General features: G+C 59.9%; 50 protein-coding genes (1 of these 50 running past the window's edge). 23 read left to right on the forward strand and 27 right to left on the reverse strand.

What is annotated here, in order from left to right:
* Both WLY71_RS08360 and WLY71_RS08365 read right to left on the reverse strand, forming a co-directional pair.
* Positions 1-2,660 (reverse strand): efflux RND transporter permease subunit (locus WLY71_RS08360; RefSeq protein WP_347803190.1); only part of this gene is annotated, 2,660 nt, incomplete at its 3' end.
* Positions 2,657-3,817, reverse strand: a complete 1,161-nt coding sequence (locus WLY71_RS08365) for an efflux RND transporter periplasmic adaptor subunit (protein ID WP_347803191.1) — start codon at positions 3,815-3,817, stop codon at positions 2,657-2,659. The genes WLY71_RS08365 and WLY71_RS08360, both read right to left, overlap by 4 nt.
* Positions 3,818-4,107: 290 nt before the next feature.
* Here WLY71_RS08365 and WLY71_RS08370 point away from each other — a divergent pair, with 290 nt between their 5' ends.
* Together WLY71_RS08370 and WLY71_RS08375 are read left to right on the forward strand one after the other, a co-directional pair.
* Positions 4,108-4,365: a hypothetical protein gene (locus WLY71_RS08370; RefSeq protein WP_347803192.1), complete on the forward strand. Its 258-nt coding sequence runs from the start codon at positions 4,108-4,110 to the stop codon at positions 4,363-4,365.
* A 141-nt stretch (positions 4,366-4,506) separates the two neighbouring features.
* Complete coding sequence (locus WLY71_RS08375) at positions 4,507-5,646, forward strand: transporter substrate-binding domain-containing protein (protein ID WP_347803193.1); 1,140 nt, start codon at positions 4,507-4,509, stop codon at positions 5,644-5,646.
* Positions 5,647-5,706: 60 nt separating this feature from the next.
* Here the strand turns inward: WLY71_RS08375 and WLY71_RS08380 are convergent, their stop codons facing one another.
* The 5 genes from WLY71_RS08380 to norR all read right to left on the reverse strand — a co-directional run bounded on the left by WLY71_RS08380 (position 5,707) and on the right by norR (position 10,119).
* On the reverse strand, positions 5,707-6,456 hold the full coding sequence (locus tag WLY71_RS08380; RefSeq protein WP_347803194.1) for a YkgJ family cysteine cluster protein: 750 nt from the start codon (positions 6,454-6,456) through the stop codon (positions 5,707-5,709).
* Between the two features lie 83 nt (positions 6,457-6,539).
* On the reverse strand, positions 6,540-6,866 hold the full coding sequence (locus WLY71_RS08385; RefSeq protein ID WP_347803195.1) for a hypothetical protein: 327 nt from the start codon (positions 6,864-6,866) through the stop codon (positions 6,540-6,542).
* Between the two features lie 43 nt (positions 6,867-6,909).
* Entirely contained in the window at positions 6,910-7,368 is a 459-nt protein-coding gene (locus WLY71_RS08390) for a GNAT family N-acetyltransferase (protein WP_347803196.1), read from the reverse strand.
* Between the two features lie 27 nt (positions 7,369-7,395).
* Positions 7,396-8,298 carry a chemotaxis protein CheV gene (locus tag WLY71_RS08395; RefSeq protein ID WP_008147551.1) on the reverse strand — a complete coding sequence of 301 codons (903 nt, stop codon included), beginning with the start codon at positions 8,296-8,298 and terminating at the stop codon, positions 7,396-7,398.
* Between the two features lie 270 nt (positions 8,299-8,568).
* Positions 8,569-10,119: a nitric oxide reductase transcriptional regulator NorR gene (gene norR / locus WLY71_RS08400; protein WP_347803197.1), complete on the reverse strand. Its 1,551-nt coding sequence runs from the start codon at positions 10,117-10,119 to the stop codon at positions 8,569-8,571.
* 156 nt (positions 10,120-10,275) lie between these two features.
* Between norR and hmpA the strand changes: the two genes are divergently transcribed.
* Complete coding sequence (hmpA, locus tag WLY71_RS08405; RefSeq protein WP_347803198.1) at positions 10,276-11,457, forward strand: NO-inducible flavohemoprotein; 1,182 nt, start codon at positions 10,276-10,278, stop codon at positions 11,455-11,457.
* Positions 11,458-11,489: 32 nt separating this feature from the next.
* Here hmpA and WLY71_RS08410 read toward each other — a convergent pair whose 3' ends face one another.
* The 5 genes from WLY71_RS08410 to WLY71_RS08430 all read right to left on the reverse strand — a co-directional run bounded on the left by WLY71_RS08410 (position 11,490) and on the right by WLY71_RS08430 (position 16,738).
* Complete coding sequence (locus tag WLY71_RS08410; RefSeq protein ID WP_347803199.1) at positions 11,490-12,146, reverse strand: helix-turn-helix transcriptional regulator; 657 nt, start codon at positions 12,144-12,146, stop codon at positions 11,490-11,492.
* A 75-nt stretch (positions 12,147-12,221) separates the two neighbouring features.
* On the reverse strand, positions 12,222-13,349 hold the full coding sequence (locus WLY71_RS08415; RefSeq protein ID WP_347803200.1) for an NAD(P)/FAD-dependent oxidoreductase: 1,128 nt from the start codon (positions 13,347-13,349) through the stop codon (positions 12,222-12,224).
* Between the two features lie 58 nt (positions 13,350-13,407).
* Complete coding sequence (locus tag WLY71_RS08420; RefSeq protein WP_347803201.1) at positions 13,408-14,355, reverse strand: ornithine cyclodeaminase family protein; 948 nt, start codon at positions 14,353-14,355, stop codon at positions 13,408-13,410.
* A 141-nt stretch (positions 14,356-14,496) separates the two neighbouring features.
* Positions 14,497-15,984, reverse strand: coding sequence for an ATP-dependent RNA helicase RhlB (rhlB, locus tag WLY71_RS08425; RefSeq protein ID WP_347803202.1), 1,488 nt, complete (start codon positions 15,982-15,984; stop codon positions 14,497-14,499).
* 97 nt (positions 15,985-16,081) lie between these two features.
* On the reverse strand, positions 16,082-16,738 hold the full coding sequence (locus WLY71_RS08430; RefSeq protein ID WP_347803203.1) for an alpha/beta hydrolase: 657 nt from the start codon (positions 16,736-16,738) through the stop codon (positions 16,082-16,084).
* 467 nt (positions 16,739-17,205) lie between these two features.
* Between WLY71_RS08430 and WLY71_RS08435 the strand changes: the two genes are divergently transcribed.
* The 4 genes from WLY71_RS08435 to WLY71_RS08450 all read left to right on the forward strand — a co-directional run bounded on the left by WLY71_RS08435 (position 17,206) and on the right by WLY71_RS08450 (position 21,365).
* Positions 17,206-18,234 carry an amino acid ABC transporter substrate-binding protein gene (locus tag WLY71_RS08435; RefSeq protein WP_283189070.1) on the forward strand — a complete coding sequence of 343 codons (1,029 nt, stop codon included), beginning with the start codon at positions 17,206-17,208 and terminating at the stop codon, positions 18,232-18,234.
* A 65-nt stretch (positions 18,235-18,299) separates the two neighbouring features.
* Positions 18,300-19,481: an amino acid ABC transporter permease gene (locus tag WLY71_RS08440; protein ID WP_347803204.1), complete on the forward strand. Its 1,182-nt coding sequence runs from the start codon at positions 18,300-18,302 to the stop codon at positions 19,479-19,481.
* A 10-nt stretch (positions 19,482-19,491) separates the two neighbouring features.
* Positions 19,492-20,589, forward strand: a complete 1,098-nt coding sequence (locus tag WLY71_RS08445; RefSeq protein ID WP_347803205.1) for an amino acid ABC transporter permease — start codon at positions 19,492-19,494, stop codon at positions 20,587-20,589.
* Positions 20,590-20,600: 11 nt separating this feature from the next.
* Complete coding sequence (locus tag WLY71_RS08450; protein ID WP_129441418.1) at positions 20,601-21,365, forward strand: amino acid ABC transporter ATP-binding protein; 765 nt, start codon at positions 20,601-20,603, stop codon at positions 21,363-21,365.
* A gap of 64 nt (positions 21,366-21,429) precedes the next feature.
* Here the strand turns inward: WLY71_RS08450 and WLY71_RS08455 are convergent, their stop codons facing one another.
* Positions 21,430-21,918, reverse strand: a complete 489-nt coding sequence (locus tag WLY71_RS08455; RefSeq protein WP_347803206.1) for a type II toxin-antitoxin system MqsA family antitoxin — start codon at positions 21,916-21,918, stop codon at positions 21,430-21,432.
* Positions 21,915-22,226 carry a type II toxin-antitoxin system MqsR family toxin gene (locus WLY71_RS08460; RefSeq protein ID WP_140677803.1) on the reverse strand — a complete coding sequence of 104 codons (312 nt, stop codon included), beginning with the start codon at positions 22,224-22,226 and terminating at the stop codon, positions 21,915-21,917. The genes WLY71_RS08455 and WLY71_RS08460 overlap by 4 nt, the downstream gene beginning before the upstream one ends.
* 167 nt (positions 22,227-22,393) lie before the next feature.
* Here WLY71_RS08460 and WLY71_RS08465 point away from each other — a divergent pair, with 167 nt between their 5' ends.
* From WLY71_RS08465 to WLY71_RS08485, 5 genes are all read left to right on the forward strand, one after another.
* Entirely contained in the window at positions 22,394-23,053 is a 660-nt protein-coding gene (locus tag WLY71_RS08465) for a FadR/GntR family transcriptional regulator (RefSeq protein ID WP_347803207.1), read from the forward strand.
* Complete coding sequence (locus WLY71_RS08470; RefSeq protein ID WP_347803208.1) at positions 23,043-24,359, forward strand: CynX/NimT family MFS transporter; 1,317 nt, start codon at positions 23,043-23,045, stop codon at positions 24,357-24,359. Before WLY71_RS08465 ends, WLY71_RS08470 begins: the two co-directional genes overlap by 11 nt.
* 123 nt (positions 24,360-24,482) lie before the next feature.
* Positions 24,483-24,953 (forward strand): nuclear transport factor 2 family protein, encoded by a 471-nt coding sequence (locus WLY71_RS08475; protein WP_347803209.1) that lies wholly within the window; start codon positions 24,483-24,485, stop codon positions 24,951-24,953.
* Between the two features lie 40 nt (positions 24,954-24,993).
* Positions 24,994-25,305, forward strand: a complete 312-nt coding sequence (locus WLY71_RS08480) for a GIY-YIG nuclease family protein (RefSeq protein WP_282382594.1) — start codon at positions 24,994-24,996, stop codon at positions 25,303-25,305.
* A gap of 87 nt (positions 25,306-25,392) precedes the next feature.
* Positions 25,393-26,328, forward strand: a complete 936-nt coding sequence (locus tag WLY71_RS08485) for a glutathione S-transferase family protein (RefSeq protein WP_347803210.1) — start codon at positions 25,393-25,395, stop codon at positions 26,326-26,328.
* Positions 26,329-26,354: 26 nt separating this feature from the next.
* Here the strand turns inward: WLY71_RS08485 and WLY71_RS08490 are convergent, their stop codons facing one another.
* Complete coding sequence (locus WLY71_RS08490; protein WP_347803211.1) at positions 26,355-26,705, reverse strand: glutaredoxin family protein; 351 nt, start codon at positions 26,703-26,705, stop codon at positions 26,355-26,357.
* A complete protein-coding gene (yejK, locus tag WLY71_RS08495) occupies positions 26,705-27,709 on the reverse strand; it encodes a nucleoid-associated protein YejK (protein ID WP_347803212.1) in 1,005 nt (334 codons plus the stop codon). Before yejK ends, WLY71_RS08490 begins: the two co-directional genes overlap by 1 nt.
* A gap of 395 nt (positions 27,710-28,104) precedes the next feature.
* Here yejK and WLY71_RS08500 point away from each other — a divergent pair, with 395 nt between their 5' ends.
* On the forward strand, positions 28,105-28,386 hold the full coding sequence (locus WLY71_RS08500; RefSeq protein ID WP_007905514.1) for an HU family DNA-binding protein: 282 nt from the start codon (positions 28,105-28,107) through the stop codon (positions 28,384-28,386).
* Positions 28,387-28,489: 103 nt separating this feature from the next.
* Here the strand turns inward: WLY71_RS08500 and rlmF are convergent, their stop codons facing one another.
* The 5 genes from rlmF to WLY71_RS08525 all read right to left on the reverse strand — a co-directional run bounded on the left by rlmF (position 28,490) and on the right by WLY71_RS08525 (position 35,227).
* A complete protein-coding gene (gene rlmF / locus WLY71_RS08505) occupies positions 28,490-29,512 on the reverse strand; it encodes a 23S rRNA (adenine(1618)-N(6))-methyltransferase RlmF (protein ID WP_347803213.1) in 1,023 nt (340 codons plus the stop codon).
* Between the two features lie 268 nt (positions 29,513-29,780).
* Positions 29,781-32,627: a valine--tRNA ligase gene (locus WLY71_RS08510; protein ID WP_347803214.1), complete on the reverse strand. Its 2,847-nt coding sequence runs from the start codon at positions 32,625-32,627 to the stop codon at positions 29,781-29,783.
* A gap of 216 nt (positions 32,628-32,843) precedes the next feature.
* Positions 32,844-33,239, reverse strand: coding sequence for a DNA polymerase III subunit chi (locus WLY71_RS08515; RefSeq protein WP_347803215.1), 396 nt, complete (start codon positions 33,237-33,239; stop codon positions 32,844-32,846).
* Positions 33,240-33,247: 8 nt separating this feature from the next.
* Complete coding sequence (locus WLY71_RS08520) at positions 33,248-33,676, reverse strand: DNA polymerase III subunit chi (protein WP_046048214.1); 429 nt, start codon at positions 33,674-33,676, stop codon at positions 33,248-33,250.
* 60 nt (positions 33,677-33,736) lie between these two features.
* The gene (locus tag WLY71_RS08525) at positions 33,737-35,227 is read right to left on the reverse strand and encodes a leucyl aminopeptidase (RefSeq protein ID WP_347803216.1); all 1,491 of its coding nucleotides are present in this window, start codon (positions 35,225-35,227) and stop codon (positions 33,737-33,739) included.
* Between the two features lie 306 nt (positions 35,228-35,533).
* Here WLY71_RS08525 and lptF point away from each other — a divergent pair, with 306 nt between their 5' ends.
* From lptF to pdxJ, 8 genes are all read left to right on the forward strand, one after another.
* Positions 35,534-36,652, forward strand: a complete 1,119-nt coding sequence (lptF, locus tag WLY71_RS08530; protein WP_347803217.1) for an LPS export ABC transporter permease LptF — start codon at positions 35,534-35,536, stop codon at positions 36,650-36,652.
* Positions 36,645-37,706, forward strand: a complete 1,062-nt coding sequence (gene lptG / locus WLY71_RS08535; protein ID WP_347803218.1) for an LPS export ABC transporter permease LptG — start codon at positions 36,645-36,647, stop codon at positions 37,704-37,706. The genes lptF and lptG overlap by 8 nt, the downstream gene beginning before the upstream one ends.
* A gap of 171 nt (positions 37,707-37,877) precedes the next feature.
* Positions 37,878-39,677, forward strand: a complete 1,800-nt coding sequence (gene lepA, locus WLY71_RS08540; RefSeq protein ID WP_008151572.1) for a translation elongation factor 4 — start codon at positions 37,878-37,880, stop codon at positions 39,675-39,677.
* Between the two features lie 5 nt (positions 39,678-39,682).
* Positions 39,683-40,537 carry a signal peptidase I gene (lepB, locus tag WLY71_RS08545; RefSeq protein ID WP_347803219.1) on the forward strand — a complete coding sequence of 285 codons (855 nt, stop codon included), beginning with the start codon at positions 39,683-39,685 and terminating at the stop codon, positions 40,535-40,537.
* 184 nt (positions 40,538-40,721) lie between these two features.
* Positions 40,722-41,411, forward strand: coding sequence for a ribonuclease III (gene rnc / locus WLY71_RS08550; RefSeq protein WP_033053426.1), 690 nt, complete (start codon positions 40,722-40,724; stop codon positions 41,409-41,411).
* Positions 41,404-42,306 carry a GTPase Era gene (era, locus tag WLY71_RS08555; RefSeq protein ID WP_008151577.1) on the forward strand — a complete coding sequence of 301 codons (903 nt, stop codon included), beginning with the start codon at positions 41,404-41,406 and terminating at the stop codon, positions 42,304-42,306. Before rnc ends, era begins: the two co-directional genes overlap by 8 nt.
* Before the next feature lie 172 nt (positions 42,307-42,478).
* Positions 42,479-43,168 (forward strand): DNA repair protein RecO, encoded by a 690-nt coding sequence (gene recO, locus WLY71_RS08560; protein WP_283189055.1) that lies wholly within the window; start codon positions 42,479-42,481, stop codon positions 43,166-43,168.
* Between the two features lie 209 nt (positions 43,169-43,377).
* A complete protein-coding gene (pdxJ, locus tag WLY71_RS08565) occupies positions 43,378-44,124 on the forward strand; it encodes a pyridoxine 5'-phosphate synthase (RefSeq protein WP_008004962.1) in 747 nt (248 codons plus the stop codon).
* 99 nt (positions 44,125-44,223) lie between these two features.
* Here pdxJ and mltF read toward each other — a convergent pair whose 3' ends face one another.
* On the reverse strand, positions 44,224-45,684 hold the full coding sequence (gene mltF, locus WLY71_RS08570) for a membrane-bound lytic murein transglycosylase MltF (protein WP_347803220.1): 1,461 nt from the start codon (positions 45,682-45,684) through the stop codon (positions 44,224-44,226).
* Positions 45,685-45,958: 274 nt separating this feature from the next.
* Here mltF and purL point away from each other — a divergent pair, with 274 nt between their 5' ends.
* Positions 45,959-49,855 carry a phosphoribosylformylglycinamidine synthase gene (gene purL / locus WLY71_RS08575; protein ID WP_347803221.1) on the forward strand — a complete coding sequence of 1,299 codons (3,897 nt, stop codon included), beginning with the start codon at positions 45,959-45,961 and terminating at the stop codon, positions 49,853-49,855.
* 20 nt (positions 49,856-49,875) lie between these two features.
* Complete coding sequence (locus WLY71_RS08580; protein ID WP_347803222.1) at positions 49,876-50,187, forward strand: YqfO family protein; 312 nt, start codon at positions 49,876-49,878, stop codon at positions 50,185-50,187.
* A gap of 196 nt (positions 50,188-50,383) precedes the next feature.
* Here WLY71_RS08580 and nagE read toward each other — a convergent pair whose 3' ends face one another.
* The 5 genes from nagE to WLY71_RS08605 form a co-directional block, all read right to left on the reverse strand.
* Positions 50,384-52,099: an N-acetylglucosamine-specific PTS transporter subunit IIBC gene (gene nagE / locus WLY71_RS08585; RefSeq protein ID WP_347803223.1), complete on the reverse strand. Its 1,716-nt coding sequence runs from the start codon at positions 52,097-52,099 to the stop codon at positions 50,384-50,386.
* 43 nt (positions 52,100-52,142) lie between these two features.
* Entirely contained in the window at positions 52,143-54,659 is a 2,517-nt protein-coding gene (ptsP, locus tag WLY71_RS08590; RefSeq protein WP_347803224.1) for a phosphoenolpyruvate--protein phosphotransferase, read from the reverse strand.
* A 210-nt stretch (positions 54,660-54,869) separates the two neighbouring features.
* Positions 54,870-55,892 carry an SIS domain-containing protein gene (locus WLY71_RS08595; RefSeq protein WP_347803225.1) on the reverse strand — a complete coding sequence of 341 codons (1,023 nt, stop codon included), beginning with the start codon at positions 55,890-55,892 and terminating at the stop codon, positions 54,870-54,872.
* Positions 55,873-56,979 carry an N-acetylglucosamine-6-phosphate deacetylase gene (gene nagA / locus WLY71_RS08600; protein WP_347803226.1) on the reverse strand — a complete coding sequence of 369 codons (1,107 nt, stop codon included), beginning with the start codon at positions 56,977-56,979 and terminating at the stop codon, positions 55,873-55,875. Before nagA ends, WLY71_RS08595 begins: the two co-directional genes overlap by 20 nt.
* 31 nt (positions 56,980-57,010) lie before the next feature.
* A protein-coding gene (locus WLY71_RS08605; protein WP_008151596.1) for a GntR family transcriptional regulator crosses the window boundary here: on the reverse strand, positions 57,011-57,671 show its 3' portion. Its footprint extends 71 nt past the window's final position; the window shows 661 of its 732 coding nt (coding positions 72-732); the start codon falls outside the window, past its right edge; it ends in the stop codon at positions 57,011-57,013.

The following is a 57,671-nucleotide window of genomic DNA, read 5'->3' on the forward strand; positions in this document are numbered from 1 at the left end:
ATGATGGTCAGCGGATGGACGAAGCTCTCGTAAAGCACGCCGAGAATGATGTACACCGCCACCAACGCCGCCAGGATCAGCCATGGCTGGCTGGCCAGCGAACTCTGGAACGCCTGGGCCGCGCCCTGGAAGTTGCCGCTCATGGCGGCCGGCATGCCGATTTCGGCCTTGGCCTGGTTGAGCATGATCACCGCATCGCCCAGTGCCACACCGGGCGCGAGGTTGAACGATAGGTTGGCGGCGGGGAACATGCCGTCATGGGCGATGGACAGCGGACCGACGGTGGGCGCATCGAATTTGGCCAGCGCCGACAGCGGCACCATTTCCCCGCTCAGCGGCGAGCGCAGGTAGAAATAGTTGAGGCTTTCAGCCTTGCCGCGCTGCTTGGTGTCCAGTTCCAGAATCACGTTGTATTGGTTGATCTGAGTCTGGAATTCATTGATCTGCCGCTGGCCGAAGGCGTCGTACAGCGCTTCATCGACATCGCTGGCGGTCAGGCCGAAACGCGCGGCGGCGCTGCGGTCGATGCTGATGTGGGTGATGCTGCCGCCCAGTTGCAGGTCGTTGGAAATGTCGCTGAACGCCGGGTTGGCGCGCAGTTTTTCCGTCAGGCGCTGGGTCCAGGTGCTGAGGGTCGCGCCGTCGTTGCTCTTGAGCACGTATTGGTACTGCGCGCGGCTCGGGCCGGAGCTGAGGTTGATGTCCTGCCCGGCGCGCAGGTACAGCACGATGCCCGGGACTTTCATCAGTTGCGGACGAATCCGGTCAATGAACTGGCTGGCGGAGACGTCGCGGTCGCCGCGCTTTTTCAGGGAGATCCAGAAGCGACCGTTGGCGATGGTCTGGTTGCTGCCGGAGACGCCGACCGAGTGGGAAAACGCCGCGACCGCCGGATCTGCGGCGACGATTTCGGCCATCGCCAGGTGTTTTTTCACCATGTCGCCGTAGGAAATATCGGCGGCCGCTTCGGTGGTGCCGAGGACGAAACCGGTGTCCTGCACCGGGAAGAAGCCCTTGGGGATAAAGATGTAACCGGCAATCGCCAGGCCCAGAGACAGGCAGAACACCCCGATCATCAGCTTCTGGTGGGCTAGGGCGCGGCGTAGAAGTTTTTCATAGCCTGTCAGCAAGCGTTCGCCAAACGTAGGTTTGCTGTGGGCGTGATGCACCGGCGCGCGCATGAACAGCGCGGCAAGCGTTGGCGCCAAGGTCAGTGAGACCACCACCGAAATCATGATCGTCGAAGTGGCGGTCAGGGCGAATTCCTTGAACAGCCGCCCGACCACGCCGCCCATGAAGAGCAACGGAATAAACGCCGCCACCAGCGAAAAGCTGATGGAGACGACGGTGAAACCAATCTCGCCGGCACCTTTGATCGCCGCCTCGCGCATGCCGTCGCCAGCCTCAAGGTGACGGTGAATGTTCTCCACCACCACAATCGCATCGTCGACCACAAACCCCACGGCCACCACGATCGCCACCAGCGTCAGGTTGTTCAGGCTGAAACCCATGATGTACATCAGGGCGAAACTGGCGATCAGGGACACACCGAGCACCGACGCCACGATCAGGGTCGCTGACAATTGCCGCAGGAACAGCGCCATCACCGCCACCACCAGCATGATCGCGATCAGCAGGGTGACTTCCACCTCATGCAGCGAAGCGCGGATAGTCTGGGTGCGGTCGATCAACACCTTGACCTGCACCGAGGCCGGCAGCATGGCTTCCAAACCGGGCAAGGCGGCCTGGATGCGATCCACGGTTTCGACGATGTTGGCGCCCGGTTGCCGGGAAATCACCAGGTTCACCCCAGGTTTATCACCGGCCCAGGCTTGCACGTAGGCATCTTCCGAACCGTTGACGACTTTGGCCACATCCTTGAGGTGAACCGGGGCACCGTCCTTGTAGGAAACGATGAGTTGGCTGTATTCCTCAGGATGGAACAACTGGTCGTTGGTCGACAGCGTCGAAATACTCGACTCGCCGTACAACGCACCTTTGGCCAGGTTGAGGCTGGTGTTCTGGATCGCCAGACGAATGTCCGCCAGCGTCAGGCCGATGGCAGCGAGCTTGTCCGCCGAGGCCTGTACGCGGATCGCCGGACGTTGCTGGCCGGTGATGTTGATTTGTCCTACGCCGTCGATCTGACTGATCTGACGGGCGAGCAGGGTTTCCACCAGGTCACTGACTTCGGTGCCGGGCATTTGCGGTGAGTTGATGCTGAGGATCAGCACCGGGCTGTCGGCCGGGTTGACCTTCCTCCAGGTCGGCAGGTTCGGCATGTCTTTGGGCAGTTTGCCGGCGGCGGTGTTGATCGCGGCCTGCACTTCCTGAGCGGCGGTGTCGATGCTTTTGTCGAGGGTGAATTGCAGGGTCAGGTTGGTCGAGCCCAGTGCGCTGCTCGAGGTCATCTGGGTCACGCCGGGGATGGCGCTGAATTGCACTTCAAGCGGCGTGGCCACCGATGAAGCCATGGTCTCCGGGCTGGCACCGGGTAATTGCGCGGCCACCTGAATGGTCGGAAATTCTGCTTCCGGCAACGGCGCGATGGGCAGGCGCGGGAAGGCGATAACACCGAGCAGCACCAGTGCAAAAGTCAGCAGGATCGTCGCCACCGGATGGTCGATGCACCAGGCAGAGACCGAGCCATGGCCCTTCATGGTTTCGGCTCCGATTGGACCACTTGCGGCGGGTCAGTCACTACGTGCACCGTCGAGCCGGGCTTGAGCCGCGACTGGCCGTCGCTGACCAGCACGTCGCCCGGTTTAACGCCTTTGATGATGTCCTGGCCGCTGCCTTGATAGACCATTTGTACTGTGACGGTTTCGACCTTGTCGCCGTTGACCCGGTACACGAAATGTTGATCGAGACCGCGTTGTACGACGGTGGGCGGCACCACCAGCGCATCTTTATCCAGCGCTGTCTGAATTTTTACCGTCACCAGCAGACCCGGCCAGAGTTTCTGCCCGGGGTTGTTGAATTCAGCTTTGGCGCGAATGGTCCCGGTGTTGGCGTTGATCTGGTTGTCGATCAGGGTCAAATGACCTTCGCCGAGCAGGTTGCCGGTTTCGCCGTCAGTGTCGGCGCCGATGTAGGCCTTCACTTTTGCACGTTGTGGGTCGCCGATCAGACCCTGGAGGGTCGGCAGCATTTGCTGTGGCAGGGAGAACTCCACGGCGATCGGGTCGATCTGGGTCACCGTGAACAGGCCTTGAGCGTCGGTCATGCGCAGGAAGTTGCCTTCATCCACTGTGCGAATACCGACGCGACCGGTCACCGGGGAGCGAATCTGTGTGTAGGAGAGCTGCACCTGAGCGGCGTCGATCGAGGCCTGGTTACCTTGGGCGGTGGCTTTGAGTTGGTTGACCAACGCCTGTTGCTGGTCATAAGTCTGTTTGGAAACGCCGTCGTCCACGCTCAATAACTTGTAACGCTTGAGGTTGACCAGCGCGACTTGCAATTGCGCCTGACTTTCGCCCAATTGCGCTCGTGCCTGATCGAGACTGGCGCGGATCGAGCGGTCATCGATGGTGGCCAACAGGTCGCCTTTGTTCACCGGTTGGCCTTCCTTGACCAGGATTTTGGTGAGGATGCCGTCGATTTGCGGACGCACTACCACGCTGTGCAGCGACAGCACCGAGCCGATGCCGCTGACGTAGCGGGGGACATCTTTTTCGACGACGTTCACTACCCGAACGGGGATAGCAGAGGGCGCGGTCAGTGTGGTGGTCGCGGGCTTGATGGCGTACCACAGGCCCAGCGCTGCCAGAACGATCAGAAGGGCTGCGAGCAGGGCGGGTTTTTTCTGAATTCGCATGCGAGTGGGGCGCCGGAGCTGGATGGTCGGATTTTTTTCAGGTTGATACCTTCCTTTATAAACCTGTTCGCCCGTCAGGAAGGTGACTGCTAACTGACGGTGCTGTCAGTTTGGACCTCTGCGGGTCGACGCCGATCCCCTGTAGATACCGTCTTGACCCTCACCGACCAAGACACAAAACCCGACGGACTCGCTTGCGGCTTGAAGCTTGCTGCTTCCGACACAGGTATACTGCCGCCTTTCGCGGCTCGCTGACCGGGCCCGACTCTATTGCATCACCCGGAGCTTTCATGACTTCCCCGACACAACCGCCGGTTGCCGACGCTTTGAGCGACGACCAGGCAGACCTGCCAGACAGCGTCGACTCCAGCGCAGACAGCGAAACCAAAGCCGAGATCCCGGCGTTCAAGTTCCCGTTCAAGCCGGGCGACCTGGCCGCAGCGAAGAACGCCAGTCAGCCCTGGTACAAGAATGGCGCCAAGAACGGCCATGCCAAGACCCCCGGCGCTGCGCCTCCCGGCACTCGTCGCTCGATGGGTAAACGCTGACTGTCAGGCGTTTTGTTGACCGGTAATTGTTTCTCCTGTTTTTGAGACAGTTCCCACAAGGATGAGCGATTCGTCCTCTGGGGAAAAGGTGGCCGCTCGTCGAAGATTCATACCCGTGAATTCTTGATGAAGGCCGCCGAAATGACTCTGGTAAAAACCCTCTCTCTACTGTCGCTGGTGGCCCTGACCACTGGCTGCATGTCGTCTGCGCCCGATCCACAGATCCGTTTCGGCGTCGAAGCGCTGGTTCCGCCGTTCGAGAGCCGTAACGACAAGGGTGAGCTGGTCGGATTGAATATCGAGTTGGGCAACGCGCTGTGTGCCGAACTCAAATCCCGCTGTGTCTGGGTCGACCAGGATTACGCCACCAATATTCATGCCCTTGAAGTCAACCGTTTCGACGTGATCATGCCGATGACCGCCACCTCTGCGCGTCGCGAGCGGGTTGATTTCACCGAAAACCTGTATCCCTTGAGTAACCGTCTGGTGGCTCGCGTGGGCTCGAATCTGCAGCCGGATGCGCAATCACTCAAGGGCAAGCGTGTCGGCGTCCTTGCGGGCACAAGTCGCGAGGCTTTCGCCAAGGCTCGCTGGGCGGCGGCCGGGGTGACGGTGCGCAGTTTCAGTTTCAACAACCATTTGGTCGCCAGCCTGTTGGCGGGTGATATCGATGCAACCCTGCAAGACTCGATTGAAATTACCCAAGCGTTATTAAGTCTGCCCCAAGGGCAAGCTTTCGAGTTTGCCGGTGCCCCTCTCAAGGACTCCATGCTGGGCAGTGGCGTGGCCATGGCTGTGCGAAAAACCGACACCCTGCTGCGCGATAACCTGAATGCGGCGCTCGAGCGTCTTAAGCAAAATGGCCAGTACCAGGCGATTACCCAGCGTTATTTGCCACCCGCAGCACCGGAATCACCGCGCTACTTTCCGAATGAGGAAGGTCTGGCATTCTCCGATGCGGTGCAGATCGGCGAGACCCTTTACCTTTCCGGGGTGCTCGGCCTAGGGGCTGATGGTGAACTGGTGAAGGGCGGCATCGGCCCGCAGACGACCCAGGTCATGGAGAACTTGCGTACCGCGCTGCAACGCAGCGGTTCGTCCCTGGCTCAAGTGGCCAAATGCACGGTCATCCTTGCCGACATAAGGGATTTTTCCGCCATGAATGCTGTGTATCGCAGTTTCTTTCCGGCGGATCGTTTGCCCGCACGTACGACATTTGCCGGCAAGTTGGTCGAGAACGCGCGGGTAGAAGTGGAATGTCTGGCGGTGACGGCCAGCTAATTCTTTTGACGACGAGCCACTGCGCAACGGGATTGCGCAGTGGTTCCGAAGTCATGCGTCTTAGGCTGCCCGCAACGAAATGAACGCGTAATTCTCAGGAGCATCAGTCGCCACATGCGCCCCGGCCGCCTGCACCTGCCCGGCGATGTCCTCGCCCGACACATGAAACAACCAGTCAGCGCCTGACTCAGCCAATGGCTGCGCCGCAACCTGATCGATGACACTCGCAAACGCGGTCATGTCCGGCAGATAAGCAGTAAAGCCATCGCCCTTCAGTGCTGTAGTCCGAATCCCCAACAACGCGCAAATCGCATCCTTGGTCCGAATGTCATCGCGATCAGCCTGACGGGAGCGCTGGATTAATCCGACCAGTTCCTGATCCACCAATTCACCACCGACAATCAGATCCGGTCCCGTTTCCCACGACTCGGGAGGACATTCCTTCACGGCAATGTTCAGGGGGATGTGCGGATTGATTTCCATCGGGTAGATGCGGCACACCAACGGTCGGCGTTCGTAGATGCGGCAGAGGTTGTCTTCGTCAAGATTCCGGCAAGGACCGACGTTGTAGGCGGCAAAGGTGATGGCGATGTACGCCTCGGATGCGCCGCTTCGAACCCTCACCGAACGGCGTTCGGCGTGTTCGCGTTGCTGCACTGGCAGGCCCAGGCCATTGCCCAGGAAACCTTCCACCAGCACGATCACCTGACCACCATCGGCCGCCCACATCCGGGCTTCGGGCAGGGTCAGGGGCACGTGGTGGTCGTTGCAGCATTTGCCACAACCTACGCAGGAAAACGTCGTATTCATTGAACGGCCAGTCGCATAAAAGGACATGAAACGGCGACAGAATGCCGCCGCAAAGGCCACTGTCGAAGCAAGTTATGCGCCAGTCACTGTGCCTTGGTGGTGGGGCGGATGGAGTCCCATTCGGTGACGTAAGCGGTTTTGCTTTTCTTGTTGTACAGACACAGTTCGGTGCCTTGCTGGCCTTTCATGTGTTTTTGCGGGTATTGGCCTTGCAACAGAAGTGCGGTGTAGCCAACCCGGTCATCGAACTGCGCGGCATTGCCCACGGGTTTGGCATTCTTCAGGCCGCTGGCCTTGGTGCAACTGGCGAGCACGGCTTTGTCGTAGGCGGCCCAGGCGTCGGGGCTGGAGGCGTGGGCCTGGGAGGCGAGAGCGGTGAGGCAGAGGAGGGTCAGGGTTGAGGCTTTCATGTTCTGGCATCCGTGGGTGGGTATTGACCAAGGTCTGAGTATGTCAGGCCGGAACCGGTTCCCGGCGGACCACGCGCATTCCGGCGTTTTCATACAAACGCTGCGCCCGAAGGTTGTCTTCCAGCACCTTCAAATCCACAAAACCTTCGCGTCGTTGCTGAAATATCTTGAAAGCATGTAGCAGCAACGCACGTCCTAATCCTTGCCCCTGAGCTCGTGGATGCACTACCAGGTTTTTGATGTAGGCACTTGTCCAGCACTGGCAAACACCCACAATACCTTCGGCATCCAGAGCGATGAAGCACAGGGTCGGGTCGTATTCCGGATCGGTTTCAAATCGCTGCTGCCAGACGTCCAGGGCCGGCACGCGACCGCCACCGTCCTGATAGCCCAGTTCCATCAAACGATGAACGGCGTCTGCCAGATCGGGGCGGTATTCGCTGAGGACGATTTCCTGAGGCCAAGCGATCGCAGGCACACCTTCAGCAAGGTTGCGCCGCATCAGAAAGCAGAAGTCCTCGGCCAAGACTCAATGACCTTGTTCAGCGACAGCCTTGGCCGCTTCGATCAGGCACTTGGTCAGTTCTGGCGAGGAGAACTTGGTCAACACCGCGTTCGCGCCGGCAAGACGGGCCTTTTCGCTGTTCATCGCGCTGTCCAGAGAGGTGTGCAGCAGCACATAGAGGTGCGAGAAGTCCGGGGTTTCGCGCAGGGTTCGGGTAAATGCGTAACCGTCCATCTCCGACATTTCGATGTCCGAGACGATCAGGTTGATCTGCTGGGCCGTGCCTTGCAGGTCCAGCAGGCAGTCGATGGCTTCCTTGGCACTGCGCGCGGTGTGGCATTGCAGGCCGAGGTTGCGCAAGGTGTGAACCGATTGCTGCAACGCCACCTGGCTGTCATCGACCACCAGAATCCGCGCGTTGCCGAGTACTTCGGCGTCCTCCATGCTCAGTTCGGTCGGGGCCGTTTCGATCTGCGCCGGGGCGATGCCATGGATCACTTTTTCGATGTCCAGCACCTGTACCAACGTGCCGTCGACCGAGGTCACGCCAGTGATGTACGAGCGCACGCCGCCAGAGCCAAAGGGCGGCGGACGGATGTCGGTGGTCAGGCAGTGGACGATCTTGCTCACCGCCTGAACGTGCAACCCCTGCTTGGAGCGGCTGACATCGGTGACGATCAGGCAGCCACCGTTCGGGTCTTCCAGCGGTCGTTCGCCGATGGCACGGCTGAGGTCGATCACCGACAACGAGGCACCGCGCAGGGTGGCGATGCCTTTGACGTGGGGATGCGACTCCGGCAGTTTGGTCAGCGGTGGACAGGGAATGATTTCACTGACTTTCAGCAGGTTGATCGCCATCAGCTTGCCGCTGCGCAAGGTAAACAGCAGAAGCGAAAGTGAGTCTGCGCGGGCTTTGTTTGAAGACATAAAAACCTTCTGTGGAAAAAGGTGATGGGCGACCGCGAGGATCGCCAACAGCTATCGATGCCGGGTTATCGACTTGTTGCGGGCAGGCTTTAGGGTTATTCCCCGGTATTGCCGACCAACGCGATCCTAAGTAGCAGCTGCCGAAGGCTGCGTTCGGCTGCGTAGCAGTCGTAAACCCTGTCCCCGGTGCATCAGATACAACACGGTGAATCGTTTGGCGAGGACTTCGTCCTCGGACGCAGCCTTCGGCAGCTGCTACAGGAGATCGGGTTATTTCATGCCCAGGCGTTTGGCCATTCTTCCAAGATTCGCCCGATCCAAGCCTAGCTCACGCGCCGCACTCGCCCAATTGTTATGGTGCCGTTCCAGACAGGCGTTGATCAGTCGACGCTGATAATCCTCGGTCGCCACCCGCAAGTCTCCCGAGACCAAAGCAGCAGGGCTGACAGGGGCTGGCTCGGTTGCAAGCTCAACGCTGCCATTGGGCAAATCCAGATCCGCCGCGCTCAAGCTGAGAATCTTCGGCCGCTCCTTGCAGTTACCCAGTGCTTTCAAGGCACTGCGGCCAATCAAGTGCTCCAGCTCCCGCACATTGCCCGGCCATGCGTACGCCAGCAATGCAGCCTGCGCATCGCTGTTCAGGCGCAGGCTGTTGAGGCCCATGCGAGAGCGGTTTTGCTCCAGGAAGTAGCCGCTGAGCAGCAGCACATCCCGCCCACGATCACGCAGTGCTGGCACCAGCAACGGATAAACGCTCAGGCGGTGATAGAAGTCGGCACGGTAGCGGCCACTGCGCACTTCCTCGGCCAGGTCGCGGTTAGTCGCGGCGATCAGACGCACGTCCACCTGGTGTTCTTTATCCGACCCCAATCGCTGCAGCTGACCACTTTGCAGGACTCGCAGCAATTTGGCCTGGACGGTCAGGGACAGCTCACCGACCTCATCGAGAAACAGCGTGCCGCCATTGGCCAGTTCAAACTTGCCGCGCCGATCGTTCATCGCGCCGGTGAAGGCGCCGCGGACGTGGCCGAACAATTCGCTCTCCACCAGCGTGTCCGGCAGCGCGGCGCAGTTGAGGCTGATGATCGGCTTGTCGGCCCGGGGCGATGCGGCGTGGATGGCTTGGGCGACCAGTTCCTTGCCGACCCCGGTTTCGCCGGTGATCAGCACGGTAAGATCGCTGCCGCCCACCAGATTGATTTCTTCCACCAGCCGTTTGTGGGCCTTGCTCTGGCCAATCATCTCGCGGTTCTGCTGGCCGCTGGCTTGTCGGTAAACCTCGGCACGCTGATGTTCGTCTTCGACACGATTGGCCAGGCGTTCGATGCGCTCGGCGGCGTTGACCGTGGCGGCGGCGAGGCTGGCGAAAGCTTCCAGGGCGTCCAGCTCGATCGGTTCGAAGCGCTCCGGATCGAGTGCGTCGAGGGTCAGCAAACCCCATGGACGCTCGTCGATAAACAGCGGGCAACCCATGCAGTCGTGGACTTCCAGATGATCGTCAAGGCCATCGACCAAGCCGTCGTAAGGGTCGGGCAAGTCGCTGTCGGCGGCGAAACGGGTCGGACCGTGGCTGCTGAGCAGCGCTTCGAAACGCGGGTGTTCGCTGACTTTGAAGCGTCGGCCGAGGGTGTCGGTACTCAGCCCGTCGACGGCCAGTGGCACCAGCCATTCGCCATCAAGTCGCAGCAGGGCGGCAGCGTCGCACGGGAGCAAGGCGCGCATGGCTTCGAGCAAGCGCCGATAGCGTTCGCCTTCGGGGAGTTCGCGGGAGAGGTCGGAGACCAGTGGCAGCAGGGTGGTGAGCAAGGCTTTTGCAGTCATAGTGACTCCATGTAGTCGGTATGACTATAAGTCAGTGTGTGTCGATATGACTATAAAGAACTTAACTAATTGATTTATAGGGTTTTATTTTCTGGCACGGAAACTGATAAGTACAAGACAGTCAGTTAGCAACCCAAGTAGATCAGGAGTCGCCTTATGCTTAGCGTTCAAGACCGTGCAATCGTCAAATCCACCGTGCCCTTGCTGGAAAGCGGTGGCGAAGCATTGATCACTCATTTCTACCGCATGATGCTGTCCGAGTACCCGGAAGTTCGCCCGCTGTTCAACCAGGCTCACCAGGCCAGCGGTGATCAGCCGCGCGCCCTGGCAAACGGTGTCTTGATGTATGCGCGGCACATTGACCAACTCGACCAGTTGGGCGACCTCGTGGCCAAGATCATCAACAAGCACGTGGCCCTGCAAATCCTCCCGGAACATTACCCGATTGTCGGCACCTGCCTGCTGCGAGCCATCTCCGAAGTGCTGGGCGACGAGATCGCCACACCTGAAGTGATGGCCGCCTGGGGGGCTGCTTACGGTCAACTGGCCGACATCCTGATCGGCGCCGAAACCAGCATCTACGACCAAAAGGAACAGGCACCGGGCGGCTGGCGCGGGGCGCGGGAATTCATCGTGGTGGACAAGGTCGAGGAGAGTGCGGAAATCATCTCGTTCTACTTCGAACCGGCCGACAAAGGCCCGATTCTGGCGGCAGAGCCAGGCCAGTACATCGGCATCAAACTGATCCTCGATGGCGAAGAGATTCGTCGTAACTATTCGCTGTCTGCCTTGGCGAACCAGGGCCAGTACCGCATCAGTGTCAAGCGTGAAACCGGTGGCCGTGCCTCGAACCATCTGCATGATCAGCTGCATGTGGGCTCCAGCATCCAGCTGTTCCCGCCATCGGGCGAATTCACCCTGACCGAAAGCGACAAACCGTTGGTGCTGATCAGCGGCGGCGTCGGGATCACTCCGACGCTGGCGATGCTCGAAGCGGCGCTGGCGACTGAACGGCCGGTGCACTTTATTCACTGCGCGCGTAACGGTAGCGTTCACGCTTTCCGCGACTGGATCGATGGCCTGGCCGAGCGTCACCCGCAACTCAAACGCTTCTATTGCTACGACGAAGATGATGGCGTGAGCCCGTCGGCGCACAAGGTTGGCCGGTTGAGCCAGGAGCAACTGGGCGAGTGGTTGCCGCAACAGCGTGATCTGGACGCGTACTTCCTCGGGCCTAAAGGCTTCATGGCGGCGGTCAAACGTCACCTCAAAGCGCTGGGTGTGCCGGAGAAGCAAAGCCGTTACGAATTCTTCGGACCGGCTTCGGCGTTGGAGTAACGCTAACGCCGGGTGGTCTGCGGCGAGGGAGCTCAGCCCTTCACTTCCTTCAAGTGTTTGTACACCGTCGCCCGGCCCATGTTCAGCACGTTCGCCACATAGTTGGAGGCGCTTTTACCTTTGAAGGCGCCTTCGGCGTGCAGGGCCAGCACCAGTTCGCGTTTATGGTCGCGGGTCAGCAGGTTCAGGCTCAGCTGACGTTCGCGCAGCCAGGCGTGGAGGAAGGTGTTGATCCGCTCCTGCCAGTCATCGCGAAACAGCGAATCGGGTTGCGGAATCAACTTGCTCGGTGACAGGAACAGATCCAAAGCGGCCTTGGCATTTTCGAACAGCGAAATATTCAGATTGATGCACAGCACCGCCAGCGGACGGCCTTCACTGTCGCGCAGCACGCTGCTCAGGCTGCGAATCTTCTGACCATCCCAATTGAGCTTTTCGTACGGCCCGATGTTTCGTTCGCTGATCTCTTCGCTGAGCATGTCCTCCAGCGCCGAGTCGTCACCAATTTCCCGTTTGGACAAGTTGTTGGCGATGTAGTCGACCTTCTGGGTACGCAGGTCGTGCAGCACCACCTCGGCGTGAGGAAAGAACAACGTGGCGATGGCATCGGCGATCGCGCGGAAGTTATCCAGCGGCGAGCTCTTCAATGCAGAGTCATCACCGACCGGTTCTTGTTCTTGGGCGTTCATAAAGTGGAGCTCCAGACAGCATCAGCGCCCCGTCAAAAAAGGGCGCTGGAAGTTTGCCGCAATCGTGTCGACACGTCACCTGAGTCGCGCGGGGGAGAGCATCTCGGTGTTCAGACCGAAGCGAGTCAGTTGCTCGGGCATGGCTTCACCGCGCACCAGTGCAGCGCTGGCCTGGCCCATGGCCGGCGAGGTCTGGATGCCATAACCGCCTTGTGCCGCTACCCAGAATAACCCCGGCACCTGCGGATCGAAACCGGACAGCAAATCACCGTCGCTCACGAAACTGCGCAAGCCGGCCCAGGTGCGGGTCGGACGGCGGATGGTCAGGGTGGTGGCTTCTTCGATCTGGTAGATGCCCATCGCGATGTCCAGCTCTTCGGGCTGCACGTCGTGCGGTTCTACCGGGTCGGCGTTGGCTGGCGAGCCGAGAAACATCCCCGCGTCGGGCTTCATGTAGAAGGATTCGTCGAGGCTGACCAGCATTGGCCAATGGTGGATGTCCACGCCCTCGGGGCCGGCGAAGATGAACGCCGCGCGCCGCTTGGGTTGCAGGCCCAGTGGTTTGGCACCGGCCAGCTCACCGATTTTGTCGGCCCAGGCGCCTGCCGCGTTGATGATGATCGGGGCGCTGAAGGTCTGACCGTTGGTGTGTACTTGCCAGACACCTTCGGTATCACGGGTCAGGCTCAGGACTTGACTGTCGGTATGAACTTCGCCCTTGTTGCGTCGGATACCGCGCAGGTAACCCTGGTGCAGGGCATCGGTGTCGATGTCGCTGGCGGTCGGGTCATAAATCGCGCCATGGACTTTTTCCCGGCGCAGGATCGGCAAGCGCACGCAGGCTTCATCGGCGCTGAGCAGCTGCATTTCCGGCACCGTGGCTTTGGCGCTCTGGTATTGATTGTTCAGTTCGGCCGGGTCGCCGGTGAAGTCCACGGTCATCTCGCCACGCGGGGTCAGCAGCGGGTGTTCGCAGAAACCGGCCGGCGGCGCGTCGAAGAAGTCGTGGCTGGCTTGGGTCAGCGCCCGAACCTGCGGTGTGCCGTATGCGGCGGTGAACAGTGCAGCTGAACGTCCGGTGGAGTGGTAAGCCGGATGGGACTCGCGTTCGAGCACGATCACTCGGGCGTGCTGCGACAACCAGAAACCGGTGGAAGCACCGGCAATCCCGCCGCCGATGATGATGAAATCTGCCTGGCTCATGAACGTCTCCTGATGGGCGCAAATGCCGAAATTGTAGTGATCCCTTGGGTTTGTGGTGTTAGTGCTGTAGGCGGTAGATGGCATTGGCCAGTGCGATATCTTCCAGGCCCAGACCGATAGAGCGGAAGAACACATGACGGTCGTAGTCGGGGCGCTGGACTTTTTCGCTGAGCAGATCGGGCAGGTCGCCGATGATCGCGTTTTTGTCCCAGCCATGTTGTTCACCGGCAATCAGCATCTCGCCGGCCGAGCCCGGGGTGGTCAGACGATAGTCGCAGAACACTTGCATGTCATTGAGGCTCTGCGGCGGCACCTCGTGGGCACGTGGTGCGTTGGTGCTGATGGAGGTGATCAGCGCCGGTTTGCTCAAGCTTGAAGGGTCGATCACCGGACCTGCGGACGAGGTGCAGAGCATGATCACATCGGCGTCTTGAACCGCTGCTTCACGACTGTCGACGATGGTCAGCCGAGGATCGAGACTTTGGAGCTGTGCCAATACTTCGGGATTCTTGTCGCTCAGGCTCGGCGAGTAGAGGCTGATGCTCTGCCAGTCGCGCAGACCTTTGGCGTAGTGCAAGTGCGCCTGGGCGACCTTGCCGCTGCCGATGATCGCCAGGCGTCGGGCCTTCAGCGGGGCGAGGGCGTCGACCGCCACTGCGGTTGTTGCAGCGGTGCGTGCCGTGGTCAGTTCACCGGCATCGCAGAGCAGCAACGGCTGGCCGGTCCGCATCGACATCAGCAGCGTCCAGGCGGTCACCAGCGGGCCTTGTTCACGCACGATGTACGGCGAGGTCTTGACCCCGTAAACGCCGTCTTCGGCCAGTACGCCCAGATAGTTGATGAAGTCGCCAGCGCCCTGTGGAAACTCCACTAGCTGCTGCGACGGTTGCACAGCTTGCCCGGCGGCCAGGTCGCGGAACAGTTTGCGCAGGATCTGCGGCACGTCGACCTGCGCCAGCAACTCGCTGGCCTGAGGTTGGGTGATCACGTAAGGCGTACTGGACATGGTCGGCTCCGGGAGCTGGAAGTAAACTAATTTGTCCATTATGGACTTTTAGTTATCGCGAGCAAGCTCCTGTTGAAAAAAAGCCGGACGAAAAAAAAGCGCAGTCCGTTTCCGGCTGCGCCTCTTTTAGTGCGTCCCGCGTTACGGGCGCTTGCGCTCAACCGCCCGCAGCAGATGCGTCGGTGGCGTTTCGCAGCTGATCTTGCGACCTAGCAGCGCCTCGATAGACGGTAGCTGGTAGGAATCATCTTCACCGGCAAAACTGATGGACACGCCATCGGCGCCGGCACGACCGGTACGGCCGATGCGGTGCACATAATCGTCCGGGACTTCCGGCAGGGTGAAGTTGATCACGTGGCTGATGCCGTCGATGTGAATGCCGCGACCGGCAACATCGGTGGCGACCAATACGCGGATCTTGCCTTCGCGGAAACCTTCCAGGGTCTTGATGCGCTTGTGCTGCGGCACGTCGCCGGACAGCTGCGCGGCGTTGACGCCATCACGCACCAGGCGTTCTTCGATGCTTCGCACTTCGTCCTTGCGGTTGGCGAACACCATCACTCGCTCCCAACCGTTGTCGTTGACCAGGTTGTAGAGCAGTTTGTATTTGTCGGCGCCGGCCACGGCGTAGATGTGTTGCTCGACGTTTTCGCTGGCCACGTTCTGCGACTCGATCTCGACGATCGACGGGTCGGTGGTCCATTGCTTGGCCAGGTTCATCACGTCTTCGGTGAAGGTCGCGGAGAACAGCAGCGTCTGACGCTCGTCCTTCGGCGGAGTCTGGCGAATGATCTGACGCACTTGTGGGATGAAACCCATGTCGAGCATCCGGTCGGCTTCGTCCAGCACCATGACTTCGACCATGTCCAGGTGCACGTCACCGCGCTGGTTGAAGTCCAGCAGACGGCCCGGTGTGGCCACGAGGATGTCGCAGTGACGGGCTTCGAGGTGCTTGAGCTGCTTGTCGAAGTCCATGCCACCGACAAACGTCATGACGTTGAGACCGGTGTACTTGGTCAGGTCCGCCGCATCCTTGGCGATCTGCACCACCAATTCACGGGTTGGCGCGATGATTAGCGCCCGCGGCTCACCCATGTAACGCTCTTTGGGCGGCGGGGTTTGCAGCAGTTGGGTGATGATCGAAATCAGGAATGCAGCGGTTTTGCCGGTGCCGGTCTGGGCGCGACCGATGGCGTCTTTGCCCGCCAGGGTGAAGCCAAGCACCTGTGCCTGAATCGGCGTGCAATACGGGAAGCCCAGGTCCTGGATGGCGTGCATCAGTTCGGGGGCGAGTTTGAAATCGTGAAAACGGGTTTTGCCTTCCTGGGGGTCGACGGCGAAGTCTTCGAGTTTCCAAGGGATAACCGGCGCTTTTGGCTTGGCTTCGCGACGCGGTCTGGCAGGTTTCGCAGCTTCGCTGCGCGGTTCTTCAGAGGCTTGAGCCTCAACGGGTTGGACTGCCGGTGTGGTCATCGGCTCGTGCTTCGGTACCGCTACGGCTGCGGTCCGGCCAGACTGATTACCGTCGGTGCGGTGGCTGGGATGGTGAGACGGAGCGTTGGAGACTGGCGCGAGCTGCTCAGTCTCGCTTTTACCGAACATTTTCTTGAGTGCTTTGAGCACGGTCATCTCATCAATTGGTTAAGGAATATACGCCGGCCAGTGTAATGCAAGAATCGGGCGCGGCGTAGTGGGATGGATCAATGGGCTGTTTTTACATACGTGGTTAACGCAAGCGCTCGGCGAGCCAGACGCCGATATCGCGAATTTCCTCGGGTAACACTTCGTGGCCCATTGGGTATTCCTGCCATGTCACGGTGACACCAAGCTGCTTTAAATACTCGTAGGCGGTCCGGCCCATGGAGTTTTGAACGACGTCATCATACTGGCCGTGTAAAGACAGCACCGGAATGCGCTGCTGGCTGGCTGAAAGCTCCAGTTCATCGCTGAAGGTCGGCGCATAAGTAGAGAGGGCAAGTACGCCACCCAACGGCCCCTGCCATTTCAGAAAAGCGGTGTGCAACACCACGGCACCACCCTGGGAAAAACCTGCGAGGAAAATCCGCGATGCGTCTATTCCGCCGGCGTGCTGCTCTTGGATCAATTCAAAGACCCTTTGCGCGGACGCTTCCAGCTGCTCGCGGTTGATCGCGCGCGCCGGGCTCATGGCCAATATGTCGTACCAGCTCGGCATTTCGTAACCACCGTTGATGGTCACGGCGCAGGTCGGTGCCTGAGGGAGAACGAAGCGGGTGGTCAGCAGGGTTTCCTGCAACGCCTCGGCCACCGGCAAGAAGTCGTAGCGATCGGCGCCCAGGCCGTGCAGCCAGATAACGCAGGCGTCTGCGGGCTTGACGGGTTGAAGAATCAAGGGCTCGGTCATGGTTGCTCCAATATTGTGCAGGCGCTCTCATTGGGTGCGAGATCTGAGTGCGCGCCTGGTTGATCAGTTAAGAAGATGTCGCAAGGCTACAAGTTTTGCTATTGACCTGTCGCTCAATCGCTTCGGCGAGCGGTCTGGTACGGGCTTTGCTATGGGAAAACGGTGCAACCCATCTCGCGCCTTGCGGTAACACTATCAGTGTACTGCTGGCGATGGGATAGCAAAGAATCCGGTGATGGATGTTCGCCAGTGGCCGCTACGGGCTTCGCGAACGTGAAAGGGCTACAGCCCGTTCGGCCGATTGGTGAGAAGTGAGTTGTCCATGATGTGGATTTTCTCCTACTAGACTCATAGCGCAGGTCTTACGTCGGTTGACCCCAAAAAAAGCCAACACGGGTCAACAACGCCTCATAAGGGTGCGACTGGACTCAAGCTCCGACACAACAAGAGCAAAACTGGAGGTTTGAATGAAGATGTTGAAATCCACCCTGGCTATCGTGACTGCAGCCGCAGTACTCGGTGTCAGTGGGTTCGCTCAGGCGGGTGCAACCCTGGATGCAGTGCAGAAGAAAGGTTTCGTACAGTGCGGTGTAAGTGACGGTCTGCCGGGTTTCTCGGTTCCGGACTCCACTGGCAAGATCATCGGTATCGATGCTGACGTCTGCCGCGCTGTGGCCGCTGCCGTTTTCGGCGATGCGACCAAGGTCAAATTCAGCCAGTTGAACGCCAAGGAGCGCTTCACCGCGCTGCAGTCCGGTGAAATCGACGTGCTGTCGCGTAACACCACCTGGACCAGTTCGCGCGATTCGGGCATGGGCCTGGTGTTTGCCGGCGTGACGTACTACGACGGCATCGGCTTCCTGGTGAACAACAAACTGGGTGTGAAGAGCGCTAAAGAGCTCGATGGCGCCACCATCTGCATTCAAGCCGGTACCACGACCGAGCTGAACGTTTCCGACTACTTCCGCGGCAACGGTCTGAAATACACCCCGATCACCTTCGACACCTCCGATGAAAGCGCCAAGTCGCTGGAATCCGGTCGTTGCGACGTGCTGACCTCCGACAAATCCCAGCTCTACGCACAACGCAGCAAGCTGGCGACCCCGACCGACTACGTCGTTCTGCCGGAAACCATCTCCAAGGAGCCTCTGGGCCCGGTCGTGCGTAAAGGCGACGAAGAGTGGTTCAGCATCGTCAAGTGGACCCTGTTCGCGATGCTCAACGCTGAAGAAATGGGCATCACCCAGACAAACGTTGAAGCTGAAGCCAAAGCCACCAAGAACCCGGACGTTGCTCGTCTGCTGGGCGCTGACGGTGAATACGGCAAAGACCTGAAAGTGAAGAAAGACTGGGTCGTTCAGATCGTCAAGCAAGTGGGTAACTACGGTGAAGTGTTCGAGAAAAACCTCGGCAAGGGCACTCCACTGGCCATTGACCGCGGGCTGAACGCTCTGTGGAACAACGGCGGCATTCAATACGCACCACCAGTGCGCTGATGGTTCTATCACCCGGTGGGCCAACCGCCGGGTGATGTTCTGTTCCATTCTTTGCGGGGCACTTCATGCAAAATTCAATCGGCGCACCAAAGCAGAGGCTCAGCCTCAGCGATCCAAAAGTGCGTGCGTGGCTATTTCAGATCATTACCATTGTGGCGGTGGTCTCGATGGGCTGGTATCTGTTCGACAACACGCAGACCAACCTTGAACACCGGGGCATTACCTCCGGCTTCAGCTTTCTGGAGCGCAGTGCCGGTTTCGGCATCGCTCAACACCTGATCGACTACACCGAATCGGACAGCTATGCCCGGGTGTTTGTCATCGGCTTGCTCAACACCCTGCTGGTGACCTTCATCGGCGTGATCCTGGCGACGATCCTCGGGTTCATCGTCGGCGTATCACGGCTGTCGAAGAACTGGATCATTGCCAAACTGGCGACTGTTTATGTGGAAGTCTTCCGCAACATTCCGCCGCTGCTGCAAATCCTGTTCTGGTACTTCGCGGTGTTCCTGACCATGCCAGGGCCACGCAACAGCCATAACTTCGGCGACACCTTCTTCGTCAGCAGCCGCGGCCTGAATATGCCCGCAGCGTTGGCGGCGGACGGTTTCTGGTCGTTTGTGGTCAGCGTCGTCGTGGCCATCGTCGCTATCGTGCTGATGTGCCGCTGGGCCAACAAGCGTTTCGAAGCGACTGGCGTACCGTTCCACAAATTCTGGGTCGGCCTGGCGCTGTTGCTGGTGATCCCGGCGCTGTGTGCGCTGATCTTCGGCGCCCCCGTGCATTGGGAAATGCCGGAGCTCAAGGGCTTCAACTTCGTCGGTGGCTGGGTGCTGATCCCGGAACTGCTGGCGCTGACCCTGGCCCTGACGGTGTACACCGCGGCGTTCATCGCCGAGATCGTGCGTTCGGGCATCAAGTCGGTCAGCCACGGCCAGACAGAAGCGGCGCACTCGTTGGGATTGCGCAACGGTCCGACCCTGCGCAAGGTGATCATCCCGCAAGCCCTGCGCGTGATCATTCCACCGCTGACCAGCCAATACCTGAACCTGGCGAAGAACTCCTCGCTGGCAGCCGGTATCGGTTATCCGGAAATGGTCTCGTTGTTTGCCGGTACGGTGCTGAACCAGACCGGGCAGGCGATCGAGGTGATTGCCATCACCATGAGCGTGTACCTGGCGATCAGTATCAGCATTTCTCTGCTGATGAACTGGTACAACAAGCGCATTGCGCTGATCGAGCGGTAAGGAAAAGCGCATGACGACTCATACTTTCAAACCTGACATGCCACCCCCGAACCGCAGTATCGGTGTCGTGGCGTGGATGCGCGCCAACATGTTCTCCAGCTGGCTCAACACCCTGCTGACCCTGTTCGCGTTCTACCTCATCTACCTGGTGGTTCCGCCGATCCTGAGCTGGGCGATCCTCGATGCCAACTGGGTTGGCACCAGCCAGGCTGACTGCACCAAGGAAGGCGCCTGCTGGGTGTTCATCCAGCAACGCTTTGGCCAGTTCATGTACGGCTACTACCCAGTGGACCTGCGCTGGCGCGTTGACCTGACCGTATGGCTGGCGGTCATCGGCGTGGCACCGTTGTTCATCTCGCGCTTCCCGCGTAAAGCGGTGTACGGGCTGAGCTTTCTGGTGGTGTATCCGATTGTTGCCTGGTGCCTGCTGCACGGCGGCGTGTTCGGCCTGAGCGCCGTGGCGACCAGCCAGTGGGGCGGGTTGATGCTGACTCTGGTGATCGCCACCGTCGGTATTGCCGGTGCATTGCCGCTGGGTATTGTCCTGGCACTGGGCCGTCGTTCGAACATGCCGGCGATTCGCGTGGTCTGCGTGACCTTCATCGAATTCTGGCGCGGCGTGCCGTTGATCACGGTGCTGTTCATGTCCTCGGTGATGCTGCCGTTGTTCCTGCCTGAAGGCATGAACTTCGACAAACTGCTGCGGGCGCTGATCGGCGTGATCCTGTTCCAGTCGGCTTACGTGGCCGAAGTGGTGCGCGGTGGTCTGCAAGCGATTCCCAAAGGTCAGTACGAAGCGGCTGCAGCGATGGGCCTCGGTTACTGGCGCAGCATGGGCCTGGTGATTCTGCCGCAAGCCCTGAAGATGGTGATCCCTGGCATCGTCAACACCTTCATTGCGCTGTTCAAGGACACGAGCCTGGTGATCATCATCGGCCTGTTCGACTTGCTCAACAGTGTCAAACAAGCCGCCGCCGACCCGAAATGGTTGGGCATGGCCACCGAAGGCTATGTGTTCGCGGCCCTGGTGTTCTGGATTTTCTGTTTTGGTATGTCCCGCTATTCCATGCATTTGGAACGTAAGCTGGACACTGGCCACAAGCGTTAGGAGCGTAGTTTATGAGTGAAGCGATCAAACAGCCTGTGAGCCCTGAAGGCATTATTCAGATGCAGGGCGTGAACAAGTGGTACGGCCAGTTCCACGTGTTGAAAGACATCAACCTGAACGTTAAACAGGGCGAGCGTATCGTCCTGTGCGGCCCGTCGGGTTCCGGCAAGTCCACCACCATTCGTTGCCTCAACCGTCTGGAAGAACACCAGCAGGGCCGCATCGTGGTCGATGGTGTGGAGCTGACCAACGACCTCAAGCAGATCGAATCGGTCCGCCGTGAAGTCGGCATGGTGTTCCAGCACTTCAACTTGTTCCCGCACCTGACCATCCTGCAGAACTGCACGCTGGCGCCGATGTGGGTGCGCAAGATGCCCAAGCGCCAGGCCGAAGAAATCGCCATGCATTACCTGGAACGCGTCCGCATTCCGGAACAGGCGCATAAATTCCCGGGGCAACTGTCCGGCGGTCAGCAACAGCGTGTGGCGATTGCCCGTGCCTTGTGCATGAAACCGAAAATCATGTTGTTCGACGAACCGACCTCGGCACTCGACCCGGAGATGGTGAAAGAGGTTCTGGACACCATGATCGGCCTGGCCGAAGACGGCATGACCATGCTCTGCGTGACCCACGAAATGGGCTTCGCCCGCACCGTGGCCAACCGTGTGATCTTCATGGACAAGGGCGAAATCGTCGAACAGGCCGCGCCGAACGACTTCTTCGATAATCCGCAGAATGAGCGTACCAAGCTGTTCTTGAGCCAGATCCTGCATTGATCCTGCGCAGGCGTTGAAATGAACCCGGACTTGATCCGGGTTTATTTTTGTCTGGGGTTTGAGGTCAGGAGGTTAGTGCCGCTTCCAGTTCCGGATGGCGGGCGGCCAATAGTTGTTTAAGGGCGGCACCTTCGTTCAACACCTGAATTTCCGCCAGTAAATAGGGATGACGATCCAACAGCTGCATCAGTGTGAGTAACGGTTTTGGCGCAGGCAGCTCTCCACGCTCATATCGCGAAAAGGCATTGTTCCCACCGCCGGACAGCAACTTCACTGCGTTTTTTTGCGTGAGGTGGAGTTTGCGGCGGATACGCTTTATCTCGGAGCCAATAAGTTGCAGGCAGTCCTCGAGCAATTGATCGCCGGCATCCGAATAGCGGTCGGCGCTGTCGGTGTCATGATCGAATTCGATTTCACCGCAAACCCTGCACTCCCAACCCGCAAGATCGCAAACAAGTCGCGACATCTGTTTGTAATTGACGGAGAGGGTACGTCCTTCGAAGTGTCCCATTCCATCGTGAGTGCCGCAGTTGACGCATTGTTGCGTTCTCATAGGTTTTTCTCCTTGAAGGAGACTACCGGATGTCCACCGCCGGGGCGGTAAGACACTTTGATGTAAATCTCCATTCCATGAAATGTTGCGTGATAAACGTCTTGCCAGACCCGATGGTCGACATAGGAAGTCATGGATTTGAAGAGCATTCGGCGCTCCAGTGCACTGATCGCCTGGATCATTTGCCAGAGGTTCAAACCCATGTCATTGCCCGATTCCAGAGCCCGTCGGGTGAACGCCTTTTTGCCTAACCTGACAACCTCTGACTTGACCACCGCCAAGTCGTAATGGGGTGTGCTCTTTTCCATAAGAAACCAAAAACCCTGTCACTAAAATTACCCTTAAAGGGTAATTTTGACCAATCGAAAATCCCGCTCCATTTCCCTCTCCCTGACCGTAGGCGGTTGCCGTCCTACGCATAGCTGACTAACATGTCAGAAAATTCATCCTATGATTGGATGAAAGGGCGAATCCTATGTCAGACATTTCTCCGATAGTTAAACGGTCCCTGGTCGACCAGGCACTGGACCAGTTACGCCTGCGCATCACCGAAGGCGTCTGGACGGTCGGCCAGCGTTTACCCACCGAACCTGAGCTGTCCGCCGAGCTGGGCATCAGCCGCAATACCGTGCGTGAAGCCATGCGCGTATTGGCGTTTTCCGGGTTGATCGAAATCCGTCAGGGCGACGGCAGCTATCTGCGGGCGGTGGTCGATCCGCTCGACACCATGAAAGCGTTGTCTCGCTGCTCCCATGAACAGGCCCGGGAAACCCGGCATATTCTGGAAGTCGAAGCCATCGGTCTCGCCGCGTTGCGCCGTACCGATGAAGACCTGGTGGCATTGCGCGAGGCGTTGGGCGTCAGCGGCAGTCACTATCACGGCGATCTCGACACGTATATCGCCTGCGATCTGGTGTTCCACCGGCGTTTGGTGGACGCCGCGCATAACCCGACGCTCAGCGAGCTGTACCGCTATTTCTCCAGCGTCGTCGGTGCGCAATTGCGCGAAACCCTGAACATTTCCCCCCGACGCCAAGAGGTGTTCGACCTCCATATCGAACTGCTTGATGCCGTCGAGCAACGCGACCCGGAACGGGCCAAAGCCCTGTCGAGGCAGTTGATCAATGAACCTTGAAACCGAGAACCCCATGTCCAGCCAGCAGGTCAACAAAAGCAGCATCCCCCAAGCCAAGCGCACGGCGGAGCTCGAAGAGCTGCTGATCGACGCCGAGGCGGATGACGAACAGGTCCAGCAAAGTCACCCGATCCTGCGGCGGCCGTGGCTGCTGTTGCTGGGCCTGATTCTGGTGGCGCTGAACCTGCGCCCGGCGCTGTCGAGCATGGCGCCGATGCTCAGCGAGATCTCGAAGACCCTCGGTTTGTCGTCAGCTCAGGCCGGTTTGCTGACGACGTTGCCGGTGCTGTGCCTCGGCTTGTTTGCACCGCTGGCGCCCGTGCTGGCACGACGTTTCGGCGCCGAACGGGTGGTATTGGGGATTCTTTTGATGTTGGCCGGCGGGATCATCCTGCGCAGTTCGTTCGGCACAATCGGCCTGTTTGCCGGCAGCGTGCTGGCCGGTGCGAGCATCGGTGTGATCGGCGTTTTGTTGCCGGGCATCGTCAAGCGCGACTTCGCTAAACACGCCGGGACCATGACCGGCGTCTACACCATGGCGCTGTGTCTGGGCGCGGCGATGGCGGCGGGCGCGACCGTGCCGTTGAGCGAGCATTTCGACAAGAGCTGGGCGCTGGGCCTCGGCTTCTGGGTGGTGCCGGCATTGGTCGCGGCGATTTTCTGGTTGCCGCAAGTCGGTCAGAAACACGGCGCGCACAACGTCGCCTACCGGGTTCGCGGTCTGTTGGGTGATCCGCTGGCCTGGCAAGTGACGCTCTACATGGGCCTGCAATCTTCTTTGGCCTACATCGTGTTCGGCTGGTTGCCATCGATCCTGATTGGCCGCGGCCTGACCCCGACCCAGGCCGGCCTGGTGCTCTCGGGTTCTGTCATTGTCCAGTTGGCCAGTTCACTGGCCGCGCCGTGGCTGGCGACCCGCGGCAAGGATCAGCGTCTGGCGATCGTCATCGTCATGCTGCTGACCCTTGGCGGTTTATTCGGTTGCCTCTACGCACCGATCGAAGGCTTGTGGGGCTGGGCGATCCTGCTCGGTCTGGGGCAGGGCGGTGCGTTCAGTCTGGCGCTGACGCTGATCGTGCTGCGCTCGCGGGACTCGCATGTCGCGGCGAACCTGTCGAGCATGGCTCAGGGCTTCGGTTACACCCTGGCGTCCATGGGGCCGTTCGCGGTCGGTATCGTGCATGACTGGACCGGCGGCTGGAACGCCCTCGGCTGGATCTTCGCCATCATTGGCCTCGGGGCGATCATTGCCGGTCTCGGCGCCGGACGTTCGCTGTACGTCCAGGTCGAAAGCGAAAAGGTCTGACACCCGCACACTGTCGGTATTCGGCCCACGAATGCCGATAGTGTTCCGCGCGTTTGTTGACTATCGTGAGGCAGTCTTTTGAAGCCACTTTGCACATCTATTTGCACATCAGGGAACCTGCCCATGAGTGATGCCCACAGCGCATTGATCACCCAGTTCTACCAAGCCTTCCAGCGGCTGGATGCCGAGGCCATGAGTGCCTGCTATACCGACGACGTGGTGTTCAGTGATCCAGCATTCGGCGAGCTGCGTGGCCGCGATGCCGGCGACATGTGGCGCATGCTCACCACCCGGGCCAAGGACTTTTCCCTGACGTTCGATAACGTGCGCAGCGATGAGCGCACGGGTGGCGCCCATTGGGTGGCAACGTACCTGTTCAGCCAGACCGGCAACACGGTGGTCAACGATATTCAGGCCCGCTTCGTTTTTCGCGATGGCAAGATCTGCGAGCATCACGACAGCTTCGACATGTGGACTTGGTCTCGACAGGCGCTGGGCACTAAAGGTCTGCTGCTGGGCTGGACGCCGTTGGTGAGAAACGCTGTTCGTGCTCAGGCCTTGAAGGGGCTGAAGGCATTCCAGGCCAGTCGCTGATAAGATCGCGGCTTGTTTCCTTTCAAGCCTTGATCGTCACGTGAACACCCTCTGCGAAATCTCCGTCGATGCCGATACGCCGGTAAGCAAACCCTGGTTCGTCTACCTCGTTCGCGCGGCCAATGGTTCGCTCTACTGCGGGATCAGCGATGATCCCGTGCGCCGATTCGCTACTCACCAGAGCGGCAAAGGCGCGCGATTCTTCCTATCCAGCCCAGCCGTGGCCTTGGTTTACACCGAAGTCTGCCGCGACAAAAGCGAAGCGCTGCGTCAGGAACGGCTGATCAAAAAACTCAAGAAAAGCGCCAAGGAATGTCTGGTGACGACCTTTTCTGCGGGCTTATCAATCTGAATGATCAGTACCCATCAGGCAGATCTGTAGGCTGCTAGCGGATTGCGCGCTAAGCTGCGGATTCCTTTCCCAGCGGCGGAGCCGAGCATGTCCGAGTTGATTCTTCATCACTACCCGACGTCCCCTTTCGCCGAAAAGGCCCGCCTGTTGCTGGGTTTCAAGGGGTTGTCCTGGCGCTCGGTGAAGGTTTCGCCCGTGATGCCAAAACCTGATCTGACGGCGTTGACCGGCGGCTACCGCAAGACACCGGTGTTGCAGATTGGCGCAGATATCTATTGCGACACGTCGCTGATCGCCCGCCGTCTTGAACAGGAAAAAGCCTTGCCGGCGTTCTTCCCGGAAGGTCAGGAAATGATCGCCGCGACCTTCGCCGCGTGGGCGGATTCGGTGGTGTTCCAGCACGCGGTCAGCCTGGTGTTTCAGCCGGAATCGGTGGCCGTGCGCTTTGGCGCATTACCGCCAGAAGCGATCAAGGCATTCATGGCCGATCGCGCCGAGCTGTTCAGTGGAGGCAGCGCTACACGTTTGTCCGCAGAGCAGGCCAAGCATCAATGGCCGACGATCATGGGACGTCTGGAGCAGCAGCTTCAGCGCGAGTCGGGCGACTTCCTGTTCGGAGAGCCATCGATTGCCGACTTTGCCCTGGCCCATTGCCTGTGGTTCCTCAAAGCCACACCGGTAACTTCACCGTTGGTTGATGCCTATCCCGCGGTCAGCGCATGGTTCGGGCGCGTGATGGGCTTCGGTCATGGTGCGTTCAGCGAGATGACGGCAGAGGAGGCGCTGGAGGTGTCGCGCAATGCCACACCTGCCGCGTTGCCGAATGAGCAGTTCGATGAGCCGAACGGGTTTGAGGCGGGCCAACTGGTGGTGATTGCGGCCACTGACTACGGCGTTGATTCGGTGGCCGGTGAGCTGTTGTTTGCGGGGCGTGAGGAATTGATCTTGCGCCGTGAAGACGAGCGTGGCGGGTTGGTGCATGTGCATTTTCCGCGGTTCGGGTTCCGCATCGAGGCACGCTGACACAAGTATTAATTACCCCGATCGAATTATTTTAGGGCCGCGAGAATCGCATCCGGGTCATACCCGCGAATCAACGTCCCGTTCACATCGATGATCGGAATCCCGCCACCACCCAGCGCCTCATAGGCCTTGCGCGCCTCGGCATCCTTCTCGATATCGAACTCCTTGTACGCAATTCCCTTCTGATCGAGAAAACGCCGGGTCAGTTTGCAGTAGCCACACCATTCAGTGGCGTAGAGCACGACGTTGGCCTTGGCCTGAGTCTGCTCGGACACCACCTGCGCCGGATGGAACACCCGCTCGATCTTGCCCCAGTTCTGGTAGACCACGACCACCAGCAGGATCAGCAGGCATTTCTTCAGTACGCCGCCGAGCATCAGTTACGTCGCTTGAGCTGATCGGTGAGTTGGGTCGGCAGACCTTTGATGATCAGCGTGCCGGCTTCTTCGTCGTATTCGATCTTCGAGCCCAGCAGGTGCGCTTCGAAGCTGATGGACAGGCCTTCGGCGCGACCGGTGAAGCGGCGGAACTGATTGAGGGTACGTTTATCTGCCGGAATCTCCGGCGACAGGCCGTAGTCCTTGTTGCGGATGTGGTCGTAGAAGGCTTTCGGGCGCTCTTCGTCGATCAGCTCCGAGAGTTCTTCCAGGCCCATGGGCTCACCGAGTTTGGCCTGGCTGCTGGCGTAATCCACCAGGGTTTTGGTCTTCTCGCGGGCGGACTCTTCCGGCAGGTCTTCGCTTTCGACGAAGTCACTGAAGGCTTTGAGCAGGGTGCGGGTTTCGCCCGGGCCGTCGACGCCTTCCTGGCAGCCAATGAAGTCGCGGAAATACTCCGAAACCTTTTTGCCGTTCTTGCCTTTGATGAACGAAATGTACTGCCTGGACTGCTTGTTGTTCTGCCACTCGGAAACGTTGATCCGCGCCGCGAGGTGCAGTTGGCCCAGGTCCAGGTGCCGGGACGGGGTCACGTCCAGCTGATCGGTCACTGCAACGCCTTCACTGTGGTGTAGCAGGGCTATCGCCAGGTAGTCGGTCATGCCTTGCTGATAATGCGCAAACAGCACGTGGCCGCCCACTGAGAGGTTCGACTCTTCCATCAGCTTTTGCAGATGTTCCACCGCCACCCGGCTGAACGCTGTGAAATCCTTGCCGCCATCGAGGTATTCCTTCAGCCAGCCGCTGAACGGATGCGCCCCGGACTCGGCATGGAAGAAACCCCAGGCCTTGCCTTGTTTGGCGTTGTAGCTCTCATTGAGGTCGGCAAGCATGTACTCGATGGCGCTCGACTCGGCCAGTTCGGAATCGCGAGCGTGGAGAACTGCGGGCGTGCCGTCGGGTTTTTTGTCGATCAGGTGGACGATGCAATGGCGGATCGGCATGGGCTTCTCGGCTGATTGAAGAGAGGAGGGCGTGCTCCCCGAAAAAGCGCTCAGTGTACCGCAACCACTGGTTTTGGCGCGGCACGAAGGGCAATTCGCAGGTGTCCGATGGCGCTTATGCTGTTTTTTACAGTTTTAGAGCAATAAAGCTGACCAAATGGGTAGCTAGAGGCGGATATTTCCCCGTCTCTGTGCTAGTTTTGCCCGGTCTTACGCGAAGTCACTGCGTTAAGCGTGCATTCAGCATTTGTCAGGTCGAACCAAACCCTGATTTCGGTATCTATAACCCCGACTCGTCGCGGTTATGGCCGGGGGTGCCAGATCCAGAAGATCGGGCTCGATGGCTGACACTGCACTCTGCAATCCATATGAATTTGATAGGGAAGGAACACTACATGGCTCTTACTAAAGACCAACTGATCGCCGACATCGCTGAAGCTATCGACGCGCCAAAAACCACCGCGCGTAACGCTCTGGACCAACTGGGCCAAATCGTTGCCGATCAGCTGGAAAACGGCGGCGAAATCACTCTGCCAGGTATCGGCAAACTGAAAGTGACTGAGCGTCCTGCCCGTACCGGCCGCAACCCTTCGACTGGCGCTGCCATCGAAATCGCTGCCAAGAAAGTTATCAAGCTGGTTGTGGCCAAAGGCCTGACCGACGCTGTTAACAAGTAAGACGCAGTAAAAAAAAGCCGTGCTCCGGAGTGATCCGGGCGCGGCTTTTTTGTGTCTGCGATTCAGCGACTGACCCAGGGCCAATCGCTGTCTCAGTGACTAATCAGCTCTTGCGAGCCCAGCGTTCGCGCCAGACCTGCTGCTCGGATTTGGTCTGGAAGGTCCAGGCGACGAAACGGCTTTGCTTCTGCCCCTGAGACATTTCCACAACCTGGCTTTCCAGTACGCCGGCCTTTTTCAGCGCCGTCTGGATCGCCGGCAGGTTGGAGGCTTTCGAGACCAGGGTGCTGAACCAGAGCACTTTGTGTTGGAAATGCGCGCTTTCGGCGATCAGTTGCGTCACAAACCGTGCTTCACCACCTTCACACCACAGTTCGGCCGATTGACCGCCAAAGTTCAGCACCGGCAGTTTGCGTTTTGGATCAGCACGGCCCAGCGCGCGCCATTTACGCTCGCTGCCCTTGGTCGCTTCGTCCATCGAGGCGTGGAACGGCGGGTTGCACATGGTCAGGTCAAAGCGTTCGCCGGGTTCGAGCAGGCCCAGCAGAATGTGCTTGGGATTGCTTTGTTGGCGCAACTGGATGGCTTTGTTCAGCCCATTGGACTGCACGATGGCTTTGGCGGCGGCCACGGCCGTCGGGTCGATTTCCGAGCCGAGGAAGTGCCAGCGGTAGTCGCTGTAGCCAATCAACGGATAGACGCAGTTGGCGCCCATGCCGATATCGAGCACCTTGACTGGCGCGCCGCGAGGGATCTCGCCGTCGTTGACGCTGGCCAGCAGGTCAGCCAGGAAGTGCACGTAATCGGCACGGCCCGGAACCGGTGGGCAGAGGTAGTCGGCCGGGATGTCCCAATGGGCGACGCCGTAGAACGACTTGAGCAACGCACGGTTGAACACCCGCACAGCGTCCGGGCTGGCGAAGTCGATGCTTTCTTTGCCGTACGGGTTGATGATCACGAACTTCGCCAGTTCCGGCGTGGTTTTGATCAGCGCCGGGAAGTCGTAACGACCCTGATGGCGGTTACGCGGATGCAGGCTGGCCTTTTCGCGGGGCTCCACGGCTTTGGCCGGGGGCGTGGAATCAGGCTTTTTGCGCGCAGGTCTTGGTGTGCGGGGGGCGTTCATGGGCGTGGTCGATTCGGGTATGGCTAAAAGTGGCGGGTATTGTCCCACATCCAGCCGTTGTGAACGCAATTGTGACAAACACCGCCATCCCCCCCTGTGGGAGCGAGCTTGCTCGCGATAGCGGACTGTCAGCCAACGTCGATGTTGAATATTATGACCTCATCGCGAGCAAGCTCGCTCCCACAGGGGGGTGGGGTGTTTGGGAGAAAGCGTCGGGCATAAAAAAGGGAGGCCGTTTCGGGCCTCCCGTTTTCATCGCGATTTACCCTTACAGGCTGGCAATCCGCGCATGCTGCTCGGCCAACTTGCCCAAAGCCTGCTCTGCTTCAGCCAGTTTGGCGCGTTCCTTGTCGATGACTTCGGCCGGGGCCTTGTCGACGAAACCGGCGTTAGACAGCTTGCCGCCAACCCGCTGAACTTCGCCCTGCAGACGCAGGATCTCCTTGTCCAGACGCGCCAGCTCAGCATCTTTGTCGATCAGGCCAGCCATCGGCACCAGCACTTCCATCTCGCCAACCAGAGCGGTGGCGGACAGCGGTGCTTCTTCGCCAGCAGCCAATACGGTGATCGATTCGAGGCGAGCCAGCTTCTTCAGCAGGGCTTCGTTCTCGGTGAGACGACGCTGATCTTCGGCGCTGACGTTTTTGAGGAACAGGTTCAACGGCTTGCCTGGACCGATGTTCATTTCGCCACGGATGTTACGCGTGCCGAGCATCAGGCCTTTGAGCCATTCGATGTCGTTCTCGGCGGCCGGATCGATGCGCTCTTCATTGGCCACTGGCCACGGTTGCAGCATGATCGTCTTGCCTTCGATACCGGCCAGCGGCGCGATGCGCTGCCAGATTTCTTCGGTGATGAACGGCATGAATGGATGCGCCAGACGCAGCGCGACTTCCAATACCCGAACCAGTGTGCGGCGGGTGCCGCGCTGACGTTCGACCGGCGCGTTTTCGTCCCATAGCACAGGCTTGGAGAGTTCCAGGTACCAGTCGCAATACTGGTTCCAGATGAACTCGTACAGGGCTTGTGCGGCCAGGTCGAAGCGGAACTGATCGAGTTGACGGGTCACTTCGGCTTCGGTGCGTTGCAGCTGCGAAATGATCCAGCGATCCGCCAGCGACAGCTCGTAAGCTTCGCCGTTCTGACCGCAGTCTTCACCCTTGTCCAGCACGTAGCGCGCGGCGTTCCAGATCTTGTTGCAGAAGTTGCGATAGCCCTCGACGCGGCCCATGTCGAACTTGATGTCGCGACCGGTGGACGCCAGCGAGCAGAAAGTGAAGCGCAGGGCGTCGGTGCCGTAGCTGGCGATGCCGTCGGCGAACTCGTCGCGGGTCTGCTTCTCGATCTTCTTCGCCAATTTCGGCTGCATCATGCCGGAGGTGCGTTTCTGCACCAGGTCTTCGAGCTCGATGCCGTCGATGATGTCCAGCGGGTCCAGGACGTTGCCCTTGGACTTGGACATCTTCTGGCCTTGGCCATCACGCACCAGACCGTGAACGTAAACGGTCTTGAACGGAACCTGCGGTGTGCCGTCTTCGTTCTTCACCAAGTGCATGGTGAGCATGATCATCCGGGCAACCCAGAAGAAAATGATGTCGAAACCGGTCACCAACACGTCGGTGGAGTGGAATTTCTTCAGGAATTCGGTCTGCTCAGGCCAGCCGAGCGTGGAGAATGTCCACAGACCGGAACTGAACCAGGTGTCGAGAACGTCATTGTCCTGTTGCAGCGCCACGTCCGGGCCGAGGTTGTGCTTGGCACGTACTTCGGCTTCGTCGCGACCGACATAGACCTTGCCCGACTCGTCGTACCAGGCCGGAATCCGGTGGCCCCACCACAGCTGACGGCTGATGCACCAGTCCTGGATGTCGCGCATCCACGAGAAGTACATGTTTTCGTATTGTTTCGGCACGAAGGCGATGCGGCCGTCTTCAACAGCAGCGATGGCTGGCTCAGCCAAAGGCTTGGTCGACACGTACCACTGGTCGGTCAGCCACGGCTCGATGATGGTGCCGGAGCGGTCGCCTTTCGGCACTTTCAGCGCGTGGTCGTTGATGCTGACCAAGAGGCCGGCAGCATCGAAGGCAGCAACGATCTGCTTGCGCGCTTCGAAGCGATCCAGACCGGCGTATTCGGCCGGGATCTTGCCGTCGATGCTTTCGTTCAGCGTGCCGTCGAGGTTGAACACCTGACAGGCCGGCAATACAGCGGCGTTCTTGTCGAAGATGTTCAGCAGCGGCAGGTTGTGGCGCTTGCCGACTTCGTAGTCGTTGAAATCGTGGGCCGGGGTGATTTTCACGCAGCCGGTGCCGAATTCAGGATCGCAGTAATCGTCGGCGATGATCGGAATGCGGCGGCCGACCAGCGGCAGCTCGACAAATTTGCCGATCAGGGCTTGGTAGCGTTCATCGTTCGGGTTAACCGCAACGGCGGAGTCGCCGAGCATGGTTTCCGGGCGAGTGGTCGCGACGATCAGGTAATCGTTGCCTTCAGCGGTCTTGGCGCCATCGGCCAGTGGGTATTTCAGGTTCCACAGGAAACCTTTCTCGTCGTGGTTTTCCACTTCGAGGTCGGAAATCGCCGTGTGCAACTTGGTGTCCCAGTTGACCAGGCGCTTGCCGCGGTAGATCAGGCCGTCTTCGTGCAGGCGCACAAAGGCTTCTTTAACGGCTTCCGAGAGGCCGTCGTCCATGGTGAAGCGCTCGCGGCCCCAGTCCACGGACGAGCCGAGACGGCGGATCTGACGGCTGATGTTGCCGCCGGACTGATCCTTCCATTCCCAGACTTTCTCGAGGAATTTTTCGCGGCCCAGGTCGTGACGACTCTGGCCCTGAGCTTCGAGTTGACGCTCCACCAGCATTTGCGTGGCGATACCGGCGTGGTCGGTACCCGGCTGCCACAGGGTGTTGCGACCCTGCATGCGGCGAAAACGGATCAGGGCGTCCATGATCGCGTTGTTGAAGCCGTGACCCATGTGCAGGCTGCCGGTGACGTTCGGCGGCGGGATCATGATGGTGTAGGACTCGCCCGCGCCTTGCGGGGCGAAGTAATTCTCTGACTCCCAGGTGTTGTACCAGGAAGTTTCAATGGCGTGCGGCTGGTAGGTCTTATCCATGCGCGGCGGGACCCTATTGGCATTTATTCAGGAAAAGCCGGCAAGTATAGCGGGGCATGGGGCGTAGGGCGAGCAGGTGCAGACAGGGCGCAGAACTAATGTGGGAGCGAGCTTGCTCGCGATGAGGGCATAACATTCAACATCTCTGCTGGCTGTTACATCGCTATCGTCGGAACGCCGCCCGGAGCAAGCTCGCTCCCACAGGGGATTGGTGTTTTATTCGTACTGACTCAACAACCGTTCCATCCGCGCGCTGAGGCGGCGTTTGATTTCGGTTTCGATGTGCGGGGCGAAGTCGTCGATCACGTCTTGCATGATCAATTGCGCGGCGGCGCGCAGTTCGCCATCCAGGTGCAGCAGGTCGTCGGGGCTCTTGCTGGCGGCGGGCGCCGGTTGGGCGGCAGGGGCTGCAGGGGCGGGTGGTGCCGGCTCGAGGGTTGGCGGGTTGGCGCCGACCGTATCGAACAGCATCGGAATCTGTTCCTGATCACCTTCCTCGACCGTATCGGTCAGCAAGGGAGGTTGCAGGTTGTCATCGCCGAGCAGTTGGCGGATCGACTCAAGGTCATCCAGCAGGTGCGCGGACTTTTGCTGCGGTTTTGGAGTGTCCATCGGAATGCTCAGAGTCGCTGTAAACGGTGATCTTGCAGAGGATAGCCCTGTTCGCGGTAGAAACGGAAACTCTCCCGCGCAGCCGTACGAATCGTCGGATCTTCCACCACCACTTCCGCCACGCGGGCGAACTTGTTGGCGAATGCCGGGACTTTCAGGGCGAGATTGACCAACAGGTCCTGATGCGGACCGCAGTCATCGCCAAGGCCCAACACAATCAAACCGTCCGGCTCATTTTCAGCTGGGCCGTGGGGCACGAAGCTTTCGCCCTTGAAGGCCCACAAACGCGCATCGAGATCGTCACGCTGGGCAGCATCGCTGCAATGCAGATAGATACGGTGGCCCATGCGCCAGGCTTTTTCGGTGAGCTTGCAGGCAAAATCCAGCCGTGCCGAAGGATCGGCGCTGGGCAGAATATAGAAGTCGACTTTGGTCATTGCGGTTCCTGAGCCTTGAACGGCGTCACCGGAAAGTGACGCCGCCCAGGTTCATCGGTTTCAGGCTTTGGCGCGGTCCAGCAGGTATTGGGTCAGCAATGGAACCGGACGGCCAGTGGCGCCCTTGTCCTTGCCGCCGCTGGTCCAGGCCGTGCCGGCGATGTCCAGGTGCGCCCAGTTGAGGTTCTTGGTGAAGCGCGACAGGAAGCAGGCCGCGGTGATGGTGCCGGCTTTCGGGCCGCCAATGTTGGCGATGTCGGCGAACGGGCTGTCCAGCTGTTCCTGGTACTCATCGAACAACGGCAGTTGCCAGGCGCGATCGTCAGCCGATTGGCCGGCGCTCAGCAGTTGGCTGATCAGCTCGTCGTTGTTGCCCAGCAGGCCCGACGTGTGGGAACCCAGCGCGACGACGCAAGCGCCGGTCAGGGTGGCGATGTCGATCACCGCTTGTGGCTTGAAGCGCTCGGAGTAGGTCAGGGCGTCGCACAGCACCAGCCGGCCTTCGGCGTCGGTGTTGAGGATTTCCACGGTCTGGCCGCTCATGGTGGTGACGATGTCGCCAGGACGCGAAGCGTTGCCGCTCGGCATGTTCTCGGCGCAGGCCAGGATGCACACCAGGTTGATCGGCAGTTTCAGCTCGAGCACGGCACGCAGGGTGCCGAACACGCTGGCGGCGCCGCCCATGTCGTACTTCATTTCATCCATGCCGGCGCCCGGCTTCAGGCTGATGCCGCCAGTGTCAAAGGTGATGCCTTTGCCGACCAGTGCATACGGCTTCTCGGATTTTTTGCCGCCGTTGTATTGCATGACGATCAGGCGCGGTGGCTGGGCGCTGCCCTGGCCCACGGCGTAGAACGAGCCCATGCCCAGGTCCTTGATCTTCTTCTCATCGAGGACTTCGACTTTCAGGCTTTTGAATTCTTTGCCCAGGTTCTTCGCCTGCTCACCGAGGAACGTCGGGTGGCAGATGTTCGGCGGCAGGTTACCCAGGTCGCGGGTGAACGCCATGCCGTTGGCGATAGCGGTGGCGTGGGCCACGGCGCGCTCGACTTCAGCCTGTGCGGCCTTGATGGTCACCAAAGTGACTTTCTTCAGGGTGCGAGGTTCGGCTTTCTGGCTCTTGAACTGGTCGAACGTGTATTCGCCGTCCACCAGGGTTTCGGCCAGCAGGCGGGTCTTGCCGTAGCTGTCGCGGCCTTTTACCGCGACTTCGTCCAGGGCCAGCACCGCATCGCTGCCGCCCAGGCCTTTAAGGGTGTTGAGGATGCCGGCAATGATCTTACGGAACGGGCGGTCGCCCAGCTCTTCGTCTTTGCCCACGCCCACCAGCAGCACGCGTTCGGCCTTGAGGTTCGGCAGGCTGTGCAGCAACAGGCTCTGACCGACTTTGCCAGCCAGGTCGCCGCGCTTGAGCACAGCGCTGATGGCGCCACCGCTCAGTTCGTCGAGTTGTTTGGCGACGGCGCCGAGCTTGCGTCCTTCGCCGACGGCGACCACCAGAGTGGCGGTTTTCAACGTTTCTGGGCTAACGCTTTTTACAACCAGTTCCATGTCCGGGTCCCTGAATTAATGGTCAACACGCAAGAGCTCGACGGCATGCATTCGAGCTTGCTTATAAATAGAAAGACGCAGGTCACGGCCCGCGACAAAGGCCGCAGTTTGAACCTCGTGCCCCGAGCCTGACAACCCTCGGTCGTACGATCTTCAGCGCTTTACCCGCCTGCTTGAGCATGCGCAGTGACAGGCGCACCCAATCACAGGATAATGCGCCAACTTTTTCGGCGGCTCTGCCCTGCGGGCCGTCTGATACGTTTGCTTGTTTGGCCGCCTTAGCCTGACAACCCTGGAGTGTCTGGTTTGATCGTCTTCCGCTACCTATCCCGCGAAGTCCTGTTGACCTTGAGCGCCGTCAGCGCCGTGCTGCTGGTCATCATCATGAGCGGTCGCTTCATCAAATACCTCGCCCAGGCGGCCTCTGGCCTCCTGGATCCGGGCTCGCTATTCCTGATCATGGGCTTTCGTCTGCCGGGTTTCCTGCAGTTGATTTTGCCTTTGGGCCTGTTTCTCGGAATCCTGCTGGCCTACGGTCGCCTGTACCTTGAAAGCGAAATGACGGTGCTGTCGGCCACCGGCATGAGCCAGCAGCGTCTGTTTGCCATGACCCTTTTTCCAGCCACCCTGGTCGCGCTGGTGGTGGCGTGGCTGAGCCTGAGCCTGGCGCCACAAGGCGCCAATCAATTCCAGTTGCTGTTGAACAAGCAGGATGCCCTGACCGAGTTCGACACCCTCGAGCCGGGTCGCTTCCAGGCGCTGCGCGACGGAACACGGGTGACCTACACCGAAACGCTATCGGATGATCGCATCAACCTCGGTGGCGTATTCATTTCGCAAAAGAACGTCTCGTCCGATAAGAAGGATCGCGGGATTTCCGTGCTGGTGGCCGAGAAGGGCCGTCAGGAAATTCGCCCCGACGGTAACCGTTACCTGATTCTCGACAACGGCTATCGCTATGACGGCAATCCGGGGCAGGCCGATTACCGGGCGATCAAGTACCAGGAATACGGCGTATTGCTGCCCAAGCCGGACGTCAGCGACGAAGTGACCGACCGTGACGCAATGACCACCGGCTCGTTGCTGGGCAGTGACGACATCCGTTCGCGTACCGAGCTGCAATGGCGTTTGTCCTTGCCATTGCTGGTCTTCATCGTGACCTTGATGGCGGTGCCGTTGTCGCGGGTCAATCCGCGTCAGGGCCGTTTCCTCAAGCTGTTGCCGGCGATTCTTCTATATATGGCTTACCTGTCCATCCTGATTGCCGCTCGCGGCGCCCTTGAAAAGGGCAAAATCCCGCCAGCTCTGGGGTTGTGGTGGGTGCATGCAATCTTCCTGGCCATCGGCCTGGGCTTGCTCTATTGGGAACCGTTGCAGTTGAAGCTGGCGAGTCGCCGCAGCGCGCTGGAGGTGGCTCGTGGATAAGCTCGATCGCTACATTGGTAGCAGCGTGTTCGTGGCGATTCTGGCGGTACTGGGGATCATTCTCGGTCTGGCGACGCTGTTTGCGTTCATCGACGAGATGGGGGATGCCAGCGATACCTACACCCTGGTCGACGTGTTGAGTTATGTCCTGCTGACCGCGCCGCGTCGTCTTTACGACATGTTGCCGATGGCGGCACTGATCGGTTGCCTGATCGGCCTCGGCAGTCTCGCCAGTCACAGCGAGCTGACCATCATGCGAGCTGCGGGCGTGTCGATCGGGCGAATCGTCTGGGCGGTCATGAAGCCGATGCTGATCCTGATGGTGGTGGGTGTGCTGATCGGCGAATACGTTGCCCCAGCCACCGAAGTCACCGCTCAGGCCAATCGCTCCCTGGCTCAGGGTGGCGGCGATGCGCAAAGCGCCAAGCATGGTTTATGGCATCGCCAGGGTGATGAGTTTATTCACGTCAACTCGGTGCAGCCCAACGGTCTGCTGTACGGCGTCACCCGTTATCGTTTCGACAATGAGCGTCACATGCTGTCTTCCAGCTTCGCCAAACGGGCGAAGTTCGATCAGGATCACTGGCAATTGAGCGACGTCACCACCACGCTGTTCCATGAAAAGAGCACCGAAGTGGTCACCGCCCCGGTCGAGCGTTGGAATGTCGCCTTGAGTCCGCAGCTGTTGAGTACGGTGGTCATGTCGCCTGATACGCTGTCGATCAGCGGTCTGTGGGGTTACATTCACTACCTGGCTGACCAGGGCCTGAGCAATGGTCGTTACTGGCTGGCATTTTGGGTCAAGGTGTTGCAGCCGCTGGTCACCGCCGCCCTGGTACTGATGGCGATTTCCTTCATCTTCGGGCCGCTACGCTCAGTGACCCTTGGTCAGCGAGTGTTCACTGGCGTGCTGGTGGGCTTCACCTTCCGCATCGTTCAGGATTTGCTCGGTCCTTCGAGCCTGGTCTTCGGTTTCTCGCCACTGTTTGCGGTGCTTGTTCCGGCGGGTGTCTGTGCCTTGGCCGGGGTCTGGTTGTTGCGCCGGGCCGGCTGATCAAGGGTTTCTCCTGACGTTGCTGGTCACTCAAAACGCCCCTGTCGCAAGACCGGGGCGTTTTTGTATCCGTCGTCTGACCTGCAAACGTGACGCTTGCGCCATGGATCAGGTACAATTCCCGGCTATTTTTCGGCGGGCTATGCCTGCAGCCTTTTTGAGTGTTGATCCGTGAGTGATTTGAGTCATATCCGCAATTTCTCCATCATCGCCCACATTGACCATGGCAAGTCGACGCTGGCCGATCGCTTCATCCAGATGTGTGGCGGCCTTGCCGAGCGCGAAATGGAAGCCCAGGTTCTGGACTCCATGGACCTGGAACGTGAACGCGGGATCACCATCAAGGCCCACAGCGTCACCCTGTATTACACCGCTCGCGATGGCATCAAGTACCAGCTGAACTTCATTGATACCCCGGGCCACGTCGACTTCACCTATGAAGTCAGCCGGTCGCTGGCGGCCTGTGAAGGCGCGTTGCTGGTAGTCGATGCCGGTCAGGGCGTTGAAGCGCAGTCGGTAGCCAACTGCTACACCGCGATTGAGCAGGGCCTGGAAGTGATGCCGGTCCTGAACAAGATCGACCTGCCTCAGGCCGATCCTGACCGCGTGAAAGAAGAAATCGAAAAAATCATTGGCATCGATGCCACCGACGCGGTCGAGTGCAGCGCCAAGACTGGTCTGGGCGTCGACGAAGTGCTGGAGCGTCTGGTCAAGACCATTCCTGCGCCGACCGGCAACTATGAAGATCCGCTGCAAGCGTTGATCATCGACTCCTGGTTCGACAACTACCTGGGCGTTGTTTCCCTGGTTCGCGTACGCCACGGTCGTGTGAAGAAGGGCGACAAGATCCTGGTCAAGTCCACCGGCAAGATCCACCTCGTGGACAGCGTCGGTGTCTTCAACCCGAAACACACCGCCACCGTTGACCTGAAGGCCGGCGAAGTGGGCTTCATCATCGCCGGCATCAAGGACATTCACGGTGCACCGGTCGGTGACACCCTGACCTTGAGCTCCACGCCGGACGTCGACGTGCTGCCAGGCTTCAAACGCATTCAGCCGCAGGTTTACGCCGGCCTGTTCCCGGTCAGCTCCGACGACTTCGAAGATTTCCGTGAAGCCCTGCAAAAGCTCACGCTCAACGACTCGTCCCTGCAGTACACCCCGGAAAGCTCCGATGCCCTGGGCTTCGGTTTCCGTTGCGGGTTCCTCGGCATGCTGCACATGGAAATCATCCAGGAGCGCCTGGAGCGCGAGTACGACCTGGACCTGATCACCACGGCGCCGACGGTAATTTTCGAGCTGCTGCTGAAAACCGGTGAAACGATTTACGTCGACAACCCGTCGAAGCTGCCAGACCTGTCCTCGATCGAAGACATGCGCGAACCGATCGTGCGGGCCAATATTCTCGTGCCGCAAGAGCACCTGGGCAATGTCATTACCCTGTGCATCGAGAAGCGTGGCGTACAGCACGACATGCTGTTCCTCGGTACCCAGGTTCAAGTGACCTACGATTTGCCGATGAACGAAGTGGTCCTGGACTTCTTCGACCGTCTGAAATCCACCAGCCGTGGCTATGCTTCGCTGGATTACCATTTCGATCGTTATCAATCGGCTAATCTGGTGAAACTGGATGTGCTGATCAACGGTGACAAGGTCGACGCCCTCGCGTTGATCGTGCACAAGGATAACGCGCACTACAAAGGTCGCCAGTTGACCGAGAAGATGAAAGAACTGATTCCACGTCAGATGTTCGACGTCGCAATCCAGGCCGCCATTGGCGGGCAGATTATTGCGCGGACCTCTGTCAAGGCGCTCAGAAAGAACGTATTGGCCAAATGCTACGGCGGTGACGTTAGCCGTAAGAAGAAACTGCTTGAGAAGCAAAAGGCCGGTAAGAAACGCATGAAGCAAGTCGGCAACGTGGAAATTCCACAAGAAGCCTTCCTTGCAGTGCTCAGGTTGGATAGTTAGGTCCTATGTCACTAAATTTCCCGCTGTTGCTGGTCATCGCCGTGTTCGTCTGCGGCCTGTTGGCGTTGCTCGATCTGGTTTTCCTGGCGCCGCGTCGGCGTGCCGCCATTGCCTCCTATCAGGGCAGCGTCAGCCAGCCTGATGGGGTGGTGGTCGAGAAACTGAACAAAGAGCCGCTGCTGGTCGAGTACGGCAAGTCGTTCTTCCCGGTGTTGTTCATCGTGCTGGTACTGCGTTCGTTCCTGGTGGAACCGTTCCAGATTCCTTCCGGCTCGATGAAACCGACCCTGGACGTTGGCGACTTCATTCTGGTGAACAAGTTTTCTTACGGGATCCGCTTGCCGGTGGTCGACAAGAAAGTCATCGAAGTCGGTGATCCACAGCGCGGCGATGTGATGGTGTTCCGCTACCCGAGTGATCCGAACGTCAACTACATTAAACGTGTGGTGGGCCTGCCGGGTGACCAGATTCGTTACACCGCCGACAAGCGTCTGTTCGTCAACGGTGAGTCGATCGCCGAACAACTGGTCGGCTCCGAGCCGGGCACGTTGGGCAGCGCCGAGCTCTACAAGGAAAAACTCGGCGTCGCCGAGCACCTGATCCGCAAGGAAATGAGTCGTTACCGCGCAACGCCGGACCGTTCGTGGACCGTGCCTGCCGGGCACTACTTCATGATGGGCGACAACCGCGACAACTCGAATGACAGTCGCTTTTGGGATGATCCGAGCATTCCCAAGGATCTGCTGGGCATGGTTCCCGACAAGAATATCGTCGGCAAGGCCTTCGCAGTCTGGATGAGCTGGCCGGAACCTAAACTCAGTCACCTGCCGAATTTCTCGCGGGTTGGCCTGATCAAGTAATCACACACGGCGCTGTTGAACACAGCGCCGAATGCATTTCTGGAGTCGGCATAACCGGCGACAGAAGCATGAAAACAACGATATTCAGGACGTTATTTTTGAACACAGCGTTAATTGTCCCAAGCCTGCGCCGCATCACGGCGATGGCGGTGGAATCCAACCACGAACTCAGCGTGGGTAAACCGTGAGCGTCTCCTTAAGCCGTCTCGAGCGTCAGCTCGGCTACACCTTCAAGGATCAGGAACTGATGGTCCTGGCCCTGACTCACCGCAGCTTTGCCGGGCGTAACAACGAACGCCTGGAATTCCTCGGTGATGCCATCCTTAACTTTGTCGCTGGCGAGGCGCTGTTCGATCGCTTCCCGCTGGCTCGCGAAGGTCAGTTGTCGCGCTTGCGCGCACGCCTGGTGAAAGGCGAGACCCTGGCCGTACTGGCTCGCGGTTTCGATCTGGGCGAGTACCTGCGCCTGGGTTCCGGTGAATTGAAAAGCGGCGGGTTCCGTCGCGAGTCGATTCTGGCCGATGCCCTTGAAGCGCTGATTGGTGCGATCTACCTGGATGCTGGCATGGACATGGCACGCGAACGCGTGCTGGCCTGGCTGGCCGGGGAGTTCGAAGGCCTGACGCTGGTCGACACCAACAAAGATCCAAAAACCCGTCTGCAAGAGTTCCTGCAGTCGCGGGGTTGTGAACTGCCGCGTTACGAAGTGGTGGATATCCAGGGTGAGCCGCATTGCCGGACGTTTTTCGTCGAATGTGAAATCACCTTACTGAATGAAAAAAGCCGAGGTCAGGGTGTGAGCCGTCGTATTGCCGAACAGGTAGCGGCCGCTGCAGCACTGATTGCCCTGGGCGTGGAGAATGGCCATGACTGATTCAACTGCAACTCGCTGTGGCTATGTCGCCATCGTCGGCCGTCCCAACGTGGGCAAGTCCACGCTGCTGAACCACATCCTCGGTCAGAAGCTGGCGATCACCTCGCGCAAGCCTCAGACCACTCGCCACAACATGCTCGGCATCAAGACCGAAGGCGCCGTGCAGGCGATCTACGTCGACACCCCCGGCATGCACAAAGGTGGCGAGAAAGCCCTGAACCGCTACATGAACAAGACCGCTTCGGCGGCGTTGAAAGACGTCGACGTGGTGATCTTCGTAGTTGACCGCACCAAGTGGACCGACGAAGACCAGATGGTCCTCGAGCGCGTTCAATACGTGACCGGCCCGCTGATCGTGGCGCTGAACAAGACTGACCGCATCGAAGACAAAGCCGAGCTGATGCCGCACCTGACCTGGTTGCAGGAACAGTTGCCGAACGCGCAGATCATGCCGATCTCGGCCCAGCACGGGCATAACCTCGAAACGCTGGAGCGCGTGATTGCCGGTTACCTGCCGGAAAACGATCACTTCTTCCCGGAAGACCAGATCACCGACCGCAGCAGCCGCTTCCTCGCCGCTGAACTGGTACGCGAGAAAATCATGCGCCAGATGGGCGCCGAGCTGCCGTACCAGATCACCGTCGAAATCGAAGAGTTCAAGCAGCAGGGCAAAACCCTGCACATCCATGCCTTGATCCTCGTCGAGCGCGACGGCCAGAAGAAAATCATCATTGGCGACAAGGGCGAGCGGATCAAACGCATTGGCACCGAGGCACGCAAGGACATGGAATTGCTGTTCGACTCCAAGATCATGCTCAACCTCTGGGTCAAGGTGAAAGGCGGCTGGTCCGACGACGAACGCGCCTTGCGTTCGCTGGGTTACGGCGACCTGTAACACCGGTTCCTGATACACCGAAGTACCCTGTGGGAGCGAGCTTGCTCGCGATAGCGGTCTGCCAGTCAACACCGATGTTGAATGTCATGCCCTCATCGCGAGCAAGCTCGCTCCCACATTGGTTTTGGGTGGTTTATAAATCTGTGCTGACTCATTGAGAACGCTGACTTCCATGTCCCAAACCCCACCCATCGGCCAACCCGCGTTCGTGCTCCACTCCCGCGCTTACCGCGAGAACAGCGCATTGGTGGATTTCCTTACGCCGCAAGGTCGGCTGCGGGCGGTATTGCGCAGTGCTCGGGGCAAGGCCGGGACGTTGGCACGGCCGTTCGTGCCGCTGGAAGTGGAGTTCCGTGGGCGTGGTGAATTGAAGAACGTCGGTCGCATGGAAAGCGCTGGCGTCTCCACCTGGCTAAATGGTGAGGCGCTGTTCAGCGGTCTCTACCTCAATGAGCTGTTGATTCGGCTGTTGCCGTCCGAAGACCCGCATCCCGCTGTGTTTGACCACTACGCCGCGACCCTGCTTGCGCTTGCCGAAGGTCGTCCGCTGGAGCCTTTGTTGCGATCCTTCGAATGGCGGCTGCTGGATGACTTGGGTTACGGCTTTGCCCTGACTGCCGACATCCATGGCGATCCCATCGCGCCGGACGGTCTCTACCGTCTGCAAGTGGATGCGGGACTCGAACGGGTCTACCTGCTGCAACCCGGTCTGTTCAACGGCACCGAGCTGTTGGCGATGGCCGATGCAGATTGGTCTGCCCCTGGCGCGCTATCGGCAGCCAAGCGATTGATGCGCCAGGCACTGGCCGTTCATCTGGGCGGTCGTCCCTTGGTGAGTCGCGAGTTGTTTCGCAAGCCATAGGGTCTGTTGATGCTTGGCAGCGGCCGCGCCGGGCGCCCACTTGGCGCAGGGCTGCGTTGCTCGGAACTTATTTGGAACAACCAAACTACGTTCCTCGCGCCTTGCCCTGCACCAAGTGGTCATCCGTCGCGGCCGCTGCCAAACATCAACAGACCCTATCTCCCCGTGTATGCTGTGCGCCGAACTTTTCCATTTTCAGGAGCGCTTCCGTGACCACCAGCAATCGCATTCTTCTTGGCGTGAACATCGACCACGTAGCCACCCTGCGGCAGGCCCGGGGCACGCGCTATCCGGATCCGGTCAAGGCAGCACTGGATGCGGAAGAGGCGGGCGCTGACGGCATTACCGTGCACCTGCGCGAAGACCGTCGGCACATTCAGGAGCGCGACGTGTTGCTGCTCAAGGATGTGCTGCAAACCCGCATGAACTTCGAAATGGGCGTCACCGAAGAGATGATGGCGTTCGCCGAACGCATTCGTCCGGCGCACATTTGCCTGGTGCCTGAAACCCGTCAGGAACTGACGACCGAAGGTGGTCTGGACGTGGCGGGTCAGGAAGCACGGATTAAAGCAGCGGTGGATCGCTTGGCGAAAATCGGCTGTGAAGTGTCGCTATTCATTGATGCTGACGAGCGGCAGATCGAAGCGTCCCGTCGTGTTGGTGCGCCGGCTATTGAGCTGCATACCGGTCGTTATGCCGATGCCGAGACGCCAACCGAAGTGGCTGAAGAGCTCAAGCGTGTGGCGGATGGCGTGGCGTTTGGTCTGGCTCAAGGTTTGATCGTCAATGCCGGTCACGGTCTGCACTATCACAACGTTGAAGCAGTGGCCGCGATCAAGGGCATCAACGAACTGAACATCGGCCACGCGCTGGTGGCTCATGCGTTGTTTGTCGGGTTCAAGTCGGCTGTTTCGGAGATGAAGGCGCTGATTCTGGCTGCTGCGTTGAAAGGCTAAGATCAAAAGATCGCAGGCTTCGCCAGCTCCTACAGGTGTACACATAACCTCGTAGGAGCTGCCGAAGGCTGCGATCTTTTTTGCACCGGCCCCGCGGTATTAGAGCTGTGGGGTTTCCTGATTCGGTTTGGTCTTGTCGACCCCCGGCACATGCAGGTTGCCTTCGGCCACTTGATTGCCTTCAAGCTGCGGCTGCGTGACCCACGTCAGGATGTCGTAGTAACGACGGATGTTCGCCACGAAGTGCACCGGCTCGCCGCCTCGGGCGTAGCCATAACGGGTCTTGCTGTACCACTTTTTCTCTGACAGGCGCGGCAGGATCTTCTTCACATCCAGCCATTTGTCCGGATTCAGTCCTTCCTTGGCCGCGAGTTTGCGCGCGTCATCCAGGTGACCGCTGCCGACGTTGTAGGCCGCCAGTGCAAACCATGTGCGATCCGGCTCTTGAATCGACTCGTCCAGCTGATCCTTCATGTAAGCCAGGTACTTGGCGCCGCCCATGATGCTCTGTTTAGGGTCGAGCCGGTTGGACACGCCCATGGCCTGCGCCGTGTTCTGGGTCAGCATCATCAGCCCGCGCACGCCGGTCTTCGACGTGACCGCCGCTTGCCATAACGATTCCTGATAGCCGACTGCTGCCAGCAGGCGCCAGTCGACTTTCTCTTTCTTGGCGTACGCTTTGAAGTGCTGTTCATACTTGGGCAGCCGTTGCTGCAAGTGCTGGGCGAAGGTGTAGGCGCCCACGTAGCCGAGGACATCGACATGTCCGTAGTAACGGTCTTTCAGGCGTTGCAGGGTGCCGTTTTTCTTCACTTTGTCGAGATACGTATTGATCTCGTTGAGCAGGCTGTTGTCGTCACCAGCGGCCACGGCCCAGCTCTGATTGCTGGCGTCGCCGAGGTCAAATGCCACTCGCACCTTGGGGAAGTAGACCTGGTTCATCGCCACTTCGTTTGAGTCGACCAGGGTCAGATCAATCTGACCTTCATCGACCATCCGCAGCAGGTCGACGACTTCAACAGCGTCGGACTCTTCGTAATCAATGCCGGGGTATTTCTTTTTCAGCTCCGCCAACTGCTCGGCGTGGGTGCTGCCCTTGAGCACCATGATCTTCTTGCCCACCAGATCCTTCGCATCGGTGGGCCGCGATTGGCCGTTGCGATAGATGATCTGCGGGGTGACTTCGAGATAGGAGTGGGAAAACCGTACCTGCTTTTTGCGCACTTCGCTGCTGACCAGGCCGGCAGCAGCGATCACCGGGCCGTTGGGTTTGCCCACCTGATTAAACAGGTCGTCGAGGTTGTCGGCGGTTTCGATTTTGAGTTCCACCCCCAGATCGTCGGCGAAGCGCTTCACCAGCTCGTATTCGAAGCCGGTTTCACCGTTGCGATCCTGAAAGTAGGTGGCGGGGCTGTTTCGGGTAACCACCCGCAGCACGCCATCCTCCTTTACGCGCTCAAGCGTGTTGGGTTTATCAACACAGCCACTGAGCACCAGGAAGAGTCCGGTTGCGATCAGCCATTTGGCGAACCGCGGACGCAAAGCCGTTGGGGAAAACATCTGCGCAGTATACGCAAAGGACCACGAGCGCCATATCTCGACAGCGAAGGGCTTGTCTGCTAGGCGGCTTAAAACCGCTCCGGAGCCCGCAGGAATGGGCTCGAGCAGCATTTTGTGACAGAAAAAATAACGCTCGGCGCGCACCTGTTTGAGGTCCGAACACCCGGCCCGACGCCCGGGTGCAGCCGCCCGTACCGTTTCGGGTGATGTCGCGGCCTGTTTAGGCTAGAATGCACGGCCTCAAAGCACACCCCTTCCCGAGGCTGTCCCGAAGATGTTGATCCTGCGCGGCGCTCCTGCCCTTTCTGCCTTTCGCCACAGCAAACTCCTTGAGCAACTGAGCCAGAAAGTTCCGGCTGTCAGTGGCTTGTATGCTGAATTCGCTCACTTCGCCGAAGTTACCGGCGTCCTGACCGGCGACGAACAGCAGGTGCTCGCGCGCCTTCTGAAGTACGGCCCAAGTGTTCCGGTACAAGAGCCGACCGGTCGTCTGTTCCTGGTGTTGCCGCGGTTCGGCACCATCTCGCCGTGGTCCAGTAAAGCCAGCGACATCGCTCGCAACTGCGGCCTGACGAAAATCCAGCGCCTGGAACGCGGCATCGCGTTCTACGTCGCCGGCCAGTTCAGCGACGCCGAAGCGCAGCTGATCTCCGATGCGCTGCATGACCGCATGACCCAGATCGTCCTCGGCAACCTTGAACAAGCCGCCGGCCTGTTCAGCCATGCCGAGCCGAAACCGCTGACCGCGATCGACGTGTTGGGTGGCGGCCGCGCCGCGCTGGAAAAAGCCAACACCGAGCTGGGCCTGGCCCTGGCCGAAGACGAGATCGATTACCTGGTCAACGCCTTCGTCGGCTTGAAGCGCAACCCCCACGACATCGAACTGATGATGTTCGCCCAGGCGAACTCCGAGCACTGCCGTCACAAGATCTTCAACGCCAGTTGGGACATCGACGGTCAGAGCCAGGAAAAAAGCCTGTTCGGCATGATCAAGAACACCTACGTGATGCACAGCGAAGGCGTTCTGTCGGCTTATAAGGACAACGCTTCGGTCATCGTCGGCAACGTCGCCGGCCGTTTCTTCCCGGACCCTGAAACCCGCCAGTACGGCGCGGTGCAGGAACCGGTGCACATCCTGATGAAAGTCGAAACGCACAACCACCCGACTGCGATTGCCCCGTTCCCGGGCGCGTCCACCGGCAGTGGCGGTGAGATTCGCGACGAAGGCGCTACCGGTCGTGGCGCCAAGCCAAAGGCTGGCCTCACCGGTTTCACCGTGTCCAACCTGCAAATCCCGGGCTTCGAACAGCCGTGGGAAGTGCCGTACGGCAAGCCTGAGCGCATCGTTACCGCGCTGGACATCATGATCGAAGGCCCACTGGGTGGCGCCGCGTTCAACAACGAATTCGGTCGTCCGGCCCTGACCGGTTACTTCCGTACCTTCGAACAGTCGATCACCACCCCGCGTGGCGACGAAGTTCGCGGTTACCACAAGCCGATCATGCTGGCCGGCGGTATGGGTAACATCCGTGCCGAACACGTGCAGAAAGGCGAGATCACCGTTGGCTCCAAGCTGATCGTCCTCGGTGGCCCGGCAATGCTCATCGGCCTGGGCGGCGGCGCGGCTTCTTCCATGGCCACCGGCACCAGCTCGGCAGACCTGGACTTCGCTTCCGTACAGCGCGAAAACCCTGAGATGGAACGTCGCTGCCAGGAAGTCATCGACCGTTGCTGGCAGTTGGGTGAACACAACCCGATCAGCTTCATCCACGACGTCGGCGCGGGCGGTCTGTCCAATGCCTTCCCGGAACTGGTGAACGACGGCAACCGTGGCGGTCGCTTCGAACTGCGCAACATTCCAAACGACGAGCCGGGCATGGCCCCGCACGAAATCTGGAGTAACGAATCCCAGGAACGCTACGTTCTGGCGGTCGGTCCGGCTGACTTCGAACGTTTCCAGGCGATCTGCGAACGTGAGCGTTGCCCGTTTGCCGTGGTCGGCGAAGCCACTGCCGAGCCGCAACTGACGGTCACCGACAGTCACTTCGGTAACAGCCCGGTGGACATGCCACTGGAAGTGCTGCTGGGCAAAGCCCCGCGCATGCACCGTTCGGCCGTTCGCGAAAACGAACTGGGCGACGATTTCGATCCGTCGACCCTCGAGATTGCAGATTGCGTCGAACGCGTTCTGCATCACCCGGCCGTGGCCAGCAAAAGCTTCCTGATCACCATCGGCGACCGCACCATCACCGGCCTCGTGGCCCGCGATCAGATGGTCGGCCCGTGGCAGGTTCCGGTGGCCGACGTTGCCGTCACCGCCACCAGCTTCGACGTTTACACCGGTGAAGCCATGGCCATGGGCGAGCGTACTCCGCTGGCACTGCTGGACGCTCCGGCGTCGGGCCGTATGGCCATCGGCGAAACCCTGACCAACATCGCGGCTTCGCGCATCAACAAAATCTCCGACATCAAACTGTCGGCCAACTGGATGTCCGCTGCCGGTCACCCAGGCGAAGACGCGCGTCTGTACGACACCGTGAAAGCGGTCGGCATGGAATTGTGCCCAGAGCTGGGCATCACCATTCCGGTGGGCAAGGACTCCATGTCCATGGCCACCCGCTGGAACGACGAAGGCGTCGACAAGACCGTGACGTCGCCGATGTCGCTGATCGTGACCGGTTTCGCGCCTGTGGCTGACATCCGTCAGACCCTGACGCCGGAACTGCGCATGGACAAGGGCACCACCGACCTGATCCTGATCGATCTGGGCCGTGGCCAGAACCGCATGGGCGCCTCGATCCTGGCCCAGGTTCACGGCAAGCTCGGTTCGCAAGCGCCGGACGTCGACGACGCCGAAGACCTCAAAGCCTTCTTCGCCGTGATCCAGGGTCTCAACGCCGACGGTCACCTGCTGGCTTACCACGACCGTTCCGACGGTGGTCTGCTGACCAGCACTGTGGAAATGGCCTTCGCCGGCCACTGCGGTCTGAGCCTGAACCTCGACGGTCTGGCAGAAACCTCCGCCGACATCGCCGCAATCCTGTTCAACGAAGAACTGGGCGCTGTGATCCAGGTTCGCCAGGACGCCACTCCAGACATCCTCGCGCAGTTCAGCGCAGCTGGCCTGGGTGACTGCGTGTCGGTGATCGGTCAGCCGATGAACAACGGCCAGATCAGCATCACGTTCAACGGCGACACCGTGTTCGAAGGTCAGCGTCGTCTGCTGCAACGTCAGTGGGCTGAAACCAGCTACCAGATCCAGCGTCTGCGTGATAACGCCGACTGCGCCGAACAAGAGTTCGACGTGCTGCTTGAAGAAGACAACCCGGGCCTGAGCGTCAAGCTGAGCTACGACGTCAACCAGGACGTCGCCGCGCCTTACATCAAGAAAGGCATTCGCCCACAGGTTGCCGTACTGCGTGAGCAGGGCGTCAACGGTCAGGTAGAAATGGCGGCCGCGTTCGACCGCGCCGGTTTCAACGCGATCGACGTGCACATGAGCGACATTCTGGCCGGCCGTGTCGACCTGAACGAGTTCAAAGGTCTGGTCGCTTGCGGTGGTTTCTCCTACGGCGACGTACTGGGTGCCGGCGAAGGCTGGGCCAAGTCCGCGCTGTTCAACAGCCGCGCTCGCGATGCGTTCCAGGGCTTCTTCGAGCGTAACGACAGCTTCACCCTCGGCGTGTGCAACGGTTGCCAGATGATGTCCAACCTGCACGAGCTGATCCCGGGCAGCGAGTTCTGGCCGCACTTTGTGCGCAACCGTTCCGAGCAGTTCGAAGCGCGCGTGGCGATGGTTCAGGTTCAGGAATCGAACTCGATCTTCCTGCAAGGCATGGCCGGTTCGCGTATGCCGATCGCCATTGCTCACGGTGAAGGTCATGCCGAGTTCGCCAGCGAAGAAGCGTTGCTGGAAGCTGATCTGTCGGGTTGCGTGGCGATGCGTTTCGTCGACAACCACGGCAAGGTCACCGAAAACTACCCGGCCAACCCGAACGGCTCGCCGCGCGGGATCACCGGTTTGACCAGCCGCGACGGTCGCGTGACGATCATGATGCCTCACCCGGAGCGTGTGTTCCGCGCGGTGCAGAACTCGTGGCGTTCGGAAGACTGGAACGAAGACGCACCTTGGATGCGTATGTTCCGTAATGCGCGCGTCTGGGTAAACTAAAAGCGGGTTAACTAAGCGCCGTGTACAAGCTCAGCTTTTTTGTTCCCACCAGTCACGTCGAAGACGTGAAAAGTGCCGTATTCGCCGCCGGCGGCGGACGGATCGGCGCGTACGACCATTGCGCCTGGCAAGTGCTCGGCCTCGGCCAGTTTCGCCCGTTGGATGGCAGTCAGCCGTTTGTTGGTGAAGCAGGGCAGGTCGAGCAGGTTGAGGAATGGAAGGTTGAGCTTGTCGTGGCGGATGAGTTGATTCGTTCTGTGGTGTTGGCTCTGAAGCAGAGTCATCCCTACGAGACGCCGGCTTATGAGGTGTGGCGGTTGGAGGATTTCTAGTCTTCCTGGCCGCTGAAATGAAAAACCCGCTGAATTTGCGTTCAGCGGGTTTTTTGTTGCCTGAACAATCAATGAATGCACACACCCCTTGTAGGAGCTGTCGAGTGAAACGAGGCTGCGATCTTTTGATTTTGATTTTTCAAGATCAAAAGATCGCAGCCTCGTTTCACTCGACAGCTCCTACAGAGGGCGTGGGTTAAACCTTGGCACTCACCTCACTGCGATTCACCAACGCATCCAGTGCATCATTCAAACTCGATGCCTTGTCGCCAATCAGCAGATGCCAAACCCCACCGTCCAACTGGCTGATGCCCTGGCATCCCAGCGCCTTCAAATCACACTCCGACAACGCCTTGCCATCCGCCAGTTGCAACCGGATCCGGGTCATGGCGATGCAATCCATCTGCAACACGTTCTCGCCGCCACCCAAAGCGTTCAGCCATTGCTGTGCTTCTGAATTCGCCACCGCAGCAGGTTTCGGCGCATCGATTACCGCAGCGGGGGAGGAAATGATCGCGCGCCCCAAAGCAGGCATCGCCAAGCGAATCTCATCGGCAATGCTGTCGGCCATCGGCCCGACCACTACCTGCAAACTCCCACCCTTGCCCGGACGCACAACCGCCATCGCACCCAGCGCTTTCAACTCCGCATCGTTTGCCTTGTTGCGATCCACCATGTCCAGCCGCAACCGAGTGGTGCACGCACCCACGGTGATCAAATTCTGCGCACCACCCAGCGCCTTGATGTAAGCCCCGGCCCGTTCGTTGTCGGCCACGACGACTTTGTCGCCCGCTGGAATATCTTCACGCCCTGGCGTCTTGAGGTTGAAGCGGCGAATGCAGAAATCAAACACCACGTAGTAGATCACCGCATACGCCAGCCCCACCGGCACCACCAGCCAGCCATTGGTGGATTTACCCCAGCCGAGAATCATGTCGATCAAACCACCGGAAAACGTAAAGCCGAGATGGATATTCAACAGGTTGGTGATCGCCATCGACAGGCCAGTCAGCAACGCATGCACTAGATAAAGCAGCGGCGCGAGGAACATGAAGGCGAATTCGATCGGCTCAGTCACACCCGTCAAAAACGACGTCAGCGCCATCGACAGGAAGATCCCGCCCATGACTTTGCGGCGTTCCGGCAAGGCATTGCGGTACATCGCCAGGCACGCGGCGGGCAGACCGAAGATCATCATCGGGAACATGCCGGTCATGAACTGGCCGCCTTTCGGGTCGCCGGCGAAGTAGCGCGACAGGTCGCCGGTGACGATGGCGCCCGTGGTCGGGTCGGTAAAGTTACCGAAGACGAACCACGCCATGTTGTTGAGGATGTGGTGCAGCCCGGTGACGATCAGCAGGCGGTTGAAAACGCCAAAGACGAACGCGCCGAAGCTGCCACTCTCCATCATCAACGTGCCGAAGCTGTTGATGCCGTGTTGGATGGGCGGCCAGATCAAGCCAAAGATGACGCCCAGGCCCACGGCGGCGAAGCCGGTGACAATCGGCACGAAGCGCCGGCCGCCAAAGAACGCCAGGTACTCCGGCAGCTTGATGTCCTTGAACCGGTTGTACAGCGCGCCGGCCATCAAGCCGCTGACGATCCCGGCGAGCATGCCCATGTTGATGCTCGCGTCGAGCACCTTGAGGGTAGAGATCATCACCAGGTAACCGATGACTCCGGCGAGTCCTGCGGTGCCGTTGTTGTCTTTCGCGAAGCCGACTGCGATGCCGATGGCGAAGATCATTGCCAGGTTGGCGAAGATCACTTGGCCGGCGTCGTGGATGATCGCAATGTTCAGCAGGTCGGTGTCGCCGAGGCGCAGCAACAGGCCGGCAATCGGCAGGATCGCGATCGGCAGCATCAGTGCGCGACCGAGGCGCTGGAGGCCTTCGATGAAATATTGGTACATGGCGGATCTCCCTGTGTTCTTTTTGTTATAGAGCTGTTGTTGTTCAGCTCAGAGGCCATTGCTGGTGACAGGCGTGACGTACAGCGGCGGCGCTGCTCAACTTGAGCAAGTCGTGGCTGATGCGCCGGCATTCGGTGGCGTCGAGGTGGCGGACGCGGTCCTTGATTTCACCGATCTGCACCGGGCTGACCGACAACTCGCTGACGCCCAGGCCGATCAGTACCGGTGTTGCCAGCGGATCGGAGGCGAGCGCGCCGCAGACACCGACCCAACGGTTATGCACCGCAGCACCCGCGCAGGTCTGGGCGATCAGCCGCAGCAGCGCCGGGTGCATGGCGTCGACCCGCGAAGCGAGGCCAGCGTGGTCGCGGTCCATGGCCAGGGTGTATTGCGACAAATCGTTGGTGCCGATGGACAGGAAGTCCGCGTGTTCGGCCAGTTGCTCGGCCAGCAGTGCGGCGGCGGGGACTTCGATCATCACGCCCAGCTCTGGACGTTCAAGCACACCGAGTTCAGTGCGCAGCGCGTCGAGACGCTGGCGGATGTGCAGCAACTCATCGACTTCGGTCACCATTGGCAACAGAATCCGGCAGCGCGACAGTGAGCTGACATGCAGCAAGGCGCGCAGTTGTTGATCGAGGATTTCCGGACGGACCTGAGCCAGGCGAATACCGCGCAGGCCGAGCACTGGATTGGCCTCAGCCGGCAGCGGCAGGTAGTCGAGTTGTTTGTCGCCGCCGACGTCGATGGTGCGAATGATCACCGACTTGTCGCCCATGGCATCGAGCACGGCTTGATAGGCGAGGCGCTGTTCGTCTTCGTCCGGCGCGGTGCTGCGATCTACAAACAGAAATTCGGTACGCAGCAAGCCGACGCCGTCGGCGCCATTGGTCAAGGCATCAGCCGCTTCAGCGCTGGAGGCCACATTGGCGGCGACTTCAATCTGCAAACCATCGAGCGTCAGCGCCGGGGTGTGCGCCTGAGCCTGTTGCGCGGCGCGGCGCTGTTGATGATCGAGTTGTGCCTGATGCACTTCGGCCAAACGTTCGGCACTTGGCATCAGTTCGAGGCGACCGCCATCGGCATCCAGCACAACCGCTTGGCCTTGTGGCTGATCCAGCAGCGTAGAACCCAGCGCGACCATGCACGGCAAACCTTTGCCGCGAGCGAGAATCGCCACGTGGGAAGTCGCGCCACCCTCGGCCATGCACAACCCGGCGACACCTTGCTGGCTCAGTTGCAGCAGATCGGACGGCGTCAGTTCATGGGCGGCGACGATGGCGCCGGCCGGCACGTCGTAGTGCCAGGTTTCGCCGAGCAGGGCACGCAGCACGCGTTGTTTGAGGTCGCGCAGATCGTTGGCGCGTTCGGCCAACAACGGGCTGCCGAGTTGCTGGAGCACCTCGCACTGCACGTCGATCGACTGGCTCCAGGCGTGGGTTGCGGCCATGCCCTGATCGATGGAAGTGTTCGCTGCGTTCAGCAGCGCCGGGTCTTCGAGCAGGGCGAGGTGCGCGGCAAAGATCGCTTCTTCGTCGGTGTTTTTATGTTTCCTGGCTTGGGCCAGCGTGTGGTCGATTTCACTGCGCACAACGGTCAGCGCGGCGTCGAGAACGTGTAGCTGTTGCTCGGGATCATGGTTGCCGGCGTCCACCGGCAGGCTGATAGCGGTCAAGGGGAACAACGGCCCGCCAACCAGACCGGGAGCGGCGCAGACGCCGTGCAGCACACCCGCTTCGGCCGCTCGAGTGCGTCGGGCAATCGGTGTCGGCGCGGCGGCGTGGCTGTCTTCGGCCAGTGCTGTGGATAACGCGATCAGCAACGCTTGCAACGCGGCTTCGGCGTCCGGGCCCTGGCAGCTGACCTGAACCTCGTCCTGTTCGCCAACGGCCAAACCCATCAGTCCGATCAAGCTGTCGCAGGTCGCCGATTTGCCAGCGAAATGCAGCTGCGATTTGCTCTTGAAACCTTGCGCTGTCTGACGAATCAGCGCTGCCGGACGGGCATGCAAACCGCCACGATGGGCGATGCGAACGTAGCCGTGAATTTCTTCCCCGGAGAGCTCCGCTTCAGCCTGCACGCCCGACGCGTGCCGACGAATGATGTGCAGCAATGGCTCGCCAACTTTCACCGACTTCAGCGTGATTGGCCGCGCCTGAAAGTCCTGGCTGTTGGTCAGGATCATCAGGCTGACCAGGCTTTTGCACTGCTGTGCGACCTTGTCCAGGTCGTAGCGCAACAGTGGCTGACCGTTGCTGACTCGCGCGCCTTCCTTGACCAGCATCGAGAAGCCTTCGCCCTGCAACTCGACGGTGTCGAGGCCCAGGTGCAGCAGCAATTCGGCACCGTTGTCGGCACGCAAGGTGACGGCGTGGCCGGTGCGCGCGACGTGCACCACGACGCCGGCGCACGGGGCGTGGAGGGTGTCGTTCAGCGGGTCGATGGCGATCCCGTCGCCCATGGCGCCGCTGGCGAACACCGGGTCCGGGACTTTGGCGAGCGTGAGCACCGGGCCGCTGAGCGGGGCGCTGAGGGTCAGCTCTTTATTATTGTTGTGCATGGCTCGGTCTCATCAGTAAAAACTACGGTTCGGATCAACTCGCCCTGTACGGATTAACTTTCCCTTGTAGGAGCTGACGAGTGAAACGAGGCTGCGATCTTTTGATCTTGCTCTTTAAAAACAACGTCAAAAGATCGCAGCCTCGTTTCACTCGTCAGCTCCTACGGGGGTTATTCGTCCGCCAGCAAATAGGGATGGATACCAATCGGTTCAGTGGGTGCGCGTCACTTTGCTCAAGTGCCGCGGCTGGTCCGGGTCCATGCCTCGGGCGACCGCCAAACTGGCGGCCATGACGTAGAAACTCTGGATTGCCAGAATCGGGTCGAGGGCCGGGTGCTCGGCGCGGGTCAGGGTGAGGTCGCGTTCGGCAATGTCATCCGGTGCGGCCAGCAATACGCGGGCACCGCGCTGGCGCATGTCGGCGGCGAGGCTCAGCAAACCGGCCTGTTCGGCACCGCGAGGGGCGAAGATCAGCAGTGGATAATTTTCGTCGATCAACGCCATCGGGCCATGACGGACTTCGGCGCTGCTGAAGGCTTCGGCCTGGATCGCCGAGGTTTCCTTGAATTTCAACGCGGCTTCCTGGGCGATGGCGAAACCGGCGCCACGGCCAATCACCATCAGACGCTGACAATCGCGCAGGGCATCGATGGCCAGGCTCCAATCCTGTTTTGCCGCCTCGCGCAAACCTTCCGGCAGTGCGAGGCCGGCTTCCAGCAATTGCGCATCCTCTTTCCAGTGGGCGATCAGACGGGCGCTGGCACTGAGGGTGGCGATAAAACTCTTGGTCGCGGCGACGCTGCTTTCGGTGCCGGCACACAGCGGCAGGCTGAACTCACACGCGGCCTCCAGCGGCGAACTCTCGGCGTTGACCATCGAGATGCTCAGGGCGCCGCGCTTGCGCAGCAGACGCATGCTGTTCACCAGATCGGGACTTTGCCCGGACTGCGAAAAGGCGAACGCCACTTGGCCGCTGACCTTCAACGGCGCTTGCAGCATGGTCACCACCGACATCGGCAACGACGCCACCGGGAAGCCCAATTGCTGCATGGTCAGGTAGGCGAAGTAACTGGCGGCATGATCGGAGCTGCCGCGAGCGACGGTCATCGCCACTTGCGGCGGCTGACGACGCAGGCGCCCGGCGATCTCGATCATCTGCGGGTCGAGCTGCTGCAATTGGGTTTGCACGGCCTCGAATGAGGACAGCGCCTCTTCAAGCATTTTTGAAGTCAATGTCTTCTCCTTCGACCATGACGGCGGTCAGTGTGAGTGAGCGATCGAGCCGCACGCAGTCGGCCCAGCTGCCGGGTTGCAGGCGCCCGCGTTCGGTGATGCCGAGGTAGTCGGCGGGGAATTGCGAAAGACGTTGCGAGGCCTCGGCGATCGGCAAGCCGATCTTCACCAGATTGCGCAGGGCTTGATCCATAGTCAGCGTGCTGCCGGCCAGCGTGCCGTCGGGCAAGCGCACGCCACCCAGGCATTTGGTCACGGTGTGGCTGCCAAGCTTGTACTCACCGTCGGGCATGCCGGCGGCGGCGGTGGAATCGGTGACGCAATACAGGCATGGGATCGAACGCAGGGCCACACGGATGGCGCCGGGGTGCACGTGCAGTAAATCCGGAATCAACTCGGCGTATTTGGCGTGAGCCAGTGCCGCGCCGACGATGCCCGGCTCGCGGTGATGCAGCGGGCTCATGGCGTTGTAGAGGTGGGTGAAACTGCTGGCGCCGGCGTTCAGCGCGGCAACGCCTTCCTCATAACTGCCGAGGGTATGGCCGATTTGCATGCGCACGCCGCGAGCGCTGAGGGCGCGGATCAACGCATCGTGGCCGGCGATTTCCGGGGCGATGGTGATCACCCGGATCGGCGCCAGTGCCAGGTATTCTTCGACTTCGGCCATCAACGCGGTGTGGGCGAAATTCGGTTGGGCACCTAGTTTGCCGGGGTTGATGTACGGGCCTTCGAGGTGCACACCGAGGACTCGGGCGCTGCCTTTCGGTCGCTGCTCGCAGAACTCGCCGACGTCCTTGAGCACTCGCGAAATCTCTTCGTTCGGCGCAGTCATGGTGGTCGCCAGCAGCGACGTGGTGCCAAACCGCACGTGGGTTTTGGTGATGGTCTCGAAGGCGGTTGCGCCTTCCATGATGTCTTTGCCGCCACCGCCATGAACGTGCAGGTCGATAAAACCCGGCAGCAGGTAAGGCAGGTCGTTGTCGGCCGGATCGCACGGTTGGCCTTCGATCGACACGACCTTGCCGTGTTCATGAGTCAGCCGGCCGCGAACCCAGCCGTGGGCGGTGAGGATGTTGTCTTCGGACATGATCGGTTCTCTCGTTTAGCGGCGTGGCTGATCAGCGGCGCAGCTCTGCAACAAAGTCGTAGTAGTCGTTGCGGCAATAGGTGTCGGTGACTTCGATCGGCGTGTTGTCTTCCAGATAGCCGACCCGGGTCATCAGCAGCATGGCGGTGCCGGGGGCGATGCCCACCAGGGCGGCGAATTCATCCGAGGCGTTGATCGCCTGAATGTGCTGCAGGGCGCGGACGATCGGCTTGCCAATGCCGTCGAGGTATTCGTAGAGGGAGTCGCCCACCGCTTGCGGCTTGGGAATGATCGAGGCGGGCAGGGTGCTCATCTCGATCGCCATCACCGTGTCGTCGGCTTTACGCAGACGCTTGAGCCGCGCGACCTTGTCGTTCGGCGAGAGGCCCAGGCGGATCAGTTCTTCGTGGGTCGGCGGAGTGATTTCACGCTCCAGCCATTGCGAGCCGGGGACGAAACCTTTCAGGCGCAGCATCTCGCTGAAACCCGAGAGGCGCGACAGCGGTTGTTCCAGGCGTGGGGTGATAAAGGTGCCGGAACCCTGGTTGCGGCGGATCAGGCCTTGCTCGAACAGAACTTCCAGCGCTTTGCGGGCGGTGACGCGGGAGATGCCCAGCATCTCGCTGAGGTTGCGCTCCGACGGCATGGCCTGTTCGGCTTTCCACTGACCGGCATGGATCGCCGCTTCCAGA

This window comes from Pseudomonas rossensis (genome assembly GCF_039888995.1).
GTDB classification, from domain to species: Bacteria; Pseudomonadota; Gammaproteobacteria; order Pseudomonadales; family Pseudomonadaceae; genus Aquipseudomonas; species Aquipseudomonas rossensis.

Bases quoted from the DNA above. Each gene is read 5' to 3' on its own strand.
- WLY71_RS08430 (WP_347803203.1), bottom strand. From the start codon at position 16,738: ATGACCGAGCCCTTGATTCTTCAACCCGTCAAGCCCGCAGACGCCTGC.
- WLY71_RS08520 (WP_046048214.1), bottom strand. From the start codon at position 33,676: ATGACCAAAGTCGACTTCTATATTCTGCCCAGCGCCGATCCTTCGGCA.
- mltF (WP_347803220.1), bottom strand. From the start codon at position 45,684: ATGTTTTCCCCAACGGCTTTGCGTCCGCGGTTCGCCAAATGGCTGATC.
- WLY71_RS08365 (WP_347803191.1), bottom strand. From the start codon at position 3,817: ATGCGAATTCAGAAAAAACCCGCCCTGCTCGCAGCCCTTCTGATCGTT.
- yejK (WP_347803212.1), bottom strand. From the start codon at position 27,709: ATGCCGATCCGCCATTGCATCGTCCACCTGATCGACAAAAAACCCGAC.
- rlmF (WP_347803213.1), bottom strand. From the start codon at position 29,512: ATGAACGCCCCCCGCACACCAAGACCTGCGCGCAAAAAGCCTGATTCC.
- WLY71_RS08460 (WP_140677803.1), bottom strand. From the start codon at position 22,226: ATGGAAAAGAGCACACCCCATTACGACTTGGCGGTGGTCAAGTCAGAG.
- WLY71_RS08415 (WP_347803200.1), bottom strand. From the start codon at position 13,349: ATGAGCCAGGCAGATTTCATCATCATCGGCGGCGGGATTGCCGGTGCT.
- WLY71_RS08380 (WP_347803194.1), bottom strand. From the start codon at position 6,456: ATGAATACGACGTTTTCCTGCGTAGGTTGTGGCAAATGCTGCAACGAC.
- lepB (WP_347803219.1), top strand. From the start codon at position 39,683: ATGTCACTAAATTTCCCGCTGTTGCTGGTCATCGCCGTGTTCGTCTGC.
- WLY71_RS08510 (WP_347803214.1), bottom strand. From the start codon at position 32,627: ATGGATAAGACCTACCAGCCGCACGCCATTGAAACTTCCTGGTACAAC.
- WLY71_RS08515 (WP_347803215.1), bottom strand. From the start codon at position 33,239: ATGGACACTCCAAAACCGCAGCAAAAGTCCGCGCACCTGCTGGATGAC.
- WLY71_RS08500 (WP_007905514.1), top strand. From the start codon at position 28,105: ATGGCTCTTACTAAAGACCAACTGATCGCCGACATCGCTGAAGCTATC.
- recO (WP_283189055.1), top strand. From the start codon at position 42,479: ATGTCCCAAACCCCACCCATCGGCCAACCCGCGTTCGTGCTCCACTCC.
- WLY71_RS08375 (WP_347803193.1), top strand. From the start codon at position 4,507: ATGACTCTGGTAAAAACCCTCTCTCTACTGTCGCTGGTGGCCCTGACC.
- WLY71_RS08390 (WP_347803196.1), bottom strand. From the start codon at position 7,368: ATGCGGCGCAACCTTGCTGAAGGTGTGCCTGCGATCGCTTGGCCTCAG.
- WLY71_RS08410 (WP_347803199.1), bottom strand. From the start codon at position 12,146: ATGAACGCCCAAGAACAAGAACCGGTCGGTGATGACTCTGCATTGAAG.
- norR (WP_347803197.1), bottom strand. From the start codon at position 10,119: ATGACTGCAAAAGCCTTGCTCACCACCCTGCTGCCACTGGTCTCCGAC.
- ptsP (WP_347803224.1), bottom strand. From the start codon at position 54,659: ATGCACAACAATAATAAAGAGCTGACCCTCAGCGCCCCGCTCAGCGGC.
- WLY71_RS08450 (WP_129441418.1), top strand. From the start codon at position 20,601: ATGAGTGAAGCGATCAAACAGCCTGTGAGCCCTGAAGGCATTATTCAG.
- purL (WP_347803221.1), top strand. From the start codon at position 45,959: ATGTTGATCCTGCGCGGCGCTCCTGCCCTTTCTGCCTTTCGCCACAGC.
- era (WP_008151577.1), top strand. From the start codon at position 41,404: ATGACTGATTCAACTGCAACTCGCTGTGGCTATGTCGCCATCGTCGGC.
- WLY71_RS08475 (WP_347803209.1), top strand. From the start codon at position 24,483: ATGAGTGATGCCCACAGCGCATTGATCACCCAGTTCTACCAAGCCTTC.
- WLY71_RS08490 (WP_347803211.1), bottom strand. From the start codon at position 26,705: ATGCTCGGCGGCGTACTGAAGAAATGCCTGCTGATCCTGCTGGTGGTC.
- hmpA (WP_347803198.1), top strand. From the start codon at position 10,276: ATGCTTAGCGTTCAAGACCGTGCAATCGTCAAATCCACCGTGCCCTTG.
- WLY71_RS08525 (WP_347803216.1), bottom strand. From the start codon at position 35,227: ATGGAACTGGTTGTAAAAAGCGTTAGCCCAGAAACGTTGAAAACCGCC.
- WLY71_RS08435 (WP_283189070.1), top strand. From the start codon at position 17,206: ATGAAGATGTTGAAATCCACCCTGGCTATCGTGACTGCAGCCGCAGTA.
- WLY71_RS08385 (WP_347803195.1), bottom strand. From the start codon at position 6,866: ATGAAAGCCTCAACCCTGACCCTCCTCTGCCTCACCGCTCTCGCCTCC.
- WLY71_RS08420 (WP_347803201.1), bottom strand. From the start codon at position 14,355: ATGTCCAGTACGCCTTACGTGATCACCCAACCTCAGGCCAGCGAGTTG.
- WLY71_RS08370 (WP_347803192.1), top strand. From the start codon at position 4,108: ATGACTTCCCCGACACAACCGCCGGTTGCCGACGCTTTGAGCGACGAC.
- WLY71_RS08485 (WP_347803210.1), top strand. From the start codon at position 25,393: ATGTCCGAGTTGATTCTTCATCACTACCCGACGTCCCCTTTCGCCGAA.
- WLY71_RS08440 (WP_347803204.1), top strand. From the start codon at position 18,300: ATGCAAAATTCAATCGGCGCACCAAAGCAGAGGCTCAGCCTCAGCGAT.
- nagE (WP_347803223.1), bottom strand. From the start codon at position 52,099: ATGTACCAATATTTCATCGAAGGCCTCCAGCGCCTCGGTCGCGCACTG.
- rhlB (WP_347803202.1), bottom strand. From the start codon at position 15,984: ATGACCGTGCTCAAAGCACTCAAGAAAATGTTCGGTAAAAGCGAGACT.
- nagA (WP_347803226.1), bottom strand. From the start codon at position 56,979: ATGTCCGAAGACAACATCCTCACCGCCCACGGCTGGGTTCGCGGCCGG.
- WLY71_RS08465 (WP_347803207.1), top strand. From the start codon at position 22,394: ATGTCAGACATTTCTCCGATAGTTAAACGGTCCCTGGTCGACCAGGCA.
- WLY71_RS08470 (WP_347803208.1), top strand. From the start codon at position 23,043: ATGAACCTTGAAACCGAGAACCCCATGTCCAGCCAGCAGGTCAACAAA.
- WLY71_RS08455 (WP_347803206.1), bottom strand. From the start codon at position 21,918: ATGAGAACGCAACAATGCGTCAACTGCGGCACTCACGATGGAATGGGA.
- WLY71_RS08445 (WP_347803205.1), top strand. From the start codon at position 19,492: ATGACGACTCATACTTTCAAACCTGACATGCCACCCCCGAACCGCAGT.
- WLY71_RS08395 (WP_008147551.1), bottom strand. From the start codon at position 8,298: ATGTCTTCAAACAAAGCCCGCGCAGACTCACTTTCGCTTCTGCTGTTT.